At 60.3% G+C, this 56,465-nt stretch carries 52 protein-coding genes and 1 tRNA gene (1 of these 53 only partly in view); 30 read left to right on the forward strand and 23 right to left on the reverse strand.

Annotation, left to right across the window (positions count from 1 at the left end):
- The first annotated feature begins 188 nt into the window (after positions 1-188).
- From XI08_RS22720 to XI08_RS22760, 9 genes are all read left to right on the forward strand, one after another.
- Entirely contained in the window at positions 189-1,394 is a 1,206-nt protein-coding gene (locus XI08_RS22720; RefSeq protein WP_271576034.1) for a CaiB/BaiF CoA transferase family protein, read from the forward strand.
- A 370-nt stretch (positions 1,395-1,764) separates the two neighbouring features.
- Entirely contained in the window at positions 1,765-3,081 is a 1,317-nt protein-coding gene (ugpB, locus tag XI08_RS22725) for a sn-glycerol-3-phosphate ABC transporter substrate-binding protein UgpB (RefSeq protein ID WP_135175188.1), read from the forward strand.
- A gap of 49 nt (positions 3,082-3,130) precedes the next feature.
- The gene (ugpA, locus tag XI08_RS22730; protein ID WP_027546868.1) at positions 3,131-4,012 is read left to right on the forward strand and encodes a sn-glycerol-3-phosphate ABC transporter permease UgpA; all 882 of its coding nucleotides are present in this window, start codon (positions 3,131-3,133) and stop codon (positions 4,010-4,012) included.
- Complete coding sequence (ugpE, locus tag XI08_RS22735) at positions 4,012-4,860, forward strand: sn-glycerol-3-phosphate ABC transporter permease UgpE (protein WP_027546869.1); 849 nt, start codon at positions 4,012-4,014, stop codon at positions 4,858-4,860. The genes ugpA and ugpE overlap by 1 nt, the downstream gene beginning before the upstream one ends.
- Before the next feature lie 6 nt (positions 4,861-4,866).
- A complete protein-coding gene (locus XI08_RS22740) occupies positions 4,867-5,952 on the forward strand; it encodes a sn-glycerol-3-phosphate import ATP-binding protein UgpC (RefSeq protein ID WP_027546870.1) in 1,086 nt (361 codons plus the stop codon).
- Between the two features lie 434 nt (positions 5,953-6,386).
- Positions 6,387-6,812, forward strand: coding sequence for an Hsp20 family protein (locus XI08_RS22745; protein ID WP_014438749.1), 426 nt, complete (start codon positions 6,387-6,389; stop codon positions 6,810-6,812).
- A gap of 51 nt (positions 6,813-6,863) precedes the next feature.
- The gene (locus XI08_RS22750; protein WP_011083553.1) at positions 6,864-7,136 is read left to right on the forward strand and encodes a DUF1150 family protein; all 273 of its coding nucleotides are present in this window, start codon (positions 6,864-6,866) and stop codon (positions 7,134-7,136) included.
- Between the two features lie 312 nt (positions 7,137-7,448).
- Positions 7,449-8,708, forward strand: a complete 1,260-nt coding sequence (locus XI08_RS22755; RefSeq protein ID WP_271576035.1) for a hypothetical protein — start codon at positions 7,449-7,451, stop codon at positions 8,706-8,708.
- Between the two features lie 285 nt (positions 8,709-8,993).
- Complete coding sequence (locus XI08_RS22760) at positions 8,994-9,812, forward strand: hypothetical protein (protein WP_271576036.1); 819 nt, start codon at positions 8,994-8,996, stop codon at positions 9,810-9,812.
- Between the two features lie 703 nt (positions 9,813-10,515).
- Here the strand turns inward: XI08_RS22760 and XI08_RS22765 are convergent.
- The 3 genes from XI08_RS22765 to XI08_RS22775 are packed head-to-tail and all read right to left on the reverse strand — an operon-like array spanning position 10,516 to position 14,081.
- Positions 10,516-12,054 (reverse strand): acyl-CoA synthetase, encoded by a 1,539-nt coding sequence (locus tag XI08_RS22765; RefSeq protein WP_271576037.1) that lies wholly within the window; start codon positions 12,052-12,054, stop codon positions 10,516-10,518.
- 56 nt (positions 12,055-12,110) lie between these two features.
- Entirely contained in the window at positions 12,111-13,241 is a 1,131-nt protein-coding gene (locus XI08_RS22770) for a DUF5938 domain-containing protein (RefSeq protein WP_271576038.1), read from the reverse strand.
- Between the two features lie 36 nt (positions 13,242-13,277).
- Positions 13,278-14,081, reverse strand: a complete 804-nt coding sequence (locus XI08_RS22775; RefSeq protein WP_271576039.1) for an SDR family NAD(P)-dependent oxidoreductase — start codon at positions 14,079-14,081, stop codon at positions 13,278-13,280.
- 279 nt (positions 14,082-14,360) lie between these two features.
- Between XI08_RS22775 and XI08_RS22780 the strand changes: the two genes are divergently transcribed.
- On the forward strand, positions 14,361-14,999 hold the full coding sequence (locus XI08_RS22780; RefSeq protein WP_271576040.1) for a TetR/AcrR family transcriptional regulator: 639 nt from the start codon (positions 14,361-14,363) through the stop codon (positions 14,997-14,999).
- A gap of 278 nt (positions 15,000-15,277) precedes the next feature.
- On the opposite strand, the gene XI08_RS22785 is transcribed toward XI08_RS22780, so the two are convergent.
- The 8 genes from XI08_RS22785 to XI08_RS22820 all read right to left on the reverse strand — a co-directional run bounded on the left by XI08_RS22785 (position 15,278) and on the right by XI08_RS22820 (position 23,123).
- The gene (locus XI08_RS22785) at positions 15,278-16,324 is read right to left on the reverse strand and encodes a tetratricopeptide repeat protein (protein WP_271576041.1); all 1,047 of its coding nucleotides are present in this window, start codon (positions 16,322-16,324) and stop codon (positions 15,278-15,280) included.
- A 170-nt stretch (positions 16,325-16,494) separates the two neighbouring features.
- A complete protein-coding gene (ptsN, locus tag XI08_RS22790) occupies positions 16,495-16,956 on the reverse strand; it encodes a PTS IIA-like nitrogen regulatory protein PtsN (protein ID WP_011083550.1) in 462 nt (153 codons plus the stop codon).
- A 221-nt stretch (positions 16,957-17,177) separates the two neighbouring features.
- On the reverse strand, positions 17,178-17,789 hold the full coding sequence (gene hpf, locus XI08_RS22795) for a ribosome hibernation-promoting factor, HPF/YfiA family (protein ID WP_027543716.1): 612 nt from the start codon (positions 17,787-17,789) through the stop codon (positions 17,178-17,180).
- 156 nt (positions 17,790-17,945) lie between these two features.
- Positions 17,946-19,559, reverse strand: a complete 1,614-nt coding sequence (rpoN, locus tag XI08_RS22800) for an RNA polymerase factor sigma-54 (protein ID WP_027543717.1) — start codon at positions 19,557-19,559, stop codon at positions 17,946-17,948.
- A gap of 91 nt (positions 19,560-19,650) precedes the next feature.
- The gene (lptB, locus tag XI08_RS22805) at positions 19,651-20,673 is read right to left on the reverse strand and encodes an LPS export ABC transporter ATP-binding protein (protein ID WP_271576042.1); all 1,023 of its coding nucleotides are present in this window, start codon (positions 20,671-20,673) and stop codon (positions 19,651-19,653) included.
- A gap of 213 nt (positions 20,674-20,886) precedes the next feature.
- The gene (locus XI08_RS22810; RefSeq protein ID WP_271576043.1) at positions 20,887-21,624 is read right to left on the reverse strand and encodes an LptA/OstA family protein; all 738 of its coding nucleotides are present in this window, start codon (positions 21,622-21,624) and stop codon (positions 20,887-20,889) included.
- Positions 21,625-21,629: 5 nt separating this feature from the next.
- Positions 21,630-22,364 carry an LPS export ABC transporter periplasmic protein LptC gene (gene lptC / locus XI08_RS22815; RefSeq protein WP_271576044.1) on the reverse strand — a complete coding sequence of 245 codons (735 nt, stop codon included), beginning with the start codon at positions 22,362-22,364 and terminating at the stop codon, positions 21,630-21,632.
- Positions 22,365-22,508: 144 nt separating this feature from the next.
- On the reverse strand, positions 22,509-23,123 hold the full coding sequence (locus tag XI08_RS22820) for a ribonuclease D (protein WP_027543721.1): 615 nt from the start codon (positions 23,121-23,123) through the stop codon (positions 22,509-22,511).
- A 344-nt stretch (positions 23,124-23,467) separates the two neighbouring features.
- Here XI08_RS22820 and XI08_RS22825 point away from each other — a divergent pair, with 344 nt between their 5' ends.
- The 3 genes from XI08_RS22825 (at position 23,468) to XI08_RS22835 (ending at position 26,496) form a co-directional block, all read left to right on the forward strand.
- Positions 23,468-24,739, forward strand: coding sequence for an MFS transporter (locus XI08_RS22825; protein ID WP_271576045.1), 1,272 nt, complete (start codon positions 23,468-23,470; stop codon positions 24,737-24,739).
- A 416-nt stretch (positions 24,740-25,155) separates the two neighbouring features.
- Positions 25,156-25,443, forward strand: coding sequence for a hypothetical protein (locus XI08_RS22830; protein ID WP_271576046.1), 288 nt, complete (start codon positions 25,156-25,158; stop codon positions 25,441-25,443).
- Between the two features lie 123 nt (positions 25,444-25,566).
- Positions 25,567-26,496 carry a hypothetical protein gene (locus XI08_RS22835; protein WP_271576047.1) on the forward strand — a complete coding sequence of 310 codons (930 nt, stop codon included), beginning with the start codon at positions 25,567-25,569 and terminating at the stop codon, positions 26,494-26,496.
- Between the two features lie 425 nt (positions 26,497-26,921).
- Here the strand turns inward: XI08_RS22835 and XI08_RS22840 are convergent, their stop codons facing one another.
- Complete coding sequence (locus XI08_RS22840) at positions 26,922-27,314, reverse strand: hypothetical protein (RefSeq protein ID WP_271576048.1); 393 nt, start codon at positions 27,312-27,314, stop codon at positions 26,922-26,924.
- Positions 27,315-28,003: 689 nt separating this feature from the next.
- Here XI08_RS22840 and XI08_RS22845 point away from each other — a divergent pair.
- A complete protein-coding gene (locus XI08_RS22845) occupies positions 28,004-30,121 on the forward strand; it encodes a hypothetical protein (protein ID WP_271576049.1) in 2,118 nt (705 codons plus the stop codon).
- A 333-nt stretch (positions 30,122-30,454) separates the two neighbouring features.
- Here XI08_RS22845 and XI08_RS46415 read toward each other — a convergent pair whose 3' ends face one another.
- A complete protein-coding gene (locus XI08_RS46415; protein ID WP_442869854.1) occupies positions 30,455-30,637 on the reverse strand; it encodes a hypothetical protein in 183 nt (60 codons plus the stop codon).
- A gap of 339 nt (positions 30,638-30,976) precedes the next feature.
- On the opposite strand from XI08_RS46415, the gene XI08_RS22855 reads away from it, so the two are divergent.
- The 4 genes from XI08_RS22855 to XI08_RS22870 all read left to right on the forward strand — a co-directional run bounded on the left by XI08_RS22855 (position 30,977) and on the right by XI08_RS22870 (position 34,471).
- Positions 30,977-31,678: a recombinase family protein gene (locus XI08_RS22855; RefSeq protein WP_271576050.1), complete on the forward strand. Its 702-nt coding sequence runs from the start codon at positions 30,977-30,979 to the stop codon at positions 31,676-31,678.
- Positions 31,679-31,755: 77 nt separating this feature from the next.
- Positions 31,756-32,283, forward strand: a complete 528-nt coding sequence (locus tag XI08_RS22860; RefSeq protein ID WP_271576051.1) for a hypothetical protein — start codon at positions 31,756-31,758, stop codon at positions 32,281-32,283.
- 146 nt (positions 32,284-32,429) lie between these two features.
- Positions 32,430-33,062, forward strand: coding sequence for a hypothetical protein (locus tag XI08_RS22865; protein WP_271576052.1), 633 nt, complete (start codon positions 32,430-32,432; stop codon positions 33,060-33,062).
- A gap of 119 nt (positions 33,063-33,181) precedes the next feature.
- On the forward strand, positions 33,182-34,471 hold the full coding sequence (locus tag XI08_RS22870; protein WP_271576053.1) for a hypothetical protein: 1,290 nt from the start codon (positions 33,182-33,184) through the stop codon (positions 34,469-34,471).
- 535 nt (positions 34,472-35,006) lie between these two features.
- Here XI08_RS22870 and XI08_RS22875 read toward each other — a convergent pair.
- On the reverse strand, positions 35,007-35,243 hold the full coding sequence (locus XI08_RS22875; RefSeq protein WP_271576054.1) for a helix-turn-helix domain-containing protein: 237 nt from the start codon (positions 35,241-35,243) through the stop codon (positions 35,007-35,009).
- A 116-nt stretch (positions 35,244-35,359) separates the two neighbouring features.
- On the opposite strand from XI08_RS22875, the gene XI08_RS22880 reads away from it, so the two are divergent.
- The 4 genes from XI08_RS22880 to XI08_RS22895 all read left to right on the forward strand — a co-directional run bounded on the left by XI08_RS22880 (position 35,360) and on the right by XI08_RS22895 (position 40,877).
- Positions 35,360-35,788, forward strand: a complete 429-nt coding sequence (locus XI08_RS22880; protein WP_271576055.1) for a hypothetical protein — start codon at positions 35,360-35,362, stop codon at positions 35,786-35,788.
- A 202-nt stretch (positions 35,789-35,990) separates the two neighbouring features.
- Positions 35,991-36,857 carry a DUF4238 domain-containing protein gene (locus XI08_RS22885; RefSeq protein ID WP_271576056.1) on the forward strand — a complete coding sequence of 289 codons (867 nt, stop codon included), beginning with the start codon at positions 35,991-35,993 and terminating at the stop codon, positions 36,855-36,857.
- Between the two features lie 286 nt (positions 36,858-37,143).
- A complete protein-coding gene (locus tag XI08_RS22890) occupies positions 37,144-39,576 on the forward strand; it encodes an AAA family ATPase (RefSeq protein WP_271576057.1) in 2,433 nt (810 codons plus the stop codon).
- 113 nt (positions 39,577-39,689) lie between these two features.
- Positions 39,690-40,877: an McrC family protein gene (locus XI08_RS22895; RefSeq protein ID WP_271576058.1), complete on the forward strand. Its 1,188-nt coding sequence runs from the start codon at positions 39,690-39,692 to the stop codon at positions 40,875-40,877.
- A 210-nt stretch (positions 40,878-41,087) separates the two neighbouring features.
- On the opposite strand, the gene drt3b is transcribed toward XI08_RS22895, so the two are convergent.
- The 4 genes from drt3b to XI08_RS22915 form a co-directional block, all read right to left on the reverse strand.
- Entirely contained in the window at positions 41,088-43,040 is a 1,953-nt protein-coding gene (gene drt3b / locus XI08_RS22900) for an antiviral reverse transcriptase Drt3b (RefSeq protein ID WP_333927979.1), read from the reverse strand.
- Positions 43,033-44,259, reverse strand: coding sequence for an antiviral reverse transcriptase Drt3a (drt3a, locus tag XI08_RS22905; protein WP_271576060.1), 1,227 nt, complete (start codon positions 44,257-44,259; stop codon positions 43,033-43,035). Before drt3a ends, drt3b begins: the two co-directional genes overlap by 8 nt.
- Before the next feature lie 111 nt (positions 44,260-44,370).
- On the reverse strand, positions 44,371-46,002 hold the full coding sequence (locus XI08_RS22910; protein ID WP_333927988.1) for a tyrosine-type recombinase/integrase: 1,632 nt from the start codon (positions 46,000-46,002) through the stop codon (positions 44,371-44,373).
- A gap of 112 nt (positions 46,003-46,114) precedes the next feature.
- Positions 46,115-46,201, reverse strand: a tRNA-Leu gene (locus tag XI08_RS22915).
- Positions 46,202-46,341: 140 nt separating this feature from the next.
- Between XI08_RS22915 and XI08_RS22920 the strand changes: the two genes are divergently transcribed.
- Complete coding sequence (locus XI08_RS22920; protein ID WP_271576062.1) at positions 46,342-47,307, forward strand: complex I NDUFA9 subunit family protein; 966 nt, start codon at positions 46,342-46,344, stop codon at positions 47,305-47,307.
- Positions 47,308-47,619: 312 nt separating this feature from the next.
- Here XI08_RS22920 and XI08_RS22925 read toward each other — a convergent pair whose 3' ends face one another.
- Positions 47,620-48,426 carry an undecaprenyl-diphosphate phosphatase gene (locus XI08_RS22925; protein WP_271576063.1) on the reverse strand — a complete coding sequence of 269 codons (807 nt, stop codon included), beginning with the start codon at positions 48,424-48,426 and terminating at the stop codon, positions 47,620-47,622.
- Positions 48,427-48,596: 170 nt separating this feature from the next.
- On the opposite strand from XI08_RS22925, the gene XI08_RS22930 reads away from it, so the two are divergent.
- From XI08_RS22930 to XI08_RS22940, 3 genes are all read left to right on the forward strand, one after another.
- The gene (locus XI08_RS22930) at positions 48,597-49,289 is read left to right on the forward strand and encodes a glutathione S-transferase family protein (RefSeq protein ID WP_027543725.1); all 693 of its coding nucleotides are present in this window, start codon (positions 48,597-48,599) and stop codon (positions 49,287-49,289) included.
- Entirely contained in the window at positions 49,238-50,416 is a 1,179-nt protein-coding gene (gene queG / locus XI08_RS22935; protein WP_271576064.1) for a tRNA epoxyqueuosine(34) reductase QueG, read from the forward strand. Before XI08_RS22930 ends, queG begins: the two co-directional genes overlap by 52 nt.
- Before the next feature lie 196 nt (positions 50,417-50,612).
- Positions 50,613-51,410: an acyl-CoA thioesterase domain-containing protein gene (locus tag XI08_RS22940; RefSeq protein ID WP_271576065.1), complete on the forward strand. Its 798-nt coding sequence runs from the start codon at positions 50,613-50,615 to the stop codon at positions 51,408-51,410.
- Positions 51,411-51,541: 131 nt separating this feature from the next.
- Here the strand turns inward: XI08_RS22940 and XI08_RS22945 are convergent, their stop codons facing one another.
- Together XI08_RS22945 and XI08_RS22950 are read right to left on the reverse strand one after the other, a co-directional pair.
- Positions 51,542-52,009 carry a nuclear transport factor 2 family protein gene (locus XI08_RS22945; protein ID WP_271576066.1) on the reverse strand — a complete coding sequence of 156 codons (468 nt, stop codon included), beginning with the start codon at positions 52,007-52,009 and terminating at the stop codon, positions 51,542-51,544.
- A gap of 141 nt (positions 52,010-52,150) precedes the next feature.
- A complete protein-coding gene (locus XI08_RS22950; protein WP_271576067.1) occupies positions 52,151-52,975 on the reverse strand; it encodes an alpha/beta hydrolase in 825 nt (274 codons plus the stop codon).
- A 249-nt stretch (positions 52,976-53,224) separates the two neighbouring features.
- On the opposite strand from XI08_RS22950, the gene infC reads away from it, so the two are divergent.
- The gene (gene infC / locus XI08_RS22955) at positions 53,225-53,764 is read left to right on the forward strand and encodes a translation initiation factor IF-3 (protein WP_084301986.1); all 540 of its coding nucleotides are present in this window, start codon (positions 53,225-53,227) and stop codon (positions 53,762-53,764) included.
- Positions 53,765-53,826: 62 nt separating this feature from the next.
- Here infC and XI08_RS22960 read toward each other — a convergent pair whose 3' ends face one another.
- Positions 53,827-54,210 (reverse strand): hypothetical protein, encoded by a 384-nt coding sequence (locus XI08_RS22960; protein WP_271576068.1) that lies wholly within the window; start codon positions 54,208-54,210, stop codon positions 53,827-53,829.
- A 274-nt stretch (positions 54,211-54,484) separates the two neighbouring features.
- Here XI08_RS22960 and rpmI point away from each other — a divergent pair, with 274 nt between their 5' ends.
- On the forward strand, positions 54,485-54,685 hold the full coding sequence (gene rpmI, locus XI08_RS22965; protein ID WP_008539890.1) for a 50S ribosomal protein L35: 201 nt from the start codon (positions 54,485-54,487) through the stop codon (positions 54,683-54,685).
- An 80-nt stretch (positions 54,686-54,765) separates the two neighbouring features.
- Positions 54,766-55,125, forward strand: coding sequence for a 50S ribosomal protein L20 (rplT, locus tag XI08_RS22970; protein ID WP_011083533.1), 360 nt, complete (start codon positions 54,766-54,768; stop codon positions 55,123-55,125).
- Between the two features lie 10 nt (positions 55,126-55,135).
- Here the strand turns inward: rplT and XI08_RS22975 are convergent, their stop codons facing one another.
- Positions 55,136-55,549 carry a hypothetical protein gene (locus XI08_RS22975; RefSeq protein WP_271576069.1) on the reverse strand — a complete coding sequence of 138 codons (414 nt, stop codon included), beginning with the start codon at positions 55,547-55,549 and terminating at the stop codon, positions 55,136-55,138.
- A 152-nt stretch (positions 55,550-55,701) separates the two neighbouring features.
- On the opposite strand from XI08_RS22975, the gene pheS reads away from it, so the two are divergent.
- A protein-coding gene (gene pheS / locus XI08_RS22980; RefSeq protein ID WP_271576070.1) for a phenylalanine--tRNA ligase subunit alpha crosses the window boundary here: on the forward strand, positions 55,702-56,465 show its 5' portion. Its footprint extends 319 nt past the window's final position; 764 of the gene's 1,083 nt are visible here — the first part of the coding sequence; its start codon is at positions 55,702-55,704; its stop codon lies beyond the right edge, outside the window.

Raw genomic sequence — 56,465 nt, forward strand, 5'->3', positions numbered from 1 at the left:
TGGCCCGGGATCCCCCTCGGGCCGGCCGCTTCCGTTTGATTTGCCGGATCCTGTTTTGCCAGCTCCTGTATTGCCATGCCGCGGGATTGACGCGCGGCGGTGCATGCGGCCCTACGCAACAAGCCATTGCTGGCGCAAAAAAACCTCGCTAGGCCTGTGACCAACGATCGACACAGGGAAGCGAAGGCATGAGTTCTGAAGCCGTCATGGGTGCAATGAGCGGACTGCGCGTCATCGATCTCACGCGCGTGCTCGGCGGTCCCTACTGCACCCAGATCCTCGCCGACCATGGCGCCGACGTGATCAAGGTCGAGCCGCCCGCCGGCGACGAGGTGCGCGACTGGGGCCCTCCCTTCCACGACGAAGACGCGGCCTATTTCATCGGCATCAACCGCAACAAGCGCTCGATCGGCCTCGACCTCGCCTCCGAGGGCGGCCGCGTCGTGCTGCTCAAGATGCTGGAGACCGCCGACGTCCTGATCGAGAATTTCAAGCCGGGCACGCTGGAGAAATGGGGCATCGGCAACGACGTCCTCAGCAAGAAATTCCCGCGCCTCGTGCATTGCCGGATCTGCGGCTTCGGCGCCGACGGCCCGCGCGGCGGCAATCCCGGCTATGACGCCATCATCCAGGCCATGACCGGCATGATCGCGGCGACCGGCTCGCCCGAGAGCGGCCCGATGCGGATCGGCGTGCCGCTGGTCGACATCACGACCGGCCTCTATGCCGCGATCGGCATCCTGATGGCGCTGTCGGAGCGGCAGCGCTCGGGCAAGGGCCAGTTCCTGGAGACCACGCTGTACGAGACCGGCCTTGCCATCATGCATCCGCACACCGCGAACTATTTCATGCATGGCAAGCCACCCGGCCTGACCGGCAACGAGCATCCCAACCTCGTGCCCTACGCGATCTTCCCGACGAAGACCGACAACATCTTCATCGGCGTCGGCAATGACGGCACCTTCAGAAAGCTCGCCAAGGAGATCGGCAAGCCCGAGCTCGGCACCGATCCGCGCTTTGCCCGCAACAAGGACCGCATCGCCAATCGCGAGGCGCTGCGCGCCGAGCTGGCCGCCGTGTTCAGCCAGCACGAGGCCGAGCCGCTCTGCAATCGCCTGCTCGCGGCGGGCCTGCCCGCAGGCCCGGTGCAGAAGATCGACCAGGCGCTGACCAACCCGCACACGATCGCCCGCGGCGATGTCATCGAGAAGGATTGGTACAAGGGCGTGGCCTCGCCGATCCGGCTCGACCGCAGCAAGCCGAGCCTGCGCCGGCTGCCGCCGAAATTCAGCCAGCACTCGGCGGAGGTGCTGGGCGAGTTCGGGTATTCCAAGGCCGAGATCGACGCGATGGTCGAGAAGGGCACGGTCTGCGGCCCCGAGCGCAAGCGCTGAGATAAAGACGAAGATCGAGTGTGAGGGCAGGTGCACTCCCTCTCCCGCTTGCGGGAGAGGGAGTCTCTACATGGGACAATCCCCAGAGGAGCGAACCCTCACCCGCGCCTTTGGCGCGACCTCTCCCGCAGCGGGAGAGGTATTCGAACCCGCGGCCTGATCGTCAGCCACACGCCAATGCCGCACTGCGGCGCGAGCACGCATGTGCAGCGCGAATGGAGGAGGCTGCCCGCGGCGTCTTCGCCTATTTGACGGCTTCCCTTTTCCCGCGCTTGCCGCTTTCGTTTCGGCCGCATACACAGTCATGTGAACGTCATATGGCGCTGCTAGCGCAAGCGCTTCTTATTGACGGGCAAGGGAGGTTTTCTTGATGGCTCTTCGACACTTTGGGGCGGCTGCCGCATTTGCAATCACGGTCGGCATGTCGGCCTCTCCGGCCTTGGCCGTGACCGAAATCCAGTGGTGGCACGCGATGACCGGCGCCAACAACGACGTCATCGTCAAGCTTGCCACCGACTTCAACGCGTCGCAGAGCGACTACAAGGTCATCCCGACCTACAAGGGCAACTACCCTGATACGATGAACGCGGGAATCGCCGCGTTCCGCGCCGGCAATGCCCCGCACATCATGCAGGTGTTCGAAGTCGGCACCGCGACCATGATGGCCGCGACCGGCGCGGTGAAGCCGGTCTACAAGCTGATGGCCGAGGCCGGCGAGAAGTTCGATCCCAAGATCTACCTGCCCGCCATTACCGGCTACTATTCGACGTCGAAGGGCGAGATGCTGTCGTTCCCCTTCAACTCGTCCTCGACCGTGATGTGGGTCAACCTCGACGAGCTCAAGAAGGCGAACGTCGAGATCCCCAAGACCTGGCCCGAAACGTTCGAGGCCGCCAAGAAGCTGAAGGCTGCGGGTCATGACACCTGCGGCTTCTCCGGCTCCTGGGTCACCTGGGTCAATCTCGAGCAGCTCTCCGCCTGGCACAACGTGCCGCTCGCCAGCAAGGCCAACGGCCTCGACGGTTTCGACACCGTGCTGGAGTTCAACGGCCCGCTCCAGGTCAAGCATCTCGAAACCCTGGTCGAGCTCCAGAAGACCAAGACTTACGACTATGCCGGCCGCACCAACACCGGCGAAGGCCGCTTCACATCCGGCGAATGCCCGATCTACCTGACCTCGTCGGCGTTCTTCGGCAACGTCAAGGCGCAGGCCAAGTTCGCCTTCACCGCGGTGCCGATGCCGTACTATCCGGACGCCAAGGGCGCGCCGCAGAACTCGATCATCGGCGGCGCCTCGCTCTGGGTCATGGGCGGCAAGTCGGCCGAGGAATACAAGGGCGTCGCGAAGTTCCTGACCTTCCTCTCCGACACCGATCGCCAGGTCTACATCCACAAGGCCTCGGGCTATCTGCCGATCACCAAGGCGGCCTACGCCAAGGCGAAGGAAGAAGGTTTCTACAAGGATCAGCCCTATCTGGAGACCCCGTTGCTTGAGCTGACCAACAAGGAGCCGACCGAGAATTCGCGCGGCTTGCGTCTCGGCAACATGGTTCAGCTCCGTGACGTCTGGTCGGAAGAGATCGAGCAGGCGCTCGCCGGCAAGAAGACCGCCAAGCAGGCGCTCGACGCCGCCGTCGAGCGCGGCAACACGATGCTGCGCCAGTTCGAAAAGACCGCAGTGAAGTAAGGCATCGAAGCGGCAGGCCGCGACCCGGCCTGCCGCTTCCCATGACATCATGCAAAAGCAAGCCATTTTCCAGTCAAAGCTATTGCCTTACGCGCTGGTTGCGCCGCAGCTCGCGATCGTCCTGATATTCTTCTACTGGCCCGCCCTGCAGGCGGTGATCCAGTCCTTCCTCCTCCAGGATGCCTTTGGTCTGTCGAGCACCTTTGTCTGGTTCGAGAATTACATCGAGCTGTTCAAAGACCCCGCCTATTTCGAGGCGATCGTCCGGACCTTCTTCTTCTCGTTCGCGATCGCCGTGTCGTCGCTGTCGTTCGCGCTGCTGCTCGCCGTGATGGCCGACAAGCCGCTGCGCGGCTCGATGCTCTACCGGACGCTCTTGATCTGGCCCTATGCGGTGGCACCACCCGTCGTCGGCGTGCTCTGGATCTTCATGCTGCATCCCTCGCTCGGTGTGCTGTCGCGCTATCTGCGCGGCCTGGGCGTCGACTGGAATCCGCTGCTCGACGGCAACCAGGCGGCTGCGCTGATCATCCTCGCCGCCGCCTGGAAGCAGATCTCCTATAATTTCCTGTTCTTCCTCGCCGGCCTGCAAGCCATCCCGAAAAGCGTGTTCGAGGCCGCCGCGATCGACGGCGCCCGTCCGATGCGGCGGTTCTGGACCGTGACCTTCCCGCTGCTGTCGCCCACGATCTTCTTCCTGCTGGTCGTCAACATCGTCTACGCCTTCTTCGACACCTTCGGCATCATCGACACCATGACCCGCGGCGGTCCCGGAACATCGACGGTCACGCTGGTCTACAAGGTCTATTCCGACGGCCTGCTCGGCGGCAATCTCGGCAGCTCGGCGGCGCAGTCGGTGATCCTGATGGTCATGGTCATCGTGCTGACGGGAATCCAGTTCCGCTTCGTCGAACGCAAGGTGACCTACTGATGGTCGAGGACGAGGGCATCAGGCGCTACGTCGCCCATTTCATTCTCTGGATCGGGATCGCGATCGTCGCGTTCCCGGTCTACATCGCGATCGTCGCCTCGACCCAGGACAACGCGCTGATCGCGAACGGGCAGATGTCGCTGCTGCCGGGCGGGCATTTCTTCGAGGTCTACTACCAGACCATCTTCGTCGGCACGAGCGGCTCGACCCGCGAGCCCGTCGGCAACATGATGCTGAACTCGCTGGTGATGGCGCTGGCGATCGCGATCGGCAAGATCGCGATCTCGATCATCTCGGCCTATGCGATCGTGTATTTCCGCTTTCCGTTCCGGATGGCGATCTTCTGGATCATCTTCATCACCTTGATGCTGCCGGTCGAGGTGCGCATCTACCCGACCTACAAGATCGTCGCCGATCTGCACATGCTCGACAGCTATGCCGGCCTGTCGCTGCCGCTGATCGCGTCGGCCACCGCGACGCTGCTGTTCCGCCAGTTCTTCATGACCGTGCCGGACGAATTGCTGGAGGCATCGCGCATCGACGGCGCCGGTCCCTTGCGCTTCTTCTGGGACACGCTGCTGCCGCTGTCGCGCACCAACATGGCGGCGCTGTTCGTGATCCTGTTCATCCTCGGCTGGAATCAATATCTCTGGCCGCTGCTCATCACCACCCGCGACGACATGCAGACCATCCAGGTCGGCATCCGCAAGATGATCACCACCACCGACGCGCTGACCGAATGGCCGATCGTGATGGCGACCGCCGTGCTGGCCATGCTGCCGCCGGTGTTCGTCGTCGTCGCGATGCAGAAGCTGTTCGTGCGCGGCCTGGTCGAGACCGAAAAGTGAGTTTTCATGGCTAACGTCACCCTGCGCAACGTCCGCAAGACCTACACAGGCGGCTTCGAGGCCATCAAGGGCGTCAACGTCGATGTCGCCGACGGGCAGTTCTGCGTGCTGGTCGGTCCCTCCGGCTGCGGCAAGTCCACGCTGCTGCGCATGGTCGCGGGGCTCGAGACCGTCACCGGCGGCGAGATCGACATCGGCGGCCGCGTCGTCAACCAGATCGAGCCCGCCGATCGCGACATCGCGATGGTGTTCCAGAACTACGCGCTCTATCCGCATATGAGCGTCTACAACAACATGGCCTACGGCCTGCGCAACCGCGGCATGGCCGAGACCGAGGTCAAGACCCGCGTCGAGGAAGCCGCGCGCGTGCTCGAGCTCACATCGATGCTGGAGCGCAAACCGCGCCAGCTCTCCGGCGGCCAGCGCCAGCGCGTCGCCATGGGCCGCGCCATCGTGCGCCAGCCAAAAGTGTTCCTGTTCGACGAGCCGCTCTCCAATCTCGACGCCAAGCTGCGCATCGCGATGCGCGTCGAGATCCGCAAATTGCAGCGCCGGCTCAACACGACGTCGATCTACGTCACCCACGACCAGCTCGAGGCGATGACGCTCGCCGACGTTCTCGTGGTGATGAACGGCGGCCAGGTCGAGCAGGTCGGCAATCCCCTGGCGATCTACGAGAAGCCGGCCACGACCTTCGTCGCCTCCTTCATCGGGGCGCCGCCGATGAATCTGATGTCGACGCGCGCCGACGAGATCAAATCGCAGCTCAACGGGGCTGCGACGGAGGCCGGCATCCTCGGCATCCGCCCGGAGGATTTCGTCATCACCGACCAGACCCCGGCCGGCGGCGTCGCACTGCCGCTCACCGTGGAAGCGATCGAGCGCGTCGGCGCCGAAACCTTCATCTACGGTTCCCGCGAGCAGGAAGACCAGCGCGTCGCGGCCACGCCCGGCGAGCTGCCGCCCGGCGAGGTCATCGTCCGCATTCCCGGAACCGAGGCCCCCGCCATCGGCGCGAGGATCCGCGTCGCCGCGATACGGCCGAAGTTGCACCTATTCAGCGGCGACGGGCGGACGCGGCTGGAGGCCTGACCGGTTCCGAGGCGCCCCCTCGATCAAAACCGCGAAAACAACCCCATGCACAGTAGAAGGGGGCCTGTTTTCATTGGGATAAATCGTCAGTCAGATTCGTCATGCCCCGGCTTGCCGTCTTCGCTGAAGCTTCGCCGACACCGAATGCCCGGCGAAGCCTTGGCGAAGCCGGGTCCCGGGCATCCACGTTCCTGGCGCCGCAGCAAGGTCGTGGATGGCCGGGACATAGGCGAGCGGAAGCGACGCCGTCCTGCAGACGGCTATGCCCGGCCATGACGATCAGGAAGCAAGGCCTGGCGACGGTGGAAGCACTGAATCCACAGGCCTCCGCTACGTCCTTGAACCGACACGGGGTTATGACCATATTGCTGACCAAGGGGCGCCGCTTCCGGGCCCTGAAATGCCAAAGTCGCTTCGAGAGGACTTTGTAAACTATGTCTCGTGTTCCCACGTTATCCAGTCCGTTCCTTCTGGGCTTCGACGAGATCGAGCGCGTGCTCGATCGGGTCGTCAAAGGCGCCGACGGTTACCCTCCCTACAATATCGAGAGGTGCGACCGGTCGGACGGCCAGCCCGAGCGTTTGCGCATCACGCTGGCAGTCGCCGGATTCACCCGCGACCAACTCGATGTAACCATTGAGGAAAACCAGCTCGTGATTCGCGGGCGGCAGCAGGACGACAAGACCCGGCAATACATCCATCGCGGCATCGCCGCGCGCCACTTCCAGCGCACCTTCGTGCTGGCGGAGGGGATGCTCGTGCTGGGAGCGGATCTGAAGAACGGGCTGTTGTCGGTCGATCTTGCCCGGCCTGAACCGGAGAGGATCGTTAAGACAATCGCTATCAATGAGCACGAATAATGGAACGAGTAGCGGACTCGACCGCTTAGTTTCTGTGAAGGAGTCGAGACCATGAGTGAAGGTCACGTTGCGTTCGAATACGAAGCCAAGAACGTCTCTCCGGAGACGCTGGCAACCCTCGGCGAAGGCCATATCGCCTATGTGAAGCAGATCCGCTCCGAAGACGTTCCGGGCCTGTTTCCCGAGGCTCCGAAAATTGCGCCGGGCCTCAAGCTCTTCGCGCTCCACGCCGCCGACGGCACGCCGATCATGCTGACCGACAGCCGCGAAGCCGCAGTCGCCAACGCCTGGAGCAACGAGTTGCAGGCGGTGAGCGTGCACTGACGCACGCGCGCGCAGTCGTGCGCGGTTGACGAATTCAAATACGCGGGCATGCCTCGAGGCGGCCCGCGTATTTTTTTGGCGCCTGGCAGATGACGAGACCCCTCACGGTGAGGGCGCTTGCTAGGGCGTGGACTCTCGAAGCCGTCGCTTCAGCTCCTGACATGCAGTCCCGCTTCATCCCCAAAACGGACAAGAAAACTCCGTCGCGGCACGTCCGCTAAGGGCCATAAACTGCCATTGAAGATGAAGGCACGATGTTTTTACTCGATCCTGAAAGCCTATCTTGGTTGAAAAGGCGCGAGAGGCAGCGAAATGCTACCGGAACCAATTGCTTATTGCTTCTACCGTTATCGCGGGCTCTGCCTTCACACATGGATCGTCACGACTTTCACAATCATTGTGGCCGCCGCTCCGCTACAGGCTTCAGCAGCACCAAACGCGTCAGCGTGCGGATACCTCGCTGGTCTGATTGATAAGGCACCGCCATCAGGGCCCTTGTTCCTACCCAGCTATCCGACCGTCCAATCGGGGCCTCTGCATGGCGCCGCCTACCTCTATGACAATGCGGTAGCCGCCATCGCGTTGGTCGGTTGCGGTGAGCAAGACAAAGCGTATCGGATTGGCTCGGCGCTTCTCTGGGCCATCGATAACGACCGCACCTGGCATGATGGACGGCTCCGGAACGCTTACGCCGCAGGTGTGGTGGCGAATGGCCCCGTCAAACTTCCGGGGTGGTGGGACAATGCTCAGAACAAATGGTTAGAGGATCGATATCAGGTGGGCAGCGACAATGGTAACATGGCATGGGCCATGTTGGCATTGCTGTCGCTTGACGATGTGAACGCCGGCTCTCGGTTCCGCGATGGTGCTGCACGGCTTGGCGCCTGGGTCGCGCAATGGGCCGATACGCGCGGTACTGGCGGTTTCACGGGCGGTACGTTTGGGCACGAACCGACGCCGGAAGTGCGGGCGTGGAAATCGACTGAACATAATACTGACCTCGCCGCCGCGTTTGGCCTTCTTGCGATCCGTCCAGGGGATTCGCGCTGGCGTGATAAGGCAACGGCTGCTGAGTACTTCGTAAATACGATGTGGAATCCGGCATGCGCCTGTTTCGCTGCAGGGACCGCTGAAGACGGCGTCACCCACAATCCGATTTTGGCTCTTGATGCTCAGGTCTGGCCTTTAATAGCGCTCCACGGAGCGGTCGAGAAATTTGCATCGGCAATTACGACCGCCGAACAGCGAATGAGTGTCGACGAGGGCTTTTCTTACGGTGAAGACCGAGACGGTGTGTGGACCGAAGGGACGGGCCAAATGGCTCTCTTAATGAAATTGCTCGGCAGGACTGGGAGGGCAAACGCGTTGATCGCTGTAATCGAATCCCAGAGGTCGCCGGATGGTGGGTTCTATGCCACAACTGTCCGCGAGTTACCGACCGGGTTCGTGTTGGATACTGATCCGACCAAGCCGCGACTCTATTTCCGATTGTCGCATCTTGGCGCAGCTTCGTGGGCTGCCCTCGCGGAACGTGGGTTCAATCCCTTTACGGTGACAAAAGGACTCCCGTAGTTGAGTCGCGGTGCTTCTCGTCTCCGCCTCTCTTTTGGTCTTTTTGATTTCGATATGTCCTCAAAGGGCCAACAGCGGAAGTCAGCCGTCCACACATGGCCCTTAGCTGATGCAGTGCATCATCGCCGCTGCTTCCGCTCAATGCTGCAGCCGCAAGCGCGGCGTTGCTCGAATATGCAGCACGTGGCCCGGCCAAAGCCAAGTGAAGGCGGTGGGTGAGGGAGGCTCCTCCACACGTCAGCTATGATATGCTGTGCCTTTCTTCATCGCAGGAGATAGGCTGACGTGTCCGACACTCAGAAACTGACGCCCGCACTCTCGACGCCTGAGCGCGACCTGATGAGGCGAGAAATATATAAAGGACTGGCGGACAGAGCGGCTGGCCGCGTCAAAGACCTCGATGTTGACGCCATCCTTGCTAAAGGAAAGGAGCTATTGCAGAAGCGCTCAATCTCCAATGTAAGGCAATTCGCAGTTGATGGTCGAAAGACGCTCTTCTTGCTGCTTCTCCTTTTTGCGATCCCCGCGGACGACTGCTCCGCGCAGACACCGCCGCCCCCAGTCGACGAACATGCGTTCGAGCGCGTGCCGCCGACAGTCGTGAAGAGATTGGCGACCCGCTTTTCGCTAGGCGCATTCGCCGGCCGCTTCGAAGAGACGCGGCTCGGCGCGGTTCGCGAAGCCGTGGGCGAAGGGACCATCCAACACCAAGGCGACGCTGGAGATAGCATCTATTGGCTGTGTTATCGGCGCGCGCAGCATCGATTATGGGTCGTGTCCAGCGGAGAGACGGGCGGCCCGGACCATCTCGTCACGGAAATCGTTGAAGAGCTCACCGAGAAAGACGCCGGGGCCTCGGCCGATTGCGCCATCATCCCGGAAAAGTTCTCGCCCGTCGTCTTCGACGGCAAGCTGCATTTAGGTATGTCGCGTCAGGAGGTGATCGCGGCGTTGGGACCGCCGTCGAAGTCGGAAGCTGCTCAGATCGTGTATTCTCACGAGGGAAAGCTCGCAGACGGTTTCGATGAGACCGCTTGGCTCATTCTCCGATTTGGTGAGGACAAGCTCGTGTCCATGCGCGGCGGCAAGACCACGACGAATTGAAGTGGCTGCTAGCAGCGTTCAAGCTTCACAGCGTGATGCGAGCGAGTCAGGCTCGCTCACAAAGCCACTCGCTTGCGCCGTCCGCTACTGGTCAAACATTTGCCGGGGCCCCACGCTCAATGCGTAGGTTGAGAGCTGAGGGGTTGTAAAGGATCACGCCGAACGCCTGCGCGTGATGAAGCAACCTTCACGAGAACTTGAGATTATATCTACCTCAAGGGTAATGCCGCTATATTGAACGAGACGGCACGCCCGAGTACCCCTGATGTGCCAGCGACTAATTCAACCATCAGGAGAGGATCTCAGAATGCTCGAATCCACCTTGTTGCATGTCAAAACCACGGCTGGAAGCACGGCCAAAACTTACGAAATTGGCAATCTGCCAACTGTGGCCACGATTGTCGGCATCATCGTCTCGTAGGCAACCTAGCTGTCACCCTGGATACCCATTTCCATTGGTTTAAGTGGGCGGTGTTCTAAGTAGCCTAGAGACGAATAAGGGGGATACCTTGCCCTGTGTCGGCTACGGGTTCATTTGCAAACATTCCCGAACTAGCGACCCACGTCCGGTCCGCCCCTCGTAGCGAGGCATAGCGTCCCCAGGCCAGGATTTGAAGCCCCGCGGAGAGATTTAACGCCTGCGTTAAGTCGACGGGGTTGAGTCGGCACTTCGAAAGCGGACGTTATGTCTATGAGTACAGGCTTAGTCGCCTGAGCGGCTTGCCAGCCGCGCGCGGATGTCCGGCTTCAGCACCTTGCCGACCTTGGAGCGCGGCAGATCGTCCCAGACTTCGATCTGCTTGGGTGTCTTGACGCTGCCGATCCGCTGCTTGACGAAGGCCGCCAACGCCGTCGCATCGACGCTCTGGCCGGTGCGGGGCTGCACCACGGCAACGATCCGCTCGCCCCATTTCTCGTCCGGAAGGCCAATCACGGCGCAATCCTGCACCGCCTCATGCGCCCGCAGCGCGTTCTCGACCTCGATCGAGTAGACGTTGAACCCGCCGGTGATGATCATGTCCTTGGCGCGATCGACGATGTAGAGGTAGCCGTCGTCGTCGAGGTAGCCGATGTCGCCGGTGTGGTGCCAGCCATGCGCGGAGGCCTCCGCCGTGGCCTCGGGATTTTTGTAATAGCCCTCCATCACCAGCGAGCCGCGGACCACGATCTCGCCGCGTGCGCCAGTTGGCAGCAAATTGCCGTCACCATCCATGATGCCGGCCTGCACCAGCGGGCTGATCCGCCCGGCCGAGGCGAGACGCTCAATCGCGATCGTGCCGTCGGCATTGTAATGCTCGCCCGGTGCCATCATCGAGATCATCATCGGCGCTTCGGTCTGACCGAACAGCTGCGCCATCGGCCCGATACGCCGCAGCGCCTCCGCAAGCCGCGCGGCCGAGATCGGCGCCGCGCCGTACCAGAAGCATTGCAGCGAGGAGAGCTTCGCGGAGTCGAGCTTCGGATGATCGAGCAGCATGTAGATCACGGTCGGCGGCAGGAAGGTGTGCGTGACGCGGTAGCCCTCGATCAGATCGAGGAATTCCGCGATGTCGGGGTGATGCATGATCACGATGCGGCCGCCGAGCGCCATGATCGGGAAACACAGCACGCCGGCCGCGTGGGTCAGCGGCGCGAGCGCGAGATAGACCGGGCGGCCCTTGAAGGGATAGCCCATCAGCGTCAGCGCCGTCATGGCCTCAATGTTGCGGCCCGACAGCATGACCCCCTTCGGCTTGCCGGTGGTGCCGCCGGTACCGGGAATCATCGCGAGATCGTCGATCGTCGCGCGTTGATAGTGGTCGTCGGCGAGGCCGGCGAGCCAGCTGTCGAACGAGGGCGCGAAGGGTAACTCGGCATCCAGGCAGACGAGCGTGCGCAGCTTCGGCAGCTCTGCCCGCACCGCCTCGACCATCGGCGCGAAGCTCGAATGAAACAGCAGCAGGCTACAGTCGAATTGGTCGAGGATGATCCGGTTTTCGGCCGCCTCGTTGCGCGGATTGATCGGGCACCAGACCGCACCGGCGCGGGAAATGCCGAACACGCAGGCAAACGCGACCGGATCGTTGCCGGAGAGGATTGCGACCTTCTCACCGGCAGCAATTCCCGATCGCGCGAGCCCGCGCGCAAACCGGTAGCTCAGCCGTTGCACCTCGCCATAGCTGAGGTCGCGTCCATCCATGGTGAGGCACGGCGCGTCGGCGCCGAGCGAGGCACCTTTGTCGAGATAGTCGATGAAGCGCATGTTCGCTCCCGAAGCGGCAGCGGGTGACGCGGGGGACCGCGCCACCCGCGATTGACCTAATCGTGCACGGTCAGAACAGGCTTGCTGACGAGCCCGAAGCTGCGCAATTGTCCGAGCAGCTCGTGATGGCCGAACGCCTGGCAGCCGGAGGCGAAGCCCACGCGCTTGGGCGGCTGCTGCAGCAGGTGCGCCGCGGCATAGGCCTGCAGCAAGCCGGTCTGCTTGTAGTTGCTGTTGCCGTAGATGATGCAGTGCGCGCGCCCCAACGGGCCGGAGGCATGCACCGAATCCAGCGACTTGTTGACACGCGGGTTCTCGCGCGGCGGCATGGTGTTCATCACACCGGCGGCGGTCTGCGCCAATGCGGCGTAGCGGTCGTCGGGGTTCATATCCTTGGTCGCCTGCAGCGCGGCGGCGACAATCTGCGGCACGCCCAGCATCAGCGCGCGGTTGAACACGCCGCCCAGCACCTTCACGTTGGCCACGCGCGGATCGCGCTTGAACCACACCGGGTGCGAGGTGCCGCCCCAGGGCAGCGCCAGCGCCAGCTCGTGCTGGCCGGGGATGGCGAGGTTGTAGAGGCCGGCATCGGGCTGATGCTCGACGTACTTGTTCTGCTCGAGGTAGTAGGCCTTGGCCATCGCGGCGTTGACCAGGATGGTCTGCGTCGATGCGATGGTCGGGCTGCCACCCCAGAACACGGCGATATCAAGCGTGTCGAGGCCGGGCGTCTCCAGGCAGAGCTGAGCTGCGATCTCGCCGGTCGTGTACATCTGCGCGATGCCCGGCGCCAGCAGCAGGCCGGCATTGGCGAACTTCGTGCCCCACTCTTGCTCGAGCGTCATCAGCCAGTCCTGCTCGCCGGTGGTGTCGGTGTAATGACACTTGGAAGCGAGGCAAGCCTGCACCACTTCGCCGCCGAATTTGGCGAAGGGGCCCACGGTGTTGAGCACCACCGAGGCGCCGTTGAACAATTCTGTCAGCGCAGCCACGGTGTGCGGCACCTTGACCACCTCGTAGTCGGCGGTCTCGATGCCCGCCACATTCGACTTCATCGCGGCGTTGAGCTTCTCGTTGCTGCGGCCCGCGGCGATGAAGGGGATGTTGTATTCGCGTAAGTATTCGCAGACCAGCCGGCCGGTATAGCCGGACGCGCCATAGACGATGACGGGCTTCTTCTTGCTCATTGCGTTCCTCCGAAATGCTTGTTGTCGGCCTTGTTGTTACATGCCCATGCCGCCATCGACCGGCAGTCCGATGCCGGTGATGAAGCGCGCCTCGTTCGAGCACAGGAACACAGCAGCATCGCCGATGTCCGTGACCTCGGCGAGACGGCCGAGAGGGGTTTGCTCCACCACCGAGCCGACTGCGGCGTTGACGTCAGCCGCGAGCCCGACCTTGACGATGTCGTTGGCGAGCTGCATGCCCATGTCGGTCGGGATCAGGCCCGGATAGATGCAGTTGACGCGCACGCCGAAACCGAGCTTGCCGGCTTCCATCGCTCCGACCCGCGTCATGCGGTCGACCGCGGATTTGGTGCCCGAATAGACCGCGATGCTCGGGAAGGCGATCGTTGCCGCAACCGAGGCGATGTTGACGACGGCGCCGCCCTTGCCTGCGGGCCCGCCCGGGCGCATGGCGCGGAAGGCGTGCTTCATGCCGAGCACGGTGCCAACGATATTGACGTCGCACATCCGCCGCGCGTCCTCGGCCTTGACCTCGGAGATCAGCGACGTGATCTCGATGCCGGCATTGTTGATCAGAATGTCGTAGCCGCCGAGGGTTGAGACCGTCGCAGCAACCGCCCGCTCCCATTGAGCGTCATCGGTGACGTCGAGCTGGACGAAGCCCGTGGCGACGTCTTCCTTCGCGATAGCGGCTGCGCTGGCGCGGCCGGTCTCTTCCAGGATGTCGGCGATCATGATCGAGGCGCCGGCTCGCGCCAGCGCTTGCGCGATGGCCGCGCCGATTCCTCTAGCACCGCCGGTGACCAGGGCTTTCCTGCCTGCAAGGTTCTTCCCACTCATGACGCACTCCTCCGTTGCTGGTGATCGATTCGTGCTGCGCCATCAGGCGCGCGCCAGGTCGATGGGCGCAGGCCTTTCGGCGGCGTCCAGCGAAGCGTTCCTCCATGGTCGGACGTCTTGACGACTGTCCAAATTCTTGGTGCGAACCTCCGCCAGAATCTTGACACTTGTCAAGAACGAATTTGACAGTTGTCAAAGGAAGTGGTTGTGAGGGGATGGAGCATTCCGCGGTCGACGCGGTAGAAGTCCTTGAAAGAACGGGACTGAGGAAGGGACGAGATGGCGCGGCAGGTGACGGGAGCGGCCCGGCGTGTGGCAGATGCGGCCGAGGTGCTGCGCGACGAGAAGTTCAACGCGCGGCGCGTCGAGCTTGCCGAGGCCGCGCTCGAAACGCTTGGAGAGCTAGGCTTCGCACGCACCAGCCTGCGCGAAATCGCGCAGAACTCGGCATTCACGCACGGCGTGTTCCACTATTATTTCAGCGACAAGCTCGACCTGATCTGCTGCTGCGTCCGCCACTACAAGGCGAAGTGCGTGACGCGATATGACGAGGTCGTCGCGACAGCAACGAGCCGCGACGAACTGACGGAGGGGTTCCTCGCCAAGCTCGCAGCAACGCTGCAGAACGAAGCCCGCATGCACCGTCTTTGGTACGACCTGCGCTCGCAGGCGATGTTCGAGGCGGCGTTTCGCAAGGACGTGCTCGAGATCGACAAGAGCCTGGAAGCGATGATCTGGCGCATCGCCTCCCGCTATGCCGAGTTCGGCGGCAAGCGGCCGGCGTCGTCGCCGGCCGCGCTCTATGCGCTGTTCGACGGTCTGTTCCAGAGTGCGCTGCTCAAGCACCTCGCGGGTGACAAGACGGCTGTTCCCGAACTGCTCGACGAAGTCCGGCGCCTGCTGCCGACGGTCTGCTGAAGCGCTCCAGCCGCGCCGGCGAAGGTCATATCGCTTTTGCGAAGCAGATTCGTTCTGAGGACGTGCCTGTTTTCATTTTGAGCGATGATGTTTCCGCACCGTCATTGCGAGCGCAGCGAAGCAATCCAGACTGCTTCTGCGGAGGCAGTCTGGATTTCTTCGTCGCATCAGCGCAAAATTGCTTCGCAATTTTGTCGCGAGCTCCTCGCAATGAGGGTGTCGAGAGACACGCGCTCGAAACGACGGAGTGGAAGGGTCCAGCGCGTTCTGCCCACGCGTCACTTCAGAAAGCCGAGCCCTTCGCGGGCCGTGTCGTAGGCCCATTTGTCGCTCAGTGGCAGCGCGAGCACGCTGTTGAAATCCGCCCGCGCGTGTTTGGCGTCGGACATCATCATGTAGAGCAGGCCACGATTGGCCAAGATCTCCTGGTTTTTGGGATCGAGCCGAAGCGCCTCGTTGTAGTCGGCGAGCGCACGCATGTGCTCTCCGATTTCGCGGAGCGCGCCGGCGCGATAGCTATAGGTCTTCGCATTTTCCGGCTGCAACCGGATCACTTCGTCGAAATCGGCAATGGCTCGGCGAAGATCACCCTTCTTGAGCCACGCGGGGGCGCGGGCGCTGTATGCCTTCGCGTAAGCGGGTTTGATCCGTATCACTTCATCCAGCTCGTGGATGCCGCCGTCCATGTCGTCCTTCCTCAGGAGGGCGATAGCCCGACAATAGTGACCGCCGGCGGCATTGGGCTCGAGACGGACCGCGTTGCTGCAGTCGTCGAGCGCCTGGTCTGTCTCGTCCTTGTCGAGATGGACGAGGCCACGCAGCTCGTAGGGCCATGCGGCGGCCGGATTGCGGCGCATCGCCTCCTCGTAGTCGGCGACGGCATGGTCGTAATCGTCCTTCGCCCCGTACGACTGTCCACGGATCACGAGGGCCAGATAGGCTTGCGCGGGATTGCGCTCGATGGCCTCGGTGAGATGCGTGATCGCCAGATCGTAGTCGCGCTTGTTGAAATGCTCGATGCCGCGAGAGGTATAAGGCGGCCCGTAATTTGGGTCGAGGCGAATGGCCTCATTGAAATCCGCCAGGGCGAGATCCCGGTCGCCTTGGACGGAATAGGTGAGCCCCCGGCACTGATAAGCCCGCGCGAAATTCGGATCGATCCGTATCGCCGCGCTGCAATCCTCGAAGGCATGATCCCTGTCGCGCTTGTTGAAGTAGGCTTCGCCGCGCTTTTCGTAAGCAGCCGCATTGCCCCGGTCTGTGGCGATGATCCCGGTCGTTTCCGCGATGATGCGATCGTTCGACGCATCGTCGGCACGGGCCATGGCCGTCACGGCGATGGTGAGAGCACAGAGCAGACCGAAGACACGCCCTGTCGAACCGCAACTCATGTCTCAAAATCCCCCGATCGAACGCGAATCCTCGGGGACGACATCGCAAGCCCCGGCTGCGGGATAAGTCGAAGACGGCGCGGCTCGGGTTCGAACGGGGGGAGTTACGCCGCGGTCGCCGGCGGCAGCGCCAGCACCGAATAGATCGCCTGGGCGTCGCGCGAGGCGCGCAGCTTCTTGGCGATGTCCTGGTCGCGCAGCAGGCGGGCGATGCGGGCGAGCGCCTTGAGGTGGTCGGCGCCGGCGCCTTCGGGGGCGAGCAGCAGGAAGACGAGATCGACCGGCTGGCCGTCCATCGACTCGAAATCGATCGGGCGGTCGAGGCGCGCGAACAGGCCGAAGATCTTTTCCAGCTTGGGCAGCTTGCCGTGGGGAATGGCGACGCCGTAGCCGACCGCGGTGGTGCCGAGCTTTTCCCGTTGCAGCAGCACCTCGAACACGGCGCGCTCGTTCTGCCCGGTCAGCTCGGCAGCCTTGGCCGCGAGTTCCTGCAAGGCCTGCTTCTTGCTGTTGACCTTCAATGCCGGGAGAATCGCCTCGGGTGCGACCAGATCGGTAATCGGCATGGAGGGTTTCCGAGGTGAATTAAACCGTCAGGTTCCGAATTGGCCAGCTTGGGGAGAACCACGCCGGGCCGGCGTCAAGAAGGTGAAGCAAGAGGGGGACTTAGCCCCGGTCCTGATGTGGGGCGCTTCTACTCCAACGCAATCCCGGTGCCAACTCCTGCGTGCGGCTTTGCCCCGGTCATTGTTAAGGCCTGCGGATCGTACGGGGCCCGAATCCGGCCCTAACCGCCCACTTTGCCATCTGCCTTGCCTCCGGGCGGGTCGATCCAGCCCACATTGCCGTCGGCCCGGCGGTAAATGATGTTCACCCGACCGCTGGAGCCGTGCTGGAATACCAGGCAGGGTGCCCCGCTGAGGTCGAGTTCCATGACGGCTTCGCTAACCGAAAGCTGCTTCAGGGAGGTGGTTGCCTCGGCGATGATCACCGGGCTGTAGCCGGTCACCTCATCCTCGTCCTCACCCTCGCCCGGCGCCTCCAGCACGTAGCTCGTGGCATCCATGGCGGCGAGCGCGGCGGAGGCGACATGGGCCTTGCGGGCCGAACGATCCTTGAGCCGGCTCTTGTAGCGCTTGAGCCGCTTCTCGATCATCACGAGGGCCTGATCGGCGCTGGCATAGGCGTCCGCTGCGTTCGAATCGGCCTCCAGCGTAATTCCCGAATCGAGATGCAACGCGCAATCGGTCCGGAAGCCGAAGCCATCCTTGCTCAGCGTGATGTGGCCGGAATAATTGCCGTCGAAATATTTGCGCAGGACCTCTTCGGTCCGGTCGGAAACGCGGCCGCGCAGGGCGTCGCCGACACTTACGCTCTTTCCCGAAATGCGGAGAGTCATGTGAACCTCACTTGGTTAGGTTCTTGTCTGCGCGTGATCCATGCGGAAAACCGCTGCACATTTTGCGCCAGCGCGGCCCTCCGGGTCCGGATCATGCGCACGCATGGATCGGTCTCGATGGGAGGGCGAGAGTAGCGCGATTTGGCGCCAGCGCAATCAGGCCGGCTCAGGGTTGCGCGAGCGATCGGACATTGCGGTAGAGAGGACGTTACCAAGAGCGCTCTGCTTGTCGCGGCGGCGTTGCACCGAGGATGGAATGCGCATGGCTTCGCGGTACTTCGCGACCGTGCGGCGGGCAATATCAATGCCCGAGGCGCGTAACCGTTCCACGATGGTATCATCCGACAGGATCGCGGCCGGCGCTTCCGAATCGATCAGCTGCTTGATGTGGTGGCGCACGGCTTCGGCCGAATGCGCCTCACCGCCGTCGGCCGAGGCGATCGAGGCGGTGAAGAAATATTTCAGCTCGAACGTACCGCGATTGGTCGCCATGTATTTGTTGGCGGTGACGCGCGACACCGTGGATTCATGCATCTGGATGGCGTCGGCGACGGCCTTCAGATTCAGCGGCCGCAGATGCGCGACGCCGTGGGTGAAGAAGCCGTCCTGCTGGCGCACGATCTCGGTTGCAACTTTCAGGATGGTGCGGGCGCGCTGGTCGAGCGCACGCACGAGCCAGGTGGCGTTCTGGAGCGCGTCGGTGAAATAGGACTTGTCGCCGTCCTTGCCGATCTTCTTCGACAGCTCGGAATAGTAGGTCTGGTTGACCAGTACGCGTGGCAAGGTGTCGCTGTTGAGCTCGACATGCCAGCCGCCGTCAGGACCCGGGCGGACATAGACATCAGGCACCATGGTCTGCAAACGCGCCGAGCCGAACTTCATGCCGGGCTTGGGGTTGAGACGGCGGATCTCGCCGATCATGTCGGCGATGTCCTCGTCGTCGACGCCGCAAACCTTGCGCAAGCCGGCGATGTCGCGTTTGGCGAGGAGATCGAGATGCTCGACCAGCGCCTGCATCGCGGGATCGTAGCGGTCGAGCTCGCGGAGCTGGATCGCCAGGCATTCGCTCAAATTGCGCGCGCAGACGCCGGGCGGATCGAATTTTTGCAGCACGGCCAGGACGTCCTCGACGTCGGCTTGCGAGGCGCCAAGCCGCTCGGCGGCCTGGCCGAGATCCGGCGGCAGATAGCCGGCCTCGTCGACGAGATCGATCAGGTACTGGCCGATCATGCGCTGCGCAGGTGCGGTGAATGCGACCGAGAGCTGTTCGGCGAGATGGTCGCCGAGCGTGACTTCGGCGGCGACGAACGCCTCGAGATTGTAGTCCTCGTCGCCGGAGGCGCCGCCGCCCCATTCCGTGTAGGTGGTCGGCGCCGCGTCCTGGGCGTTGCGCGCCGCGGCCTCGGCCGGCTCCTCGGAGAAGACGTTGTCCAGGCCCGTGTCCAGGGTCTGCTCGATCTCGGCGCGGGTGCCGAGATCCTTGCTCATCCATTCTTCCTGGCCCGGCTCGAAGGCCTCGCCCGGACCGCCGCCGGGCTCGTCGTTGTGGCCGCCGTCGGAATCGCTGAACTGGCCGGCCTCGGCCGGGGCCTCCCCGCCGGGGGCCTCGTCATTGGCCCGTTCCAGCAGCGGATTACGCTCGAGTTCCTCTTCCACGAACGTCGTGAGATCGAGATTGGACAATTGCAGCAGCTTGATCGCCTGCATCAGCTGCGGCGTCATAACCAGCGACTGCGATTGCCGGAACTCTAATCTCTGCGTGAGCGCCATGAAGCAAGAACCGATCCCAAAAAGTTGGTCCGATTTTTGCTTATCCTAGTCCGAGCCCGATGTACACGTCTTGACGTAACGCAAAAAAAGGCTAGAGGCGGAATTCCTCGCCAAGGTAAAGCCGGCGAACGTCCGGATCGGCGACGATCTCATCCGGGCTGCCCTCGGTCAAGATTTCCCCGGCATAGACGATATAGGCACGATCGGTGAGGCCCAGCGTCTCGCGCACATTGTGGTCGGTGATGAGCACACCGATGCCGCGATTGGTGAGATGGCGGACGAGATCCTGGATGTCGCCGACCGCGATCGGATCGATGCCGGCGAAGGGCTCGTCGAGCAGCATGTAGTTCGGACGCGTCGCCAGCGCGCGCGCGATCTCGACGCGGCGCCGCTCGCCGCCGGACAGCGCGATCGACGGCGATTTGCGCAGGCGCGTGATGTTGAATTCGTCGAGCAGCGAGTCGAGCTGCTGCTCGCGCTTCTTGCGCGAGGGCTCGACCACTTCGAGCACGGCGCGGATGTTCTGCTCGACGGTGAGGCCGCGGAAGATCGAGGCTTCCTGCGGCAGATAGCCGATGCCGAGCCGCGCGCGCTGATACATCGGCAGCTTGGTGACGTCGTGGCCGTCGAGCTCGATCGCGCCGCGATCGGCCTTGATCAGGCCGGTGATCATGTAGAACACGGTGGTCTTGCCGGCGCCGTTCGGGCCGAGCAGGCCGACCGCCTCGCCCCGGCGCACATAGATGCTGACGCCGCGCACCACCTGGCGGCTGCCGAAGGCCTTTTCCACGCTATGCACAGCCAGGAAGCCCGGCCGCTTCAGAAGCTGCGGCCCGCCGGCGCCGTTCGGCCGGCCGGCGGCCCTGACCGGGTGAACCGCCTGGGCCCGCGGCGGCTCGGCTTGATAGTCGGCCGGGAAGTCGGCTTGATAATCACCTTGGAACTGGTCGGGCGCATGCAGCGGCTGGTCCCGGGCGATCGGCGGCGCATCGCGCACCGGGCTCGCCACCAGCCCGCCGACGCTGTCACCGAGCGCGGTGATGTCCCCACGTGCAAATCCTGGCCGGCCGCGCTTGGCGGGGCGCCGACGGAACATGCTGAAAAGATCGACCATCCCCGCCTTCTAGCCTCGCGCAGTTTTTTGCGCGGTCTACGCGCGATCTGCCGCACCGGCGTTACGATTCGCCGGCGCAACATGAGTGAAGGGATGTCTCATGCCCAGTGAAACACGCCCGATAAGCGGCGGACCCCGCTTCGAAAGCCCTGCGCGCTAGATACAGTCTCGCCGGGCAAGCTTCAACCTCGGATCGGGAGCGTCCGACACAAGCTATTGAGTTTGCTTCGGTTTAGTTGCGCCGGGCAATTGCAGGGGCGACGCCGCGCCGGGCTTGCCGCCCTGCCCGCCCTGGCCACAATCATTGCTGCCGCCCTGCGGCAGCAGGGCCTGCACCCTGCCATTGTCGGATTCCACACGCGACACGCCCGTCGTCATGTCGACCATCAGACGGTCGCCGCGCAGCACGTTCTTGCACTGCGTCAGGACCACCTGGCCCGTGCCGCCGAGCATGGTGATGAGGTTGGTCTTGGTGTCGAACACGGCGGTGTCGCCGGTGACCACCTGGTCCTTCTGGGTGACCACGACATTGCCGCGCGCCTCCAGCCGCTTGATCGAGGAGCTGCCGCCCGGGCCCGGCGTCGCCGACTGCATCGGCGCCGACTTCGCGCCCTTGGCCGCCGCGGGCTGCGGCGAAGCCGGCTTGTCTCCGCCGGATTCGTAGAACACCACCAGCGTCTTCGAGGTCATGGTGGTGTCGCCCTGCACGACCTTCACATTGCCGGCGAAGGTGGCCTCCTTCTTCTTGTCGCGCATCTCGAGCGAAGCGGCCTCGATCTGGATCGGCTGATCGCGGTTCTGCGAGAAGCCCTGCATCGCGTTCGGCACGCCCTGCATCGTGCTCTGTGCGATGGCCGCGCCCGTTGCAATCAGCGCGACGCCGACGGCCAACGCGGCCGCACCGATGACGGCGCACCTTTTGCTGTCGTTGCGCGAAAAAAACCTGATCATGAAAATCACTTTGAATTGGCGGACTTGTTCTGCGGCGAACGTGTCTTCACCGGCGGCGCCGGCTCGGCCGGTGCAGGCTGAGCAACGGCAGGGTCATCCAGCTTGTCCAGATGCATCACCACATTGCCCTCGAAGCGGATGAGATCGCCGCCTTCCGTGATGCGCAGCCGATCCGCCGTCAGCGTGCCGTTGGTCAGCTTGACGTCGACACGCTCGTCCGACGAGACCGTACCCTTGTTCATGTCGACGAAGGCGGAGTTCAGCCGCGCCTCATAGCCGGTCGAGGTGCGCAGGAAGATGTCCTTGTGCAGGTCGAGCTGCTGCTGCTTGTTGTCGAAGCGGCCGGTGCGGGCATCGAGGAACAGGGTCGACTGGTCCTCCATCAGCACTTTCGCACGCAGATCCCTAAGGTCGACATGGTCGGGGTCGGTGATGTCCTGCGTTGCCGTCTTGGCCCAGAGCTCGTAGGGCCGCTGGTCCGGCGTGAAGCCTGACATATGCGGCGATTCCATCGTGATCTTGGTGCCCGACACCACCATGTTTCCGGAATCGAGCGGCAGCTTCGGCAGCAGCATGCGAAATGGATTGAAGACCGAGACGCCGACGATGGCGGCCAGGGACAACAGCACCGCACCCGGGACCGCGACGCGCAGAATCCGGACCAGACGGCTATGGCGCGCCGCGCTGGCAAACTTCGCCGCGAGCGCGGCGTCGTAGGTGGGATTCTGGGCCGAATTCACCTGGGCTCCTGAGGTGTCGCTCGCCTTGTCCGGTCAAGTGCGCGCCATTGTACCCGGCGCCGCCTGAATATGCAGCCTCGGACAGGCCGATACGAAAGTGTCCGAAACGGGGCGATTGGCCCAACCTAGCCGCCGGTCGAGGTGTCAGGAATGCGCGAAAATGTCCTCTTCCTGCCAGCCCTGGAGGTCGAGCAAGGCGCGGGTCGGCAGGAAGTCGAAACAGGCCTTGGCCAGCGCCGTGCGTCCCTCCCGCACCAGCATGGCGTCGAGCCGCTCGCGCAGGGCATGGAGGTGCAGCACGTCGGAGGCGGCATAGGCGAGCTGCGGCTCGGTCAGGCTGTCGGAGCCCCAGTCGCTGGATTGCTGCTGCTTGGAAAGGTCGACATTGAGCACCTCGCGCACGAGGTCCTTGAGGCCGTGGCGGTCGGTATAGGTGCGGGTCAGGCGGGAGGCGATCTTGGTGCAGTAGATCGGCCCGGTCATGACGCCGAAGCTCTGGTACAGCACGGCGACGTCGAACCGCGCGAAGTGGAAGATCTTCGTGATGGCGGGATTGGCCAGCAGCGCCTTCAGGTTCGGCGCGTCGGTGTGGCCCTTGGGGATCTGCACGACGTCGGCGCTGCCGTCGCCGGGCGAGAGCTGCACCACGCAGAGCCGGTCGCGGTGCGGGTTCAGCCCCATGGTCTCGGTGTCGATCGCCACCGCTCCGGTGTAGCGGGACAGGTCGGGCAGGTCGCCGCGGTGCAGGCGTACGGTCATGGCGTTTCAAAACCTCGGGTCGAATCGGTCTGTCGACACAATAGGCTAATTCGGATGGCCCGCGATGTAGCCATTGCGGGCCGTCCGCGCAACCGCGGTCATGCCCATACAGGCCCGGGCGGATCGCCGCCGTGCGTCTCGCGGCAGGTGCGTGGACCCGATCGAGGTTGCGAACGGAAATGGACGGTTTCTAGCTCCCCGGGCTGTTGCATGGATCCCACAACCCGGCGCGAGCTTCACGGTCCGGCAGAACTTGCGTCATGCGCCCCGTGAAAATCGTCCCGGCCCACCCCATCTGTGGCCGGTCCCCCGCGCCCTTGCCCGCTCGCCACCAATAGGATGTCATGACCGAACAGACGCTCGCTGCGCCTATCGACGATCAACAGGACCGCCCGCGCGGCTTTTCGCGCTACCAGTCCCTCCTCATCGCGCTGCTTGCGTTCACGCAGTTCACGATCATCCTCGACTTCATCATCATGTCGCCGCTCGGCGCCATCCTGATGCCCGCGCTCGACATCACGGCCACCCAATTCGGCGTCGCGGTGTCGGCCTACGCGTTCAGCGCGGGACTGTCGGGCATCCTGGCCGCCGGCTTTGCGGATCGCTTCGATCGCAAGCGCATCTTGCTGTTCTTCTATGTCGGCTTCACGCTCGGGACCCTGCTCTGCGCAATGGCGCAGACTTACCACGTGCTGCTGCTCGGCAGGATCGTGACCGGATTGTTCGGCGGCGTGATCGGCTCGGTCGTGCTGGCCATCATCACCGACCTGTTTCCGTTGCATTTGCGCGGCCGCGTGATGGGATTCGTCCAGACGGCGTTCGCCGCGAGCCAGGTGCTCGGCATTCCGGCCGGGCTGTTTCTCGCCAATCACTGGAGCTGGCACGTCTGCTTCGCTGCGATCGTCGGCCTGTCGATCGCAGCGATCGCCATCATCGCCTTCGCCATGGAGCCGGTCGACGCGCATCTGCGGCTGAAGCAGGACAAGAACCCATTCCACCATCTGATCGCGACCGTCGGACAACCGCGCTACACGCTGGCCTTCGCGGTGACGACATTGCTGGCGACGGGCGGGTACATGCTGATGCCGTTCTCCAGCGCCTACACCGTGAACAATCTCGGCATCGACATGCTGCATTTGCCGACGATCTATCTCGTCTCCGGCCTGTTCAGCATCGTCACGGGGCCGCTGGTCGGCCGGGCGAGCGACGCGTTCGGCAAATACCCGACGTTTGTCTTCGGCAGCGTGGTGTCTGTCATCATGGTGCTGATCTACACCCATCTCGGCCACGTCTCGCTCGCGACTGCGATCCTCGTCAACGTCCTGATGTTCGTCGGCATCTTCTCGCGCATGATCCCCTCGCAGGCGCTGATGTCGGCGATCCCCGACCCCAGCCAGCGCGGCTCGTTCAGCGCGATCAGCGCCTCGCTCCAGCAGCTCTCCGGCGGGCTCGGGTCGGCGCTCGCCGGCGTGATCATCGCGCAAGCGCCCGACGGATCGCTGATCCATTTCGACCGGATCGGCTACGTCGTCGTCGGCTCGGCGATCGTGTCGCTGGTCGCGATGTATTTCGTGCAGAAGGCGGTAGCGGAGCGGGCGGGGAAGAGGGTGGTCTGAGGGCGGGCCTGCGGATCGGTCCCGCTAACGATCTTCGCGACGGCGAAGCAGATCGGGAGCGATCCCATTTTGGGGCCGAATCCCGCAAAATGGTGCCCAGGAAAGGATTGCGATAAAGCCCGCGTTAGACATTGATTTATAAGTTATTTTTTTTACGACTGCTACCGTTGTTACACAGTGACGTTGCGGCCTATTCACCGCAAGTCATTAGAACCGTTGCTCGTCGGACCAATCATCATTAAAAGCGGGCAACACGCTTCGGTTTCTACGAGGGCGTGCATAAGAGATATCGGGGGGCTACCTTACGCATGCCAGGCGAGTTTTTCGAAGAATTGCCTCACAATTGCCCGCCCCACAATACGCCGAAAATGCCGTCATTGGTTGTTCTACGGTTGGTAAGAAGCGCGAAGCCGACCATGGATGATTTTTTGTCGCAGGCATCGTTAGGACTGGAGCGGCGGGGCGACACTGACGAATGCTGCCATGCCTCATGCTCGGTGTTCAAAGTCGATGAAAAGGTGAACCGCGCTCAGCAGTTGAGAAAGCTCCCTAGAATTCGGTCCCGCAAGCACGTCGCATTTCTAAACCTCGGCCCAACAGCCGGACGAGCGAAGGTAAGCCAGCACTCGAACCACATCGATCTCTGGCTTTTCAAAGCGTTCAATCCGCTCAGCGCGATACAATCCATAGAAAAGTTGGCATAGGCTATGGCCACGACCGCTAAGCGAGCGAAGAGCCGGGGGGCACGGTCTGCGCAGCTCGTGCAAACCCTGGTCTACTACGACGGACCTCAAGTCGTCTCGCTTAAGTCGAGCCGAGGCTTCGACATGCTCGCCGTTGCAACTGAACGGGAAGACCTGACATACGCCTTCTTCGCTTGCGAGATAAAGCCGGCGACACTGCGAAAATATTTGGCTGACCGAATCGACCTAAACTACGTGTTTAAGTTTGCCGATTACGGCCGCTATTACTTCTTTGATTGGCAAGAAGTTGAGGATGGTCGGGTCGCCCTGATTGCTGCGTCAGACGAGGAGATAGCGAACGACAGCAATTATCCCGAGCCAGGCTTCTTCGCCAGAGATCACTCCCACCCCATCTCGACGACGGTTGATCAAGCTCGCCAGACCTTCGCTATTGACGGCAAGTGGGAGGCTTCTGACTTCTCGCGCTTCTACAGCAAGATAGCGGACATCTATGCCTTTCTTTTTGTGGTGGGTCAGATCCGAGACGGTGAGATCAAGCAAGTTGACCTTGGGTACGTGAAGAACACGATCTCCAGTTACTTTTGGCAGGGCGGTGGTAGCTACGTTGGATTTTACGACAACATCTTCGACCGAGTTGGACTGTATAATCCTCTTGACGTGAAGAGAATTAGTTACGCCTCCCCCGGCACAATCGAACTTGAGGGGAAGAAGGAAGTATTTGTCGACATCAAACAGCTATTTGACAAGTTCGACGACTCATTTTTTGAGACTAGAGAAATCTACAAATCCATTCGCGCTAATCTTAAGGGGCAGAACCTACTAGGGGCCGAGCGAAGCGTTCGATTAGGCAAGAGGCTTGCCGAGGCGTTGAAGAGTCAGTCCGACAAATTAGCGAAAGCGCTAAACATCGCTGACACAGAAGAAGTGTTTGAGCTCTGCGATCAAAACGAGCTCGTATATGCAAAGGTAGTATTGTCGTTGTTTCGTCGCGCCCGTGATTTGTACTTATTCCACGCCGAGGGGCGCGTTCAACTACAGGGTGACGCAAGTTGAAAAAGGCTCTGAGTAACGCCTGATCCTACAGCAGTCTGCTCACCTCCCGTGCGAAAACAACACCAGAGCATGGCGTCCTCCGGAATGAATTGTGAAGGGCTCACAGATTCGAGACGTCACCTCGTGTCGGCGGCCCCCTGTCTCCCCGTGCCACCGCGCAACGACAAGCTACACTGTTGATGCGAGGGAGCCGGGCAAAATTCGGGTAGGCCTTAAAGCATAAACCAGCGTTTATGTTTTAAGATCTCTCAGGCCGTTGACCTGGCTGGCCTTCTCAAATTAGCCACGGCCCGACGACAAACGGCCGACATTCGCTAGATGCGTTCGTCTAGTGCCGCAGCGTCCCCTCGAACGGCAGGCGCCTGAGAAATCATGGTGTTGTTAGCAACGTTGGAATCATTCCCGACCAACAACACAGCATCGCGCTAGGGTTGTTTTTGATAATCACCCTTCGCTATGTCACACAATTGGTTGCCTGCTCGAACCTGCAGGTTCATTTTCGAACCATTTATGGAATAACGGAAGCTACATTTGAATTGTGGGGCCTCGATACAAAGATTAGCGCCTGCGGCGCTGCACACCAAGGTCTCGTATGTTCCCGAGCCACTGACCGCGTTGATCCCGGGCCCTGTAAATGAAAGAACGACGTTGCGTCCAGGTTTGAATTCCATCTGGTTTCCACTCGCATCTTGTTGCCAAGTACCGAGCAGCGGATCATTCGGTTGAGATGTCTGCGCTTCAGCAAGCCTGGAAGCAGAAACAACGATTAACGCTTGAAGTCCAATTGCCGCAAAAACGAAATGGAAGATTCTTCGCATCCCTGCAAACCCCCGCTTCCGAAATGGTTATTTTCAATAGGTGCAACCTTTGGTAAGGTTAGTCTTGTTATTGGTGATAGGCAAGGGGATGAAAGATGAGCTTGAAGTGGAAGTTCAGCAGTATTGCGGTGGCGTTGTGTGTTGCGACCGCAGGTCAAGCCAAGGGACAGAGCGACCCATTGGAGCTGTTCTCTGGCACTTGGCTAAGCGTCGACATGCAAAATTCGCAACACATAACGTTTACACGAGCCAGCTTGAGGTCAAGAGAGGCCAACTTGCCCTTCGGGCAATCCGTTATCACAGTATCGGACGGTACGAACGGTTCGAATTTCAAAGTTTCTGGTACGGGATTTGATTGCAATTATTACGTCTCTTTCGTGAACAACCGCGACATGATTTGGGAATGGAAATCAGGTAACTCCCCGGTCTGTCCTCGATCGTTGCATCTCAAGAAAGACCCGTAGGGTTACTTACAATTTAGAAAACTCCTCAGTCCGAGTCCAAGCAATATGCGGTCAGTTTTGCGACTGATGCTAGTGCTCGCGTGCACTGCGCCTATTTTGGGTTTTTGTTTTGAAGGGTGGAGCCAGTCAGATCCACTCCTCCCGCTCGAAGGGCTTTGGGTTACGCTCGATCGACATATTTCCTTCAAGCGGATTGATGCAGATAGGCTTGAAGTGGCGTTGTCTATGGGAAACGCCATCGTAACAGCCTCAGATGGCCGGTCGGGCTCCAATATCAAAATTTCTGGAACTGGGTTTGAGTGCTACTACAAATCTATATTGGTTGAAAATACAACTCCGAAGGAGCTCCACTGGGAGTACAAGGAGGGCACTTCATCTACATGTTTTCGATCCGCCGATTATAAGCGAGCAGACTCGCGCACAACACTTCGTATGGCCGGGGCTACCTACTACGGCGAGGTGCGAAACGATTTGCCGAACGGCGAAGGTACACTAACTGGCAATGACGGATCCAAGCGTACGGGGACTTTCAGAGATGGCCTCCCTAATGGACTGATTGTTGAAGATCTTCCCGATACTAGCCACTTCGAAGGTCGGTATGTGAACGGCGTCCGCTCCGGACCTGGCAAATTGAGCATGCCCAATGGGGAGGTCTATGAGGGCGCTTTTGTTAATGGAGCGTATGAGGGAAATGGGACCTACACATGGCCCGATGGGGGGCGATACGTTGGGTCGTTCAAGGGTGGGAAATATCACGGCAGCGGAACACTAACGCAAAAGGGCAACCAATATATTGGCAACTGGGCGAATGGCCAACGCAACGGTCAGTTTACTGAGACTTACTCCGACGGTGGTCGCTTCCAAGGAATGTACGTCAACAATGAGAAAAATGGCCAAGGGAAATTCATCTCAGCTTTAGGAGAAACCTACGACGGATCGTTCAAAGACGGAGCCTATGAGGGAAGCGGAACATTCACCTATCCAAATGGGACTAGGTACGTTGGATCCTATTCTAAGAATAAGAGACACGGGAATGGCTCACTATATTGGTCCGGTGGTCAAAGCACTGGCGGATGGAGGGACGGCCAAAAAAATGGTCAGTTCATAGAGATCTATGCAGATGGGTCTCGCTATGAGGGCCCCTTTGTAAACGGCGTCATCGTCGGGCAGGGCAGGCATGTCAGCTCCGACAGGAGCGTCTATGTCGGGTCTTTTACCGACGGAAAATATGATGGGGCCGGCACGCTGACGTGGCCTGATGGCAAAACAAAATACTCAGGGTCCTTCAGTCGAGGCATGCGGACAGGAAGCGGAACGCTAACCTGGGACGGCGGTCAAAGTACGGGCGAGTGGTTGGACGGTCAGAGGAATGGGCGATTTGTTGACACCTATGCCAACGGCTCGCGTTACGAAGGCTCTTACGTCAACAACGTTGTGAGCGGACAAGGTAAGTTTATTGGCTCAGACCGGAGTGTTTATGTCGGAGCATTTGCGAACGGAAACTTCGACGGGAACGGGACGCTGACGTGGCCTGATGGCAAAACGAAATATTCTGGTTCGTTCGCCCAAGGAAAACGAACCGGAAAGGGCACTCTGACGTGGGACGGCAATCAGAGTACTGGCGATTGGGTAGACGGTCAGCGAAACGGTCAGTTTACCGAAGTCTATGCAGACGGCTCTCGCTATGAAGGTTCGTACTTTAACAACGTGAAGAGCGGGCAGGGAAGGCATGTAACCCGGGACGGCTACGTCTATGTTGGATCTTTCGCCAATGGGAACTATGAAGGACTAGGCACTCTAACGTGGCCTGATGGCAAAACAAAATACTCAGGTTCTTTTATTCAAAGTAGGCGAACCGGGAAGGGAACACTAACGTGGGACGGTGGTCAAAGCACGGGCGATTGGTTGGATGGTCAGAGGAATGGACAATTTGTCGAAGTCTATAGCGATGGTTCTCGCTACGAAGGTCCCTACGTCAATAATGTCAGAAGTGGCCAAGGGAAGCTCGTCGGTGCCGACCGGAGCATCTATTTCGGCTATTTTGCCAACGGCAATTATGAGGGCAGCGGTACGCTAGTCCTGGCTAATGGCAACAAATATGTTGGTTCTTTTCAGGCGGGAAAATTTAGCGGTAGAGGCACATTCTATTGGAATGGCAATCAGTCGACAGGAGACTGGAGCGATAACAAGCGTAACGGTCGCTTCGTTGAAATCTATAGCGACAGCTCTCGTTTCGAAGGGCAGTACGTGAACGATTCGAGAAATGGACAAGGACGCTACACTGATCCCAACGGTCAAGTTTGGACAGGAACTTTCGAAGATGGGCGGGCCGTCAGCCGTTAGGACGATACCAAATTCGATCAAAGCCTGAGCCACAAACTCCACTTCGGCATTGAAGAACCCTGCGTTGATGCGTGCCCTTTCGGCCAGCCTCTTTTCCCCTTCGATCAGCCTTCGATTTAAAACTCCGTTTGTGTGCGTGCCCTTAGCAACCGTGCAAACGGCCAGACGCCGCATTATCAAATCCCTGCTTTGTGTTAGCAGCCGAAACGGAAGACGGTCCGATCGGATTCGGCATTGAAGGAGCGCTCCCGATGCTGATGTTTCAGGGATACCAACCGGGAATCCGGACTCTCCGAGGCTGGGCAACATCCGCGCTACAGGAAGCGAGCGCTGTCAGAGAATGCGAAAGGCACGGCTTGGATGCAGGACTTTGCTGATCCGCATGCCCGAGACCGAGCCATAACAAAGCCAGCGAGAATCCACCCCGCTGCCGACCAGGCCGTTGTCGAGACGTTCGAGTGCAATGATGTGCTCGCGGTTGGTCAGAACGTCCCGCTTCTCGCGTGTTCTCCACATTGTCTCGCCTCCTAGCCATCGATAACCCCGCGCCGAAATCCCTGAAAGGGTAACAAATGTGAGACGTGACCTCGTTGCGACTGCTTCGTGGCTTCCCCCGTGCCGGCAATCGTTCTCTTGATGACCTCCTCACCGACTCGACCTAACGATGAACTCGAAACTCCTGACGTCTCCGATCTCCGCTTACCAGCCATCGCGCAGCTGATCGGCAACAGTGGTGATGTGCGAACTGAGTCGATTTGACTCATGGCGTACTCATTGGCGTGCGAATTCCGCGTGACTAAAAATGGTGTCAACGCTCGTTGACTAAGTTTTTCGCGGGCCACCATCGAGAGGGAAATGACCGTGAAACGCCGATTTGTTGCCTACTATCGGGTGTCCACCCGCAAGCAGGGTCAATCAGGTTTAGGCCTCGATGCGCAGAGAGCCGCCGTTGCGAACCACCTAGGGGACGGACTCGCGAACGTTCTGGCTGAGTTCACGGAGGTCGAGAGCGGACGTCGCAACGATAGGCCTGCCTTGGATGAGGCACTGACGGCAGCACGTCTGCACCGGGCAACCCTTGTAGTCGCGAAGGTGGACCGGCTGACCCGCTCGGTGGGCTTCCTAGAGAGGCTACTAGAAGCGGGGGTGGACGTGCGCTTTGCTGACCTCCCTGCCATCGAAGGACCCACCGGGCGCTTCATGCTGCAACAGATGGCAGCGGTGGCGGAGCTGGAGGCGGGCCTGATCTCCGCACGCACCAAGGCAGCACTGGCAGCGGCTAAGGCACGGGGGCAGCGACTGGGGGGATATCGAGGAGGGAGTCTATCCACCAATGCCCAAGCAAGGGGGAGAGACGAGCAGTCGCGGCTTGCCGACAGACGAGCGGCAGACCTCGCACCTCTGCTCATGAAGCTTCGAGCGAGGGGGATCACCTCACCCACCGAGATCGCACGAGCACTGACGGCGCAAGGCATACCAACGGCAAGAGGGGGAGCCACGTGGTCAGCTCCACAAGTCACGCTGATCGAAGCACGGCTCGCTAGATTGCAAATCTAAGATTGGGCGAATTGCTCCTCTCGCAAACGCAGCCAAAATACCTACATCCATAGGGGCGTCCTATTTGGAAAAAGGAAATGTCTGAGAACGGTTTTACATCTGCTTCACCTCCGAAGGTGCGAGTATACATTTCGATCTTCAAGAGAAGCTCGCGAGCGTGCTTCGGTATTTGCATCAAGTGGTTTGGCCATGACATCTTCGCTGCCGGATGGTTCGGCGATCAAAAGCCAAATGCTCAAATGATCGCACTCGACTGCGCACTTGCTGCCATCGAACAATCTGGGATCGACGTGCAGGTGGAAGCAATCTTCCGCACGGAATACATCATGCAGCGGCTGTCCATGGCGACCACTCGCAAGATTGCCGAGCAGCACGGGATTTTGTCCCGTCCGATGGTTGAAGACAAAGATCGTTGGCAAGACGTCGCGTTGAGAGTCATCGGGGCGAACGTCAAGATCAGGATGGCGCTCTCGGAAGAGGAGCAAAAGCAGCTGAATGTTATCGATCGGAAGCTCGAAGACCGTTTCTACGAGGATCGAGACTTTCGTTACTCCTTGCGGCCCATCGAGCCGACTATCGACCTCCCTGAGGTAACGCCTGGATAGACTTTGACGCCGGCTTCAGCAGATTTTGATCACCAATGACTACCGACAATCGAATCAGGCGAAAAAGGGTCCTGAAGGAGAGCATCCGATTGGGGCCGCTCGCAGCAGCGGCCACTTGCGCGATTCCGGGCTGCGGGCGCCAGACCATGAAAGCGGCCCGCGAAGGCCTCGCCCCTCACCACTGTAGGCGCCACGTTGAGCACCGGCAGCGTCATGGCTCCTATTGGCGGCCGAGCTTCAAGGCTTCCGAGCTGCGGCCATACATCACGGCGGCAACCGCGTATGTCGGCCTTCGGGCAGCCAACGATAAGTTTATTGCCGCCGCGATTGCGGACATGGAGCGGACGCTAGAGGACGCCGGCCCAGTGGAGATTGCGACGCGCCTCAAAGGAATGTCCGCCACTAAGCGAGCCAAGATCGGACTGGCGCGGCTCCGCGTTGAAGGCGTGCTCCCGCAACGCATCGTCTCTATCGTCCTCGCTGTCTCCGCTCTGATCAAGGCAGACGCCACGGCGCCCCGCGCAAAGGAGTTCCGGACGGTCCAGATTTGCAAGGCGGTTCACCGGCTGGCCTCGGGCACGCATCGAGTGTGGGTCGTGGAGGACCATCAGGGCAGAAAGCGGCGGACCGAAATGCACGCCTTTCCCAAGTCAACCGGGCGGGTTCTGCGTGAGATGGGGCGCATGTTGGAGCAGCCCTGCGAATGGGTCATCGAGAAGCATGTCGCGGGCGTCCTGGCCCATCGGCAGCGCCACGGCCGGCCCCGTGCGGTGAGCTAATCCATGCCCGGAAGAAATCGCGAGCCGCATCAGTCGAGCGAGCTATCTGGTCGGAGTGAAGCAGTGCGTGCATATCGAGGGTTCGGGGAGGCCACTTTCAACACGTGCCTCAAATCCCCATGACGCAATCATCCAATATAATGTGGTTCGATCCACTGCTCCGAACCAAGACGACCGAGCTTGCCCAAGCGATCCAATCTTTGCGCGATGCGCTGCTGCTCCATGAGACCAATAGCGGCGCGAGGAAGCGAGCGCGGAAAGAAGTGGACAGAGAGAAGTTCGGCCTCGCCGTTGAAGCGCTGGCCTGCAACTTGATACTGCTCAGCGCTATCGACTCCAGGCCCAAGCTCGCGGTGCCCCGGTCGCACGGTTTTCTTTGGCCGGGCGATGGCAGCGCCAACCCGGTATATGGCCAGCACTTCTTATCCGCGATAGATGGGCTTGCATCGCTTGGCCTGATCGAAGAGGAGCAAAGGGGATATAGGCTGTCCGATAGAATGCGCGTGCCGTCGCTCATTCGACCAAGCGCGGCGCTCGCTCAGCATCTGCCGCTGGCACCACCCGATTGGCGAAGCGTCAAGCAAACCGGCGGCCGCGCTCTGATCATCTTGAAGGAAGGCAAGGATGACGACGGGCGAGCGGCCACGATCGCCTTCCCGGAGACGGCTAGGACCCGCCAGCTTGCGAGGCAGATGCTGCGCATCAATGAGTTTCTGCGCCATGCAGATATCGAGGTGACTGGGCAGAACACCGGCCTCTTCTTAGGAAAAGATGGCCAAGTCATCGCGCCGTATCGCCGTTCTCTTCGGCGCATCTTCAATAACGCCAACTGGCAGCACGGAGGCCGGCTCGCGGGCGGTTTCTGGATGGGTATGGAGCGGGCCGAGCGGTTTGAGCGCATTCGGATTGACGGCGAGCGAATTGCCGATGTCGATTACAGGCAACTCTTCCCGCGCCTCGCGTATGTGCGGGCGGGACAGCCGCAGCCGGAAGGCGACATATATAATGTGGCCGGTGACGGCTCCGGGCGTGATGGCTGGAAAAGGCTGATGAACGCCATGTTGTTCGCGGATGGGCCGTTGCGGAATTGGCCGAAGGGCACGCTTCAACATTTCCCCTCGGGCACGAAACTCCGTGACGCCATTGAGATGTTGGTCTCGCATCACGCACCCATCGCTAGTTTGTTCGGCACTGGGCTCGGCTTTCAGTTGATGCGCATCGAAAGCGACATGCTGATCGGGATCATCACGCATCTCGCGAACGTTGGGGTCACCGCCCTGCCGCTCCATGACGCGGTGCTGGTCTCAGAATCGAAAGCCTACGCGGCGGCGGACGAGATGCAGGCTGCTTTCAGCATGGGAACGGGATCTTCCTGCGCGATTGTTTCTATAGAATTTTACCCGCAATAACAGCCGCTTAGACGGGAAATCGGCCTTACGCCTCCGCTTATGGAGGAAGCTAAAAGGAGGGGACTTAAAGGGTTAGAACTTAGAGGTCCTTCTCTGGAGTTCCTCTTAGGGCTGCCTTCAAGTTAGGAGGGTGACGCCACCCCACCTCCATGATCACCCTAGTGCCGCCTCCAAGGGTCACCCGCTCACCGGCGCTAAAGGGTCACCTTCAAGCTCGGGTGAGTGACCACCACCCCTCCCATGAGGCCAGCACCCAGCACCCACCTTTGGCCTCCATGAAGCAGGCCCAATAGCCGCTCCCTTCTGATGGGAAGCGAGATAGTCATGAGCAAGCACGAAGCTTCTGTAGGCGTCGGACCTTTTGGGGCTCTTCCTCGCTGTTCACTCTGGGCGCAAAGCAGCAAGACAGCAACAGGTGCGCTATCCCTTGGCCGTCTGATGCCCGTTGACTGAGCCGATCAAGCTCCGGCGCTACCGTGCGAGATGGGTCAAGTGTTGAAAGTGACCTCCCTCGTAACACCGGACGAGCTAGGGACTAGACCCGGCCCTTCCGCTGAGGGACGAGTAACCGATCAGGGGTGGTCTTGAGGGCCTTCGCCAAGCGGGCCAGGACGATGATGGTGCAGTTGCGGGTGCCGCGCTCCACTTGGCTCACGTAGGTCCGATCTAGCCCCGCCTCTAGGGCCAAGTCCTCTTGGGACAGGCCAAGCGCCTTCCGGGCCCTTCGCACGGCTTCTGCCAACACTTCAACGATGCCTGTCTCGTCTTCCATCCACTGGAGCAGGCCGCCATGATGACTTTCGGTCTACGGACTATGAGTCCCATTTTCCCGTTGAGCGATGATGACTATCGTCTACATTATGCCGGCCACCACTGAGGAGTGCAGGAATGACCGCTACCGAGAGCACCACCCCAAAGTCGCACGAGGACGACCCCATCAAGGTTCTCTTCGATTTAGCCAGCTACTGGGCTACCGTCTGGGGTTTCATCGCGCTTTGCCTCTGGCTCGAACATCAGGTTCTCAACCGGCTGGATATCGAGTCGGGCAGCACTCGGGTCGCCATCCTTCTCGTCAGCACGCCGGCCATCTTCTTGGTAACGGTCACCCGCATCGAGAGGGACCCTAAGGCGCGGTTAACTTTGGAGCGGGCCCGTTACGTCGTGATCTTGGTCGCTGCTGCGCTGCTCGGGGCCTATCTTCACGCGAACCACAAAGACGATTCGTATGAGAATGCCCTGCGGGACGGCGCCGTGCTGGCCTGCTCAAAGATAGCGGCCTGCAAGGCGGCAGCAACCGAATATGCCAACACGCGCTAGGAGCTGGATCGATTTCGGTTTGCGAGAGAAGAGCAGACTTCCTCCCGCAATGTGGCGAGGCCGCTTGTCACCCTGGTCGGAAGTTGGGGCGCCGACCTACAACTAGACATTGTCAATTGCTTTCATTTTTCTAGTTCATGCTTTACGAATAGTACGTCCTCGGTGCGTTGGTTAGAGATGCACGGGTGCCGGCTGGGGAAACATGAAAAGTCAGATCACGAGAAGACAACACTTCGTCCCGAGATTCTATTTGGCTCAGTGGGAGAATACGAACGGCAAGGTCATTGTTCATGATCTTGCTGACGACACTGTAGAACAAAGGAACCCAAAGAATATCTTGTGGGAGGAGTACTATTACGAGGAGGACGCGGCAGCTCCCGACAACCGGATCGAGGATATCCTTGGCAAAATGGAGACTGACGCGGCTGTCGTCTTTAATACAATCCGTTCATTCGACGATGCAGATCCAGGCAAAATTGCGGATCGATTGAAATCCGATCTCACGAATGACGAGATTCAAATCATTCGCCGTTTCGCCGCCCATCAATATTTCCGTGTTCCTGGAGCAATAGATCACAAGCGATTCGAGCTCCAACCGAGCGGCATTCCTGATTCTGTTAAAGAGATGGAATTGAATCCCGGTAGGTTCGTCGAGAGTGGCGTAGCGTACCTTGAAGACGCCTTTCAGAAGTTAATGATCTTGCTGTGTGTTTCCTCCGGTCAGGACTACATCACTTCAGACTGGCCCTGCTTCGATATAGCGGATTCAGATGATGCGCCGATTCTTGGCGAAGACCTTGGCACGAAGCCGGGAGTTGCTGCCTATTTTCCAATTTCTCCGCGAATTGCAGCAGTTTTTTTCAACCCGCAGCTTCCGGAAGTTTCGTCGATCGCTGCCTCCCTGCTGCGCCCTCGCCTCAAAACAAAAGTACAATCGAATTCGAAAGTAGTGAACCAGAACAAGCTGGTCATTCAGCAAAGCGAGCGCTTCGTGATCGCTAGGGAGATATCTTCCCGGATTTTCGAAATAGCTTCGACGCGGAAGAAGGGCCGCCCAATAAAAGCCTGAACTTGCTTTCTGTGGCGGACCCGAAGGAATAGCCGGCTTCCGCCATTAGACGAGTCGCGTCGGCGAACGGCCGAAGGCATTGTCAGTTCTTTTGAGCTTCCGTCCGAGACATGCACACTGCAAGCAACCAGATTCCAAATCATTCGACGTATTAACCGAAGGCTGCTCGCGGATAAGCCGCATGCGCCAAAAGTACATCTAGCGCTTCTATCGTTTAAATGGCCGAATCACACTCATGGGAAGGGCTTCAGCACGTCGATGATTACCGGACAGGATGGAGCGCTGCATGGCGCACTCTGAGCAGGCTCTAAAGATCGAACTGACAAGGGGCGCCCTTAACAACGGCTACATATCGATACCGCCGCGGCAGAGTTTGTTTCCCGCTCGGTTCGTTGCGGATAATGCCGGCAAGAGCGAAGAACGGTTTAGCCTTGAGCTTCCGGGAGGACGACTCCTCCGCACCTGCATCTTGGGAAGGTACGGTCGCCTGCAAGCACGCCTCGGTTCGCTCTTCAAGGAACTAGGGCTCGAAGCTGGCGATTGCGCCGTTATCAACGCCGCCGATTCAGCACCCGATCTTTACTTACTAACGTTTGAAACCCGCGGGACACCTGCGCCCACGAATCTAATTCGGACGATAGAGCCCCACACGATGATGCCTGACCTGAACCGGATTTTCTTTGGCCCGCCAGGGACGGGCAAAACCTTCGCGACAATCGACGCAGCGCTTGAAATCCTCGACCCGGATCTTCTTTCCGAACATTCGGAGAAACGTGATGTGCTGAAGAGCCGGTTCGACGAGCTAGCAGCGGCGGGCGATATCCGCTTCGTAACCTTTCATCAAAGTTTTAGCTACGAAGACTTCGTTGAAGGCCTCCGAGCCGAAACGAGCGACGACGGCCAACTCCGCTATGAAGTTGTCGATGGCATCTTTAAAAGCCTGTGTACGGCCGCCCTCGCCCGCGTGACCCAACGGGAAGAGGCAACAATCGAACTCGCGGGGCGCCGTATTTGGAAAATGTCGCTTGGCAACTCACTTGGCGATGATGCCTACATCTTTGAAGAGTGCATTGAGAACAATTGCGCGCTTCTGGGTTACGGCGGCTCGACCGACTTCGGGGACTGCAAAGACCGGGACGACGTATTCAAACGTTTCGTTGAGAGAAACGAGTCCGTCACGCGCGATTCGTATCCCGTGTCGGCCGTGAACACATTCCTGTTCAAGGTAAAGGAAGGCGATTTATTGATCGTCAGTGAAGGGAATATGAAGTTTCGCGCCATCGGCGAGGTCGTCGGTCCCTATCGAAGAGTCGAACGCGAGGAGCAAAGTGACTCTTACGGACAGTATAGGCCCGTAAAATGGCTGCGGGTTTATAAGCCTGCCCTTCCTTTCGACCAGCTGATGAACAATCAGTTCAGCCAGATGACACTCTATGAACTGAGAGAGAGTGCAATCGACAAGCAAAAGCTCCGTGCTCTTCTCGGATCTCCACCGACGGAATCAGCGCTACCTTTCAAGGTTGGCGATCGCTTTGGCACCGGCTATTCGGTCGTTCATATTTCAAGTGATCTGATCGAATTGGAAAAGCCAAATGGGAACAGCCTTCCGATCGGCCTCAGCATCATCAAGGCGTTGGCCGAGCATGTGAGAAATGGTGAACTCACGCTCGACGATATCCGCGACAAGCACGTGTTCGAAAAGCTTCAAGATTCGAAATTGGAGCCTAGCCTGATCAACGGATACAACAACATCTTCCCGCGGCTAGTCGAACGTTATTTAGCAAGCGCCCCCCAGCCGGCGCAGAAGCCCTCAGCCAAGGTACTTATCATTGATGAAATCAATCGAGGCAATGTTTCACGTATCTTCGGCGAACTGATAACTCTGATAGAGCCGTCCAAGCGGAAGGGTGCGCCGGAAGCGCTTGAAGTAGTTCTGCCTTACTCGAAGACGCGTTTCAGCGTCCCGGAAAACGTATACTTGATTGCGACAATGAACACCGCAGACCGGTCGCTCACGGGACTGGACATCGCTTTGAGGCGTCGCTTTTCGTTCGTCGAAATGGCGCCTGACTCCGGCCAGCTTGAGGGTATCGAGGTATCCGGGATCGATATTGAAGAACTTCTCGAGACGATGAACCAGCGGATCGAAGTGCTTCTCGATCGCGACCATCGAATTGGCCATGCTTATTTCCTTCCACTACGCAACGACTCCACAGTGGAAAGGCTTTCCAAAATCTTCAGCCAACAAATTTGTCCCTTGCTGGAGGAATATTTCTTCGAGGATTGGACGAGAATCCAATGGGTGTTCAATGACCACCGCAAAGCCCCTAAGCATCGATTCGTGACTGAGGTCGGCGGCGATTTGGATGCGCTATTCGGCGACGGGATTACCCTCTCGCATCAAAGGACCCGATGGCAGATCAACTCAGAAGCCTTCAAGCTGGTAGAAGCCTATCTCGGTGTTATCGATCATCAGCGGCAGACTGCGTCACTAGAGTCGGAAGCCGAAGCGCGGAAAGGCAATCTGGTCATACGAAGAATGTTGACGGGTTCGATACAGGTTTGGGAAAACGGTGCCCGCCTCCCAGAGGCTAAGGCAACCCTGCGGGAGCTAGCCTCTGAATTAGGCCTGAACATTCATCATTCAACCGGAACCGAATTCAATACCCGTGCGCTCGGAAATGCTGTCATCAAAGCACTAAGTACTGGTGCTACGTGACGCATACAATCGTTGTCCGAGAGTACGCTAGGCTTACGGCTGATGCTGTAGAAACGCCTTCTCTTGATTGCGCGTGCATCACCCCATCGGCGTTCGATTGGCTATGTGATCTCATGTCGCGATTTAGCAAGTCAGGCGCCGCGCTATGCCATCTTGAGAACCGACGATGGCTCCGGTTGGACAACTATGTGGGGGTCCTAGAAACTCCGTGCGGCACTCGCTTGGAGATTCTGCCCAAACATTATAATGGGCGGGACAGCATTGCGCGAAGTCGAGCGCTATTGCGCAAGATGATTCAGAGTTCGCTTGATTTGCCGGTCAGAGAGGCCGGGCAGGCGGACTTGCAGCTGTTCGATGCGCCGCTCAGCGAATGGCTCATCGGGAAATTTCTCCTCTTACTTGATGATCTAGTTAAGCGCGGCATAAGGTTCGATTACCAGAGAGTCGAGGAGGAGCAAGTCTTCCTGCGTGGCCAGCTTGATGTGGCGAAGCAAATCCGTCAGCCACCTAGCCGTCGACATCACTTTCAGATTCGCCACGACATCTTCCTGGCAGACATGCCGGAGAATCGGCTGTTAAAGTCGGCGTTGGAAGCCACATGCAAATCGACCCAAGACGCTCGGAACTGGCGACTCGCTCACGAACTTCGCAGCCTGTTACAGCAGATCCCCGCCAGCACTGATATCGGGCTTGACCTCGATCAATGGCGAGACGACCGGCTGCAAGCCCGTTATCAGGCCATCAAGCCCTGGTGTGAATTGATCTTGCGGAAGCAGATGCCGATCGCACTCTCTCACGAATGGCAGGGCATTAGCCTGTTATTTCCAATGGAGAAGCTCTACGAGCGCTATGTGGCCGCTTGCCTTCGGAAGATGCTCCGCCGAGATGCCTCCCTCAAGCTTGGATCGCGCCTCCATCATCTATGCGAGCATGACGGCGGCAAGATATTCCGTTTGGAGCCGGACTTTTTAGTCTCGCACGCCGGCAAAAATTGGATTCTCGATGCCAAGTGGAAGCAGCTTGACGCTGCCAATCGAGCGGACAGCTACAATCTTCAACAGTCTGATTTTTACCAATTGTTTGCTTACGGCAATAAGTATCTACACGACCAGCAAACGGGTGAATTAGTTCTCATCTATCCGAAGGTCTCGGAATTTTCGACGCCGCTTCCTCACTTTGATTTCACTAAAAACCTTAGACTTTGGGTGCTCCCCCTCGATCTCGAGCTAGGCGTACTTAACGGTATCACCAGAACCAATCTTCCGCTGTCGTCTAACTACACTGACGCTATCGCGGTGTAACTTGCGATGCCGCTAGGCAACTCCCGATAAGGGCGACTAGTTAGGCGGAGCAGGGAGCCGCCCTCAAGCATCAAGTGTGTGCGAGCTTTCGCCCGCCCGCATGGAACTATGCAGCCGGGTAATTAACCCAACTGACGTCGACCCTTACGTGGCAGCGGAGAAACTCCGCCGGTAGCTGTCTTGAACGACTCCCCGGAGCAAACTAGCCGCTTAATAGACCGCCCTCAACTCCTTCTTTCTAAGATGATTCAACAGATCAATCTCCCGCCAGTTAACGAACCACGGGAAACGCTCGATTTCGGCGACTAGCACGTTCGAATAATGCGCAGTTGATATCTCAAGGCCCTTCAGCAGGACATGTGCGCACTCGCGCCTGAACTGTTTCGACAAGAATGGACAGGCAATCAAGTCGAGGAGAAGGTGCGCGTCATGCGATACCTTTCTCGGCATAGCTTTTGGCAGAAACTGCTTACCAAGTTTATCTTCAACCTCGTCGATGAAGTCTGGATCAGACGAACCAAAATAGAACAGCAACGACACGATCGAAAAATAGTCAGCGTTCTCGTCGTCGATTACCCGCCTACGTATGTCATGGACGTTCGTTTTGTATGCCTCGGGAAGCGCTGTCGAGGCCAAGATGATGTTCAGCATTTCGATTGGGACGCACTCCGTCATCGCGACACTCAGCAAGCTTGGGTTCGTAACCACTTCCTGAATGAGAGTTCGGACCCTTTCGAAAATGTGCTCAGCCGCAGCCGTTAAGTTGTCCTTGAAGAATCGAACCGAGAGAATGGTCGCCTTAGCCACTTGATACGACGCGGTGACAGTCGCGTGCACCGTGAAGAAATAGAATAGCGCAGAGAGCAGTGTATCGAACGCCTTGGCATAAAGTTCAGCGTCCTTTCGGACCTCTGCGGGCGCAGATGGAAAGCCCGCTATCAAGATCTCCAGCGTGCTAGTAATCGACCCGATTATGTAAGGACTGACATCTTCGTAACCAGCGCCACCGTTCGTGCTCGCCACCTTGATGTCATTGACAAATGTTCGCACCACCGACTCCGGCTCCCGCACTCTCCGCGGTTTGTGCAGGCGAGAGCTCTGATCGATTTCGGAAATCGACTCTCGAAACTTGTGCAATGCCGGCGAAGCGCCCGATATGATCTGCGATCTTCGCGTTTGCAGTGGCCGGGCGATCGTGTGCGTCTTGGCCTCGTTGAGGTGTAAGTTAAACATCAATAGACCGTCCGAAACGGCCCGTTGAACTACGTCCAGAGTCTCGGTCGTATTGGCGAATATTGCGTAGTCGTCGATATACCTGCGTATCGCAAAATCCGAGCCATGCACCAGGCCTGCGCGCTTTGCTCTCTTAAGCACGGCCACATCAACGGATTGCAGGATAATCTCAGCAAAAATTCTTGACGCCTCCGCGCCGACGGGGATGCCATTGGTTTCATTATAGTTTGAATACTGCATCAAAGAATCAAAGTCGTTTGCAAATGACACGGCAAGCGGATGCTCCTTGCCGTGTTGGATGTCCTTAACTGCCCAAGCAAGCGTATGGCTGTAGATAGACGAAAAGCATTTCGATACGTCCGTGAGGCGCATCATCGAAAACGTCTTCTCAAGGCCCAAGAACTCTTGCGAATTAAAGAATTTGTAAAAGCGATCATATCCCGCATAAGCAAAATACGAACCGGGATTCCGAACAGATTCGTCGTGAAGGAGCATATCGATAGCAGCTCCTTTGTATCTCTTCGACTCGGCACTCCGCGTCAGATAAAAGACGGAGCTGCCTACTTTTGCTGCGCGACGTAGAGACACTTCGGCGTGACGACAAAAATACGGAAGTAGATGTCCATACTTTTGATAAAAGCCGCATGCCTCTTTCTGCGCCGCCGGATGGGCCAGGCTCAACTGACGGCTCGCCGTTGTCGATAGCCTAATGCGATACCTATAGGGGACCGTATAGTGCTCAGGATTCGAAGTTATCAGCGACTCGACAATGCGCTTTAGTCCCGGCGCATCCGACGTCCTTCGAAGATTTGTGTGAAAGCCGTCGTTTGAGAAGACGATTGGGACATCCATAGGCGCGGTATCCGTGAGGACCGCGCGATCGGCGTTGCTTCTATCGATATTCCCTCGCCTTATGCCGGAACTAGCCATCGCGCCAGCACCGTCGTAGGTCTGCCAGTTCGGCCGCTGAGAAGTTGTAAAAGGTCCGCTGCCGAAAGCTTCGCTCGAAGCTAAACTTCAAGAAAGACCTTCTCACCCCGATAGAAATCTTTGCGGAAAGCCGCTTGGACAAACGACTGCGACTACCCACCAGGACTGATCGAAGGAACGTGTCTAGGTCGGTCAGCGCGGCGTGAGAGTTTACACGCCTATAGTTGCAGTAAAGCCCGGTGTTGCGCGAACGATTCTTCACGAAATCCCTGACGTTATAATTTCCAGTAAGAAGCTGCAATCTACGCTCAAATTTCCCGACGTCTCCGTCTCCCAGAAACACCGCAATGGAGCAGCAAAGTCGAGCCTTCAGCCGGGCGATCTTGGTACTCGCGATCGTTACCTCAACGTCTCGGAAGAGTCTTCTGTCACCATCCCGGGTGCTTTCATGTATTGAGAAAGCGTATCCCAGATAGTCGAAACGCCCCAAGATGGCTTTTCCATCCGACTTCTGTTGGACGGGAATATCTATCGTCTTGGTCTTCTGATGGTTCAGTTCGAGCCCCAAGGGCGTCAAGAGTCTTCTTATCTTGCGTGCGAATTCGCGAGGATTTTCACGAGCGCTTGTGACAACGATAATATCGTCCACATATCGGGCATGAAAATATATCTCTGGCAGGAGAGATAGTTCACGATCAAACGGCTGCAACGCAAATTCAGACAGCGTTGCACTGAGAGGAACGCCTCGTGGCAAACCTACGATGCCTCGTGACTTCAGTTCGTTCAGGTAGTTCAAGAGAACAATCGTAGCGTTTCTTGGCAGGGACGGGATATTTCCTACCTGTTCGAATAGACGCTTGGTATCCACACTTTCGAAGAACGCCTTAATGTCGAACTTGTAGACTCGGTGAGGGACCCCCTCTTGCAGCACAGTGGTTAGCCTTCGAATAATCGTATCTCGATCGGAGGGACGAATCTGCGTTGCCTGCCGAATCAGCTTGTTCAGCCCCCGCAGAACCACGGCGTGCGGCGTCGTTCGAACGCACTGCGCGGCTTTTCGCTTAATAAGGATTTGCTCAAGTTTAAGGGCGGCGAAACCGTATTGGACGACAGTCGTTGCCCGCCTCGCAAGTTCATCCGCGTCGTAGTGGCCCGCTACGCAATCGTCGTTGAGAAGGTCTCTGCCGTGAATGCAACTCGACAGAAACTCGGAATTCATTCCCGACAGCAAATGATGCCCCCGCTAAACTCTCGGTAGTAGACGAACTACTAACATCGATTCGCGTGCATTTCACCGATCTTGTGAGATACTCCCGAAAATGGGCCGCCTTTACGCAACGTCGATGGATGGAAATTTCGCGATGGCGTTCGCCTTCGCCTTAATAGTCACGTCTCCGTAGCCCTCCGAAACATTGCGCGGCGCATGCCCCTGAATGGCATCCAGTACGCGCATATCAACGTCCTGATCGATACCGACAGTCTTGAAGCGATGGCGCCAGCCGTGACTTGGATCAACGTTCTTATCCTTCACCACTTCGCGCACGAACTCATTGACCTTGTTACGCACCGTCTTCACCGCGTTGCGCACACCTAACTCGCCGGCCTTTGGATCAATGAACAGATAGCCGCCCCTCGACTTCTCAAAGAACGCCAAGAAGCCTTCCTCGATAACTTGCCGATGGAGCACAACATCCCGCGCTTCATCCGTCTTCACCGGTCCCGCCTCCGGCGTCACATGCAGCACCCAGAGCCTGCCTTCGCGCCGCAAGTCCTCCTTCCGAATTTGGATCATCTCACCCACGCGAGCGCCCGTGAAGGCACACAGCCACGGCACCCACCGCTTGGCCGCCGCCAGCTTCGGGGCTTCCCGGCCGGGCACGAACTCGCGGGCATGCTTCAGGATGGCGAGGGCCTCCGAATCATAGAACCCCTTGGACCGGAGCTTGCGCGACTTGCCTACCTTGATGGTGATTCCTTCGGCCGGATTGCTCGGGAGCCGGCGATTGATCACCGCCCAGCCGAATACCGTCTTCATCCCTGCGAGGTCGCTATCCTTCACGGTCTTCGGGCTCACGCCGCTCTGCACGCGGTAGTCCTTGAAGCGAACGATATCCTCGGGCGTGACGCGGCTCGCTGTGTCATGCTTCAGGAACGTCACGAGGCGGGCGATCGAATTGCGATAGCTCTCATAGGTGCTCTGCTTGCGGCCAGCCCGCTTGGCTTCCTTCCACCAATCTTCGACTAGTCCGGTGAGGGGGTTCTTGGAGGTGCCTCGCTTTGGCTTTTCCTTCGCTTCTGCCGGGGCCTGCCACTCGGGAAAGCGAGCGGCCTTGGGGTCGGGTGCGTAGTTCCCACCCGCGTTCCGCTGGCGGCTGACGAAGGCGTCCCGCAACGCCATCCAAAACGCGACGAGCAACATAACGCGCGATTCGCTATCCACGTGGCGGATGCCCTTGGTTAGTAAGAGGCGGTCCACGATGGCGCCGAGCGGCTTCTCCAATTTCTTGGGGTCGCCATCCTCGCCAACCCTCTCCCACATCGCTATGACGGCCGCCCAATGTGATTCCTGCTCGTCCTGGCTCTCAGTGTCTGGCGCCCACCCCACTCCGGGCGTGTGCACCATGGCGACACTCTGGGCGCGGCTCTCGCTGTCCGCCCAAACGCGATAGAGTTCGCCTGCCAAGGCCGTCGCCTGCCGGTGGGTGAGATGCACAGGGGTGTCATTGCGGAGCGCCTCCCACACTGTCGCTAGGCAGGCCGCCGCAAGCGCGTGACGCCTCTTAGCTTCACTAGGCTCGGTGGTGCGAAGAGAGAACCGGACGGCCTGGGCGCCCTCGCTAGGCGTCACGAAAACGAAGCTATCGCCAAGCGGTATCGCGAGTTCGAGACCGCCCGCTTTGCGTCGGACATCAGCCGGAATGCGCTGCGCGAAAAAAGGAAAGCGAGACCCGTCCCGGCGCATCGGCCGAACAACCCTGAACAGCAATGTTACACCCCATTGTTACACAGTTGGGGCCAACGCAACACTCTGAAAGGGCTTATCTATCTGGATTTGTTTAAGATCCAGAATTGTATGGTGCCCAGGAAAGGACTCGAACCTTCACGGCCGTTAAGCCACTGGCACCTGAAGCCAGCGCGTCTACCAATTCCACCACCTGGGCATGCCGGTTTGGGGCACGGAGGCGGTTACTAAGGTTCGGTGACGCGCTTGTCAAATCATGAGTAGGGATGCGGATTGCGCATCGCAAACCGGCCCGATACAAGCCTCGTCAGGCGCACTCTCCCTCAGGAATAGATCCCCATGGCATCGAATCTGGAAACTCTCGTCACGGTTTTCGGCGGATCGGGGTTTTTGGGCCGGAATGTCGTCCGGGCGCTGTGCAAGCGCGATTACCGGGTCCGGGTCGCGGTGCGGCGGCCGGAACTGGCTGGATACCTCCAGCCCTCCGGCAAGGTCGGCCAGGTCCATGTGGTGCAGGCCAACTTACGCTACCCGGCCTCGGTCGAGGCGGCGCTGCGTGATTCGGATGTCGTGATCAATTTGGTCGGCATCCTCACCGAGGGTGGCAAACAGAGCTTCGACGCGGTCCAGGCCAAGGGCGCCGAGACCGTCGCCAAGGCGGCGGCCGCCGCAGGGGCCCGCCTGGTGCATGTCTCGGCGATCGGCGCCGATGCGCAGTCGCCCTCGCGCTATGCCAAGGCCAAGGCGGCCGGCGAGGCGGCGGTCCTGGCCGCGGTGCCCTCGGCCACGATCTTCCGCCCCTCCGTGATGTTCGGCCCCGAGGACCAGTTCACCAACCGCTTTGCGGCGCTGGCCCGGATGTCGCCGGTGCTGCCGCTGATCGGCGAGAGGACCCGGATGCAGCCGGTCTATGTCGGCGACGTCGCCACCGCGATCGCGGATGCGGTCGACGGCAAGGCCAAGGCGGGCGCGACCTACGAGCTCGGCGGGCCGGAGGTGCTGACCATGCGCGAGATCATCGAGGCCATCCTCGAGATCACCGCTCGCAAGCCGATGCTGGTGCCGCTGCCGTTCGGACTTGCCCGCTTCCAGGCCAACTTCCTGCAATTCGCGCCGGGCGCGTTCAAGCTGACGCCCGACCAGGTCACGCTGCTCGAGCGCGACAATGTCGTGTCGGATGCGGCGAAGGCGGCTGGGCTGACGCTGGAAGGCCTCGGCATCACGGCGGATTCGCTGGAAGCGATCGCTCCGCAATATCTCTGGCGCTTCCGCGCCGCCGGGCAGTTCCAGCGCATGAGCATTTGAGCCCCGCTTAGGCCGCGGGCCCGGTTAACCTCTCCGGCTTGCGGGCAGGGCTATCGCATATGACTTTTGGCAACACCTGACTGCGCGCCTCGTCCTTCGAGACGACCGCTCCGCGGTCTCCTCAGGATGAGGCTAAGCAGCGCCGTGCCGTTGAAACTGCTGCCACGCATTCCGTCCTCATCCTGAGGAGTCCGCCTAAAGCGGGCGTCTCGAAGGATGGCCGCAGGAACCTCTTTCAAATGCGATTCCCCTGCGCCTGCGGGAGAGGGAGCGCAGTCTCGCCGGAGCCGGCTTCAAAACTTCAGCAGCGCCCTAGCGTCCCAATGCCAGCGCGATCAGGCCGAGCGTGCCGACGATGACGCGCCACCAGGCGAACACCACGAAGCCGTGGCGGGTGACGTATGTCAAAAACGTCTTCACAACGATCACCGCGGTGATGAACGACACCACGAAGCCGATCGCGACGATGCCCATGTGGTCCATCGTCATCTCGGAGCGGTTCTTGTAGAAGTCGTAGGCGAACGCGCCGATCATGGTGGGGATCGCGAGGAAGAACGAGAACTCCGCCGCCGCGCGCTTGTCCGCACCCAACAGCATGGCGGCGACGATGCTGGCGCCGGAGCGCGACACGCCCGGGATCATCGCCACGCACTGCGCGATGCCGATATAGAGATACATCAGCAGCGGAAACTTGGTGGCGTCATGCTCGCGCGGCTTGAGGTCGAGCTTGTCGACCCAGAGCAGGATGGCTCCGCCGACGATCAGCGTGAAGCACACGACCCACGGATTGAACAGCACGCTCTTGATGTATTTGCCGGCGACGAGGCCGACCACGACAGCCGGCAGGAACGCCACCAGCACGCCGATCACGAAACGGCGCGAATAGGTGTCGCCGGTGAAGAAGCCGATCACGACATCCCAGAGCTTCCTAAAGTAGAGCCCGACGATCGCGAGGATCGCACCCAACTGGATCAGAACCGTAAACGAATCCCAGAAGGCGCCTTCGCCGAGATGAAAAAATCGCTCCGCAAGCAGCAGGTGGCCGGTCGAGGAAACGGGAAGGAACTCGGTCACACCCTCGATGATGCCGAGGATCACTGCCCGTATTGCATCTGACATATTTACGGTCCATTTCCGCTGGAAAAGCGGGGTTCTTCTCGCCTATTCGTCCCCATGCTGCAATCGCAAAATACGATCATCACGGTCTTGCTTCGCGGTTTTGAAGGACTAGTGTGGCGCCGCACAAACATTGATGGATTCTTAAGCACCATCAAATAGTCAAAGGCTTCATGTTTACGCTGTTTCATCATCCGTTCTGTCCGCATTCGCGCTTCATCCGTCTGATCGTGGGCGAATACGGGCTCGACCTGAAACTGGTCGAAGAGCGCAGCTGGGAACGGCGCGAGGCATTCCTGCTGCTCAATGCCGCCGGCACCACGCCGGTCCTGGTGGACGAGGAACAGCCGCCGATACCGGGCGCGGCGATCATCGCCGAATATGTCGACGAGGCCTATGGCGCCGGGATGGGACCCAAGCGCCTGATGCCGGAGACGCTTGGCGAGCGCGTCGAGGTGCGCCGGCTGATGGCCTGGTTCAACGAGAAGTTCTTCGAGGAGGTCTCGCACCCTCTCGTCACCGAACGGATCTACAAGCGCTTCATGAGCGAGGACAGCGGCGGCGGTGCGCCCTCGGCCGACGTGATGCGCGCGGCCAAGGCGAATGTGCGCTATCATCTGGCCTATATCGGCTGGCTGGCGCAGACGCGTAACTTCCTCGCCGGCGACCGGCTCACCTACGCGGATCTCGCCGCCGCGGCGCATCTCTCGGCGATCGACTATCTGGGCGACGTGCCATGGAGCGAGGACGACGCAGCAAAGGCGTGGTACGCGCGGGTGAAATCCCGCCCGTCGTTCCGCCCGCTGCTGAGCGAATGGCTCGCCGGCGTGCCGGCGTCGCGGACCTATGTGGACCTGGATTTCTGAGCTCGGCCGATCTGTCTGAACTGAAGACGAAGTTGACGGCCGAGGCAAAGGCGCTCGGCTTCGACTGCATCGGCGTGACGGAGCCCGGCTCGATCGAGACTGCCGGAGAGCACTTCCTCGAATTCATCGCCTCGGGCGGCCATGGCGACATGGACTGGCTCGCAGCGCAGCCGGAGCGCCGCGTCGATCCGCGCGGGCTGTGGGCCGACGTGCGCAGCGTGATCATGCTCGGCGTCAACTACGGTCCCGACGCCGATCCGCTCGCGATCCTCGAGCAGCGCACGCGCGCGGCGATCTCGGTCTATGCGCAGGGCGACGACTATCACGATTTGATCAAGAAGCGCCTGAAGGCGCTGGCGCGCTGGCTGGTCGCGGCCGCACCGTCGGAAGTGAAGGTGTTCGTCGATACCGCCGCGGTGATGGAGAAGCCGCTGGCGCAGGCCGCGCATCTGGGCTGGCAGGGCAAGCACACCAATCTCGTCTCGCGCGAGTTCGGCTCATGGCTGTTTCTCGGCGCGATCTACACCACGCTCGACTTGCCGCGCGACGCGGCCGAGATCGATCATTGCGGCTCGTGCCGGGCCTGTCTCGACATCTGCCCGACCGCGGCATTCCCCGCGCCCTACAAGCTCGATGCGCGTCGCTGCATCTCCTATCTCACCATCGAGAACAAGGGACCGATCCCGCGCGAATTTCGCAAGGCGATCGGCAACCGCATCTATGGCTGCGACGATTGCCTTGCCGCCTGCCCCTGGAACAAGTTCGCGCAAGCGGGACGCGAGGCCAAGCTCGCCGCGCGCGACGAACTGCGTGCACCAGGCCTTGCCGAATTGGCGCGGCTCGATGATGCGGCGTTTCGTGCGCTGTTCACGAAGTCGCCGGTCAAGCGCATCGGCCGTGACCGCTTCTTGCGCAATGTGCTGATCGCGATCGGCAACTCGAGCGAGGTGGCGCTCGCGGAGGAGGCGCGGCGATTGCTGGGTGATGAGAGCCCGCTGGTGCGTGGCGCGGCGGTGTGGGCGCTGGGGCAGTTGATGTCGGGCAGCGCGTTCGATGCGATGAAGTCTGCCGCGATGAGCACCGAGCGCGATGAAAGTGTGCGTCAGGAGTGGCAAGCCGCCTCCTAACTCTGGGTGTCATTCCCCGCGAAGGCGGGGAATCCAGTACGCCGCGGCCTATCGGCTCAATCACTACTGCCTCTGGAATACTGGATCGCCCGCCTGCGCGGGCGATGACAGTGGCGTGTGGGGAAGCAAGCGCCACCCCTGACCACGCGAGCCACCACCCTTGATTTCCCCGCGCGTTCCTTCAAGCTCGCGCGTCATGACAAATATGCCTTTCTTCACCCGCGACGGCGATACATTCCATCCGACGGAAGTTGCCAATGGCCCGTGGGATCCGAAATCGCTGCACGGACGCGTCATCGTCGGCCTGCTCGGCTTCGCCATCGAGGAGCGCCACTCCGGCCCCGAATTCGTGCCGGCGCGGCTCACCGTCGACATGTTTCGGCTGCCGACCATCGACAAGCCGATCGAAGTGACGACGCGGCTGGTGCGCGACGGACTGCGCATCCGCGTGGTCGAGGCGGAATTCGTCTCCGGCGGCGTCAGCATGGCGCGCGCCTCGTGCCAGTTGCTTCGCAAAACGCAGAATCCCGACGGCAACGTCTGGTCGCCGCCAAACTGGGACGTGCCGAAGCCATCAGACATTCCCAAGCCGACCGATCCCAGGCTCGGCATGCACGGCAAATGGACGACGCGGCCGATCATCGGCCATATGGGCTCGCTCGGACCGCGCCGGCTCTGGATGAGCGAGGTGCGCGAGCTCGTTGCCGGCGTGCCGATGACGCCGTTCGTCCATGTCGCGGTTGGCGCCGATTTCGCGAGCCCGTTCGCGAACGCCGGCGACAAGGGGCTCGGCTACATCAACAGCGACGTCACGATCTATCTGCACCGCCTGCCGGTGACGAACTGGATCGGCTTCGATGTGGTGAACCATCACGCCACCGACGGTGTCGCGATCGGCGAATGCTGGCTCTACGACGAACAGGGCCCGATCGGCACCGCCACCGTCGCCGCACTGGCTCAGCGCAAGCCGATGGCGAATCCGTCGAAGCGGTAAAGACGCGAGGTCTCTCCACTTTGTCATTCCGGGATGCGCCGTCAGGCGCAGACCCGGAATCCATCGGGCCGCAAGCCGAGAGGTGGAATGGATTCCGGGCTCGCGCCAAGAGGCGCGCCCCGGAATGACAGCTACGCCAGATGCCGCGTCATCTCCGGCCGCGCCTTCAGCTCCGCGCCCTGCTTGGCGACGATCTTGGCAATCCGCTCCGGCGCAAATTTCAAATCGACAAACGCCGGCGCGGTGTTGGCGACCTCGTGATAGCCAGCGATCTTGCCGTCCTTCAGCGTCATGATCGCAACGCCCTCGAACATCGCCCGCGCGCCGTTCGCCTCCGGCAAGGTCGAACGATAGCTGAAGGCGTAGCGCGCGTAGAGCGTGGTGCCGTTGGTGACGGGATCGTGCATGTCCCAGCGGAAATCGGTCGCCGTGCGATAGAACCAGTCGTCGATCATCGCGGCGATCTTCTCGCGGCCGACGAAGGCGCCGTAGAAGACGTCGTGATAGACGCCGTCCTCGGTGAAGAGATCGGCGAACGCGCGGCCGTTGCGCTGCTCGACGGCATCGCAGAAGGCGCGCAGCATGGCGGTGGTGGTCATCGGCGTGGCTCCCTCTTCTTAGTCATGCCCCGCGAAGGCGGGGCATCCAGTACTCCGAGGCTTCTCAGCTTAATCACAATCGCCGCGGCGTACTGGATCGTCCGCCTTCGCGGACGATGACACCGAGTGTCTGGAGAGACCTCACCCGATCTCGGCCACCGCGGCAAGAATGCGCGCGATGTCCTGCGGGCGCGAGAGACGGTGGTCGCCGTCCTGGATCATGGTCAGCACGACGTCGTCGGCCGGCAGGCGGTGCGTCAGCGCGAAGGCGTGCTGCCAGGGTACATCAGGGTCCTGCGCGCCTTGCAGGATGCGGACGGGGCAGCCGAGATCGATGGCGCTGCCGAGCACGAGATGGTTGCGGCCCTCCTCGATCAGATTCCACGTGATCGGATAGGGCGAGCCGTCACCATACTCGGACGGCCGCAGCCAGACGCCCTTGGTCTCGATCTCCTTCTTCACCGCAGCCGGAAAATTCTTCCACATCAGCTCCTCGGTGAAGTCGGGCGCCGGCGCGATCAGCACGAGGCCCGCGAGCGACGCCTTGGCTTGCTGGTTCTCCTGCTGGTTCGCTTGCTGGTTCTCTTGGCGCTTCCTGATCTCGCGCGCGAGCAGCAGCGCCATCCAGCCGCCCATGGAGGAGCCGATCAGGATCTGCGGGCCGTCGCAGAACCGCGCGAACACCGCGACGCTCTCCTCCAGCCAGCGCCCGATGGTTCCGTCGGCGAAATCGCCGCCAGATTCACCGTGGCCGGAATAGTCGAACCGGACCGCGGCGCGGCCGTGGTCGCTGGCCCAGGCGTCCAGCGCCAGCGCCTTGCTGCCCCGCATGTCCGATTTGAACCCGCCGAGCCAAACGAGGCCGGGGCCCTTTCCGGCGCGGCGGCGTACCGCGATCCTGCGCGCGGACGCGCCCTCGCCCACATCGATGAAATCGAGCACGGTATCGGGAATTGCATCGGTCATGGAACGTTTACTCTGGCTGTGCGGTTTGAGCTGTCTGGGCGCGTTCCGTGGCACCGCCGGACATCGGTATTGGCCCTTTGGGACGCTTGCGGAACGAGGGCAAGGTGTCTATGTCGGTCAGCGTGCCGCCAGGCGTGACCAAAATGCCTCGCATTTAACGGTTTTTCGCTTCGCGTACGCGACTTGCTTGCCGGCAAACGCATCTTCCTTCAAGATAGCCGCTTCTTTCACAACTTTGGAGAACCACCCATTCGCCGTCCTAATAAAGCTCCGCCCGCTGCCAGCAAAGACGGGCCGCGCATCAATGATGATATTCGCAATGCGCAGATCCAGCTGATCGATCAGACCGGTGACAATAAAGGCACGGTCGAGACCGTCATCGCCATCAAGATGGCCCAGGAAGCTGGCATGGATCTGGTCGAGATTTCGCCGAATACCAGCCCTCCCGTCTGCAAAATCATGGACTACGGGAAGTACAAGTATTCCGCTCAGAAGAAAGCCGCCGAAGCCCGCAAGCGGCAGAAGACCGTCGAGATCAAGGAGATCAAGCTCCGCCCGATGATCGACGATCATGATTACGACGTGAAGATGCGCGCGATGCAGCGGTTCTTCGAAGAGGGCGACAAGGTCAAGATCACGCTGCGCTATCGCGGCCGTGAAATGGCGCACCAGGAGATCGGCACCAAGCTTCTGGACAAGATCAAGACCGACGTCGCCGAGCTCGCCAAGGTCGAGCAGGACGCGCGGTTCGAAGGCCGTCAGGTGGTCATGGTGCTGGCGCCGCGCTGACGCCAGTTATTTGGAATTGAGAGTTAACGGCCCGTCCGGTTCTCCGGCGGGCCGTTTGTGTGTCAGCTCCGCGTCGCCTGCCAGGTGCCGCTGCAGCGGTCGCCGAAAATGATGCCGCTCCACGAGCCGGAGCCGTTCACGCCGGCAAGCCGGCCGCCGCCACTGGCATGGGACGCGCCGACCGAGACATTGACCGCCACAGTGCCGGAGCGCTTGACCCTGCCCGAGACCCGGCCGCCGCCGGCGGACGAGACGCGGCTGCCGGTCACGGTGAAGGGGACTCTGTAGCCCGAGCTGCAATTGCCGCGGCTGGTGGCGAAGGTGACGTTCCAGATGCCGTCATAGCGGCCGCCGCGGGCATCGGCGGTGGACGGCAGCGCGGCGGCGGCGAGCACGGCAAGCAGCGCCAGGCGGCGCGGGCGGGCAGATTGCGGGAAATGGGCCATTTTGGTCCTTCCTCCAGGCGACACGGCCTGGACGACGAGGGTGGCAACTCCGGATAGTCGGCGGGCGGGTTTCGGCGGTTCATCGTTGCCAACTGGCTGCCGCTCTGGCATAAGCCCAGCCTTCATCGCCCGGCTGATTAAGGGCTGCCGTGGCGGTGTCCGTGCGGGTTTCGCGCTTGTTCGTAGAAACCTGAGCACAATCAACGCTCTAACGAGCATTTTTGACGGCCAGCCGCCTTCGCGGGCGGATTTCCGTGGCCATTAGGAGAGCCAAATGCCCAAGCTGAAGACCAAATCGGGCGCTAAAAAGCGCTTCAAGGTGACTGCCACCGGCAAAGTGATGCACGCCCAGCGCGGCAAGCGTCACGGCATGATCAAGCGGACGAAGAAGCAGATCCGTCAGCTTCGCGGCACTCGCGTGCTGTTCAAGACCGACGGCGACAACGTCAAGAAGTACTTCTTGCCGAACGCCTGATCGCGTCCACGATCACTGCCACCTCAGCCGCGCCTCGCGCGGCGATCCGAAAACCAAGTCATCTCTGAAGGATTTTTGTCATGTCTCGCGTCAAACGCGGTGTGACCGCCCACGCCAAGCACAAGAAAGTCTACAAGGCCGCCAAGGGTTTCTACGGCCGCCGCAAGAACACCATCCGCGCCGCCAAGCCGGCCGTCGAGAAGGCCCAGCAGTACGCCTTCCGCGACCGCAAGCGCAAGAAGCGGACGTTCCGCGCGCTCTGGATCCAGCGTCTCAACGCCGCTGTGCGTCCGTTCGGCCTGACCTACAGCCGATTTATCGACGGTCTCGCCAAGTCGGGCATCACCGTGGACCGCAAGGTGCTGTCGGATCTCGCGATCAACGAGCCCGCGTCGTTCCAGGCGATCGCCGAGAAGGCCAAGGCAGCTCTCGCGGCCTGAGGTCTCTCGGCTAGCGGGCCTTCTGGCCCGCAGCCTTCAGTGCGCGTTGCGAGTAGCGCTGGGCGACCTCCGCCCGGCAGAATGCCGTAAACGAGAGATACATGGTGCCGGACTTGTTCCGGTACTTGACGTCGCACGCGTGCATCTCGCTTTTGTACGCCTGCGTCTGCGCGGCACTGAGGCCGGGCTTGAAGTCCGCTTCGCATTTCTTTTCGACGGCGGCGCCGAGCTGGACATCGCCGCTCGCGGTCAGTTGGCAATCCTGAAACACCTTCATCGCGCTTTCGCAGCCCTTCTGCGCACTGATGGTGTCGACGACCTCGTCCAGCGTCATGGATTTCTCCATGCAGACCATGGCGCGCGCCGGGGTGCCGGCGACCGATAGAGCGACGGCCAGGACGGCCAGGCAGCATTTCGAAAGCATCGCAAAAGTCTCCTCGTATCCTCCCTTGGTGCCGGGGCCCCGTGCGAGGTTCAACCCAGCTGGTCGAGAGCGCGAAATGACCGGCTTTTTGCTTGACGTTACGCCCTTCGGGCGGCGACAACCCAGCCGAATTTGGCAGCAAGGATTTGACTGTGTCCGACCTCGCAACGCTTGAAGCATCCATCCTCGACCAGATCGCCGCCGCCGGCGACGAAGCCGCCCTCGAAGCGGTGCGCGTCGCAGCCCTCGGCAAGAAGGGCTCGATCTCGGCGCTGCTCGCCACGCTCGGCAAGATGTCGCCCGACGAGCGCAAGACGCAAGGCGCGGCGATCAATCAGGCCAAGGACAAGGTCACCGAGGCGCTCGGCACGCGGCGCGACGTTTTGAAGTCGGCGGCGCTCGATACGCGGCTCGCGTCCGAAACCATCGACGTGACGCTGCCGCTGCGTGACCCGCAGGCCGAGGCCGGCCGCATCCATCCGCTGAGCCAGGTCTGGGACGAGCTGACCACGATCTTCGCCGACATGGGCTTCTCGGTCGCCGAAGGCCCCGACATCGAGACCGATGATTACAACTTCACCAAGCTGAACTTTCCGGAAGGCCATCCCGCGCGCGAGATGCACGACACCTTCTTCTTCCATCCGAAGGAAGACGGCTCGCGCATGCTGCTGCGAACCCACACCTCGCCGGTGCAGGTGCGCACCATGCTGAGCCAGAAGCCGCCGATCCGCGTGATCTGTCCGGGCCGCACCTACCGCATCGATTCGGACGCGACCCACACGCCGCAATTCCACCAGGTCGAAGGCCTCGTCATCGACAAGCACTCGCATCTCGGCCACCTCAAATGGATCCTGCACGAGTTCTGCAAGGCGTTCTTCGAGGTCGACCACATCAACATGCGCTTCCGCCCGTCGTT

Origin of the sequence: Bradyrhizobium sp. CCBAU 11361 (assembly GCF_028128935.1) — a bacterium.
GTDB lineage: Bacteria > Pseudomonadota > Alphaproteobacteria > Rhizobiales > Xanthobacteraceae > Bradyrhizobium > Bradyrhizobium niftali.

What these genes read in the sequence shown, in the direction of transcription:
- XI08_RS22720 (WP_271576034.1), top strand. Translation starts at nt 189, where the DNA reads ATGAGTTCTGAAGCCGTCATGGGTGCAATGAGCGGACTGCGCGTCATC.
- ugpB (WP_135175188.1), top strand. Translation starts at nt 1,765, where the DNA reads ATGGCTCTTCGACACTTTGGGGCGGCTGCCGCATTTGCAATCACGGTC.
- ugpA (WP_027546868.1), top strand. Translation starts at nt 3,131, where the DNA reads ATGCAAAAGCAAGCCATTTTCCAGTCAAAGCTATTGCCTTACGCGCTG.
- ugpE (WP_027546869.1), top strand. Translation starts at nt 4,012, where the DNA reads ATGGTCGAGGACGAGGGCATCAGGCGCTACGTCGCCCATTTCATTCTC.
- XI08_RS22740 (WP_027546870.1), top strand. Translation starts at nt 4,867, where the DNA reads ATGGCTAACGTCACCCTGCGCAACGTCCGCAAGACCTACACAGGCGGC.
- XI08_RS22745 (WP_014438749.1), top strand. Translation starts at nt 6,387, where the DNA reads ATGTCTCGTGTTCCCACGTTATCCAGTCCGTTCCTTCTGGGCTTCGAC.
- XI08_RS22750 (WP_011083553.1), top strand. Translation starts at nt 6,864, where the DNA reads ATGAGTGAAGGTCACGTTGCGTTCGAATACGAAGCCAAGAACGTCTCT.
- XI08_RS22755 (WP_271576035.1), top strand. Translation starts at nt 7,449, where the DNA reads ATGCTACCGGAACCAATTGCTTATTGCTTCTACCGTTATCGCGGGCTC.
- XI08_RS22765 (WP_271576037.1), bottom strand. Translation starts at nt 12,054, where the DNA reads ATGCGCTTCATCGACTATCTCGACAAAGGTGCCTCGCTCGGCGCCGAC.
- XI08_RS22770 (WP_271576038.1), bottom strand. Translation starts at nt 13,241, where the DNA reads ATGAGCAAGAAGAAGCCCGTCATCGTCTATGGCGCGTCCGGCTATACC.
- XI08_RS22775 (WP_271576039.1), bottom strand. Translation starts at nt 14,081, where the DNA reads ATGAGTGGGAAGAACCTTGCAGGCAGGAAAGCCCTGGTCACCGGCGGT.
- XI08_RS22780 (WP_271576040.1), top strand. Translation starts at nt 14,361, where the DNA reads ATGGCGCGGCAGGTGACGGGAGCGGCCCGGCGTGTGGCAGATGCGGCC.
- XI08_RS22785 (WP_271576041.1), bottom strand. Translation starts at nt 16,324, where the DNA reads ATGGCCCGTGCCGACGATGCGTCGAACGATCGCATCATCGCGGAAACG.
- ptsN (WP_011083550.1), bottom strand. Translation starts at nt 16,956, where the DNA reads ATGCCGATTACCGATCTGGTCGCACCCGAGGCGATTCTCCCGGCATTG.
- hpf (WP_027543716.1), bottom strand. Translation starts at nt 17,789, where the DNA reads ATGACTCTCCGCATTTCGGGAAAGAGCGTAAGTGTCGGCGACGCCCTG.
- rpoN (WP_027543717.1), bottom strand. Translation starts at nt 19,559, where the DNA reads ATGGCGCTCACGCAGAGATTAGAGTTCCGGCAATCGCAGTCGCTGGTT.
- lptB (WP_271576042.1), bottom strand. Translation starts at nt 20,673, where the DNA reads ATGGTCGATCTTTTCAGCATGTTCCGTCGGCGCCCCGCCAAGCGCGGC.
- XI08_RS22810 (WP_271576043.1), bottom strand. Translation starts at nt 21,624, where the DNA reads ATGATCAGGTTTTTTTCGCGCAACGACAGCAAAAGGTGCGCCGTCATC.
- XI08_RS22820 (WP_027543721.1), bottom strand. Translation starts at nt 23,123, where the DNA reads ATGACCGTACGCCTGCACCGCGGCGACCTGCCCGACCTGTCCCGCTAC.
- XI08_RS22825 (WP_271576045.1), top strand. Translation starts at nt 23,468, where the DNA reads ATGACCGAACAGACGCTCGCTGCGCCTATCGACGATCAACAGGACCGC.
- XI08_RS22830 (WP_271576046.1), top strand. Translation starts at nt 25,156, where the DNA reads ATGGATGATTTTTTGTCGCAGGCATCGTTAGGACTGGAGCGGCGGGGC.
- XI08_RS22835 (WP_271576047.1), top strand. Translation starts at nt 25,567, where the DNA reads ATGCTCGCCGTTGCAACTGAACGGGAAGACCTGACATACGCCTTCTTC.
- XI08_RS22840 (WP_271576048.1), bottom strand. Translation starts at nt 27,314, where the DNA reads ATGCGAAGAATCTTCCATTTCGTTTTTGCGGCAATTGGACTTCAAGCG.
- XI08_RS22845 (WP_271576049.1), top strand. Translation starts at nt 28,004, where the DNA reads ATGGGAAACGCCATCGTAACAGCCTCAGATGGCCGGTCGGGCTCCAAT.
- XI08_RS46415 (WP_442869854.1), bottom strand. Translation starts at nt 30,637, where the DNA reads ATGTGGAGAACACGCGAGAAGCGGGACGTTCTGACCAACCGCGAGCAC.
- XI08_RS22855 (WP_271576050.1), top strand. Translation starts at nt 30,977, where the DNA reads ATGACCGTGAAACGCCGATTTGTTGCCTACTATCGGGTGTCCACCCGC.
- XI08_RS22860 (WP_271576051.1), top strand. Translation starts at nt 31,756, where the DNA reads ATGTCTGAGAACGGTTTTACATCTGCTTCACCTCCGAAGGTGCGAGTA.
- XI08_RS22865 (WP_271576052.1), top strand. Translation starts at nt 32,430, where the DNA reads ATGAAAGCGGCCCGCGAAGGCCTCGCCCCTCACCACTGTAGGCGCCAC.
- XI08_RS22870 (WP_271576053.1), top strand. Translation starts at nt 33,182, where the DNA reads ATGACGCAATCATCCAATATAATGTGGTTCGATCCACTGCTCCGAACC.
- XI08_RS22875 (WP_271576054.1), bottom strand. Translation starts at nt 35,243, where the DNA reads ATGGAAGACGAGACAGGCATCGTTGAAGTGTTGGCAGAAGCCGTGCGA.
- XI08_RS22880 (WP_271576055.1), top strand. Translation starts at nt 35,360, where the DNA reads ATGACCGCTACCGAGAGCACCACCCCAAAGTCGCACGAGGACGACCCC.
- XI08_RS22885 (WP_271576056.1), top strand. Translation starts at nt 35,991, where the DNA reads ATGAAAAGTCAGATCACGAGAAGACAACACTTCGTCCCGAGATTCTAT.
- XI08_RS22890 (WP_271576057.1), top strand. Translation starts at nt 37,144, where the DNA reads ATGGCGCACTCTGAGCAGGCTCTAAAGATCGAACTGACAAGGGGCGCC.
- XI08_RS22895 (WP_271576058.1), top strand. Translation starts at nt 39,690, where the DNA reads ATGTCGCGATTTAGCAAGTCAGGCGCCGCGCTATGCCATCTTGAGAAC.
- drt3b (WP_333927979.1), bottom strand. Translation starts at nt 43,040, where the DNA reads ATGGCTAGTTCCGGCATAAGGCGAGGGAATATCGATAGAAGCAACGCC.
- drt3a (WP_271576060.1), bottom strand. Translation starts at nt 44,259, where the DNA reads ATGAATTCCGAGTTTCTGTCGAGTTGCATTCACGGCAGAGACCTTCTC.
- XI08_RS22910 (WP_333927988.1), bottom strand. Translation starts at nt 46,002, where the DNA reads ATGCGCCGGGACGGGTCTCGCTTTCCTTTTTTCGCGCAGCGCATTCCG.
- XI08_RS22920 (WP_271576062.1), top strand. Translation starts at nt 46,342, where the DNA reads ATGGCATCGAATCTGGAAACTCTCGTCACGGTTTTCGGCGGATCGGGG.
- XI08_RS22925 (WP_271576063.1), bottom strand. Translation starts at nt 48,426, where the DNA reads ATGTCAGATGCAATACGGGCAGTGATCCTCGGCATCATCGAGGGTGTG.
- XI08_RS22930 (WP_027543725.1), top strand. Translation starts at nt 48,597, where the DNA reads ATGTTTACGCTGTTTCATCATCCGTTCTGTCCGCATTCGCGCTTCATC.
- queG (WP_271576064.1), top strand. Translation starts at nt 49,238, where the DNA reads ATGGCTCGCCGGCGTGCCGGCGTCGCGGACCTATGTGGACCTGGATTT.
- XI08_RS22940 (WP_271576065.1), top strand. Translation starts at nt 50,613, where the DNA reads ATGACAAATATGCCTTTCTTCACCCGCGACGGCGATACATTCCATCCG.
- XI08_RS22945 (WP_271576066.1), bottom strand. Translation starts at nt 52,009, where the DNA reads ATGACCACCACCGCCATGCTGCGCGCCTTCTGCGATGCCGTCGAGCAG.
- XI08_RS22950 (WP_271576067.1), bottom strand. Translation starts at nt 52,975, where the DNA reads ATGACCGATGCAATTCCCGATACCGTGCTCGATTTCATCGATGTGGGC.
- XI08_RS22960 (WP_271576068.1), bottom strand. Translation starts at nt 54,210, where the DNA reads ATGGCCCATTTCCCGCAATCTGCCCGCCCGCGCCGCCTGGCGCTGCTT.
- rpmI (WP_008539890.1), top strand. Translation starts at nt 54,485, where the DNA reads ATGCCCAAGCTGAAGACCAAATCGGGCGCTAAAAAGCGCTTCAAGGTG.
- rplT (WP_011083533.1), top strand. Translation starts at nt 54,766, where the DNA reads ATGTCTCGCGTCAAACGCGGTGTGACCGCCCACGCCAAGCACAAGAAA.
- XI08_RS22975 (WP_271576069.1), bottom strand. Translation starts at nt 55,549, where the DNA reads ATGCTTTCGAAATGCTGCCTGGCCGTCCTGGCCGTCGCTCTATCGGTC.